The organism is Methylovulum psychrotolerans (assembly GCF_002209385.1).
GTDB lineage: Bacteria > Pseudomonadota > Gammaproteobacteria > Methylococcales > Methylomonadaceae > Methylovulum > Methylovulum psychrotolerans.
In genome coordinates, this window is the sequence record NZ_CP022129.1 from 4036567 (window position 1) to 4094237 (window position 57671).

Genomic DNA, 57671 nt, shown 5'->3' on the forward strand with positions numbered 1-57671 from the left:
CAAAAAAGCCAGAAAGTCCATAAACCCCTCAAAAATAGACAGGCTGTTATGGTTTTCCAGATTAAGCGTACTCACCGCCTTATGCGTCCCGACAAAGCCCTTAAAACCCCTATTCCTGACCTCAAAGCCGTCACCGCTAGGGAACCCCAAGGCATAATACGTTTTGACCCCCTGCGGTGGCCTAAAACAGACTTGCCTAAGGTAAACCCTGGCAACGCTTAACTCTATTTGCCTGGACTGCAAATAAGCCAGCAAATACGGCTTCTGAATGTCGGCAACCCCGACCAACTCCAAACCGCCTTTTTCTTTTTCACCCGCAAAGCCTACTTTTCCCTCCAGCAAGGACATTTGCACCGTGCTTTGGCCTGACGTTCCACTGGGGCTTGCCGTTCCTCCGTGGTTTCCTGTGAGGTTTCCTTTAGCTGATTTGACTTGATTAGCGTTACTAGGCTTAAAGCGTGTGTAACTGGCATGGCTACTTACCCCCGAACGCTCAAGAATAGCCAAAGCCTCCTTAACCGTTGAATGGGTCAGCTCACACACCAAGTCAACTACATTCCCGCCCTTCACCAGCCCAAAATCAAACCATAAATTCTTTTCCGTATCGACCTTAAAAGACGGGTCAGAGTCACCGCCCCTTAACGGGCTGGAATACCACAACTCCCTGCCCGATCTCCTCTCTTTGGCGGGTCTTATCCCCGACCTTTCCAAAAATTCGCTAATCGGAATATCCCTGGCTTCTTTTGCTCTCATGGATAGAAAATTAAAGTTCTAAACGGAAAAACAATTTAAACAAAACAATAAAACATAAAGGGCAAAAATAAGGAATTAACTTTTTAATGTCTCTCCGGCAGAGTAGATAATAATCATCGCTTGGCAATTTTACATTTCGGACTAAAAAATAAAGGTAGTATTGCTCGTGCCTCACAATCTCCACCTTGATTTTTTAGCTTAACCGAAATGCCCATTGCCCACGCTCGATTAGTTAATAGTTGGGTATTTTACTTTTTAATTTTTTACAGTATGTGAAAATTAATAACAACAGTCGAAAGGCTGATGAACAGCTATCCTTATGGAAGCCAAATGGAAAAAGACAGCAAAGACATTGTGATTCCTGTCAAATTGTTTGACCTTTGATGAACAATCAACTGGTGGCTGTCCGAATACGACCCAGAGTCAAAAGTAGCTTTCGGTTATGTGACCGGATTCTACGAAGACGAATGGGGAACCGTTTCATTAGAAGAATTGGAAGACCTGGAGTTAGCCATTGACATTTCAAATTTTGGTAACATATGAAAAATACCCAGAATTGAAATTGACAAACATTTTAAACCAACAAAGTTTCCAGAACTTCCATTTAATAAAGAAAACTCCCACTAGGAGTTCCTTTATTTTACTTATTTTAACGAAAAAGCAAATTCATTTTTGCTTTTTAACTTTTTATCTTTTAAAAAATACTTATGGACGAATTACAGAAAATTTTGTTAAACATTGTTGATGAAGAAGAGTGAACAATCAGAAGTTTTATCGCTCAAGAAGCACTGAAAAGAAAGCCTTATATTGCCCTATTTTTTGAAGAGCTTATCAGAGAAATAGCTGAATATGGTTTTGCTAATTGAATAATTAAATCTTTATCTAATTATCGTAATAGTTATCGGTTTTTTAATCAACACTATCGTGAAATATCTAATGCACTTTTAGAGTACACCGATGAAGAAGAATGATTTTACGGCTTTAAGTGAAATGATTTGCTAAGCTCAATTGTTCGGCTTGCTGTTGAGAAAATAGCCAGAGAAATGGCTTGTGATGATTTAGGGTTAGACATTTAGTCTAATCCTTTTTTAATTTTATTTAAAAATTTATTTAACCTTAACTTAAAAATTATGAAAAATACCGTACACAAAATCGTTCAAGGCGATTGCCTAGAAAAAATGAAAATCATCCCTGACAACTTCATCGACTTTATCTGTTCCGATTTTCCTTACAATATTTCAAATAACCCAGGCTTGACCATGAGAGGCACAAAGGTTGTCAAAGCCGACTTTTGAGAATGGGACAAATGGGACAACCAAGAAGACTATTTACAATTCGTCTTTGCTGTCTGCACCGAGTACCAAAGAATCTTAAAGCCAGGATGAAGCCTGATCCTGTTTTTCAGCTACCGTTATTCTTGATGGATTGGTTACGAACTGGAGAGAAGGGGACTGTTTAGCTTTAGAGTGCCGTTGATCCTGTCAAAAATGAACCCCTTGCCAAGCTTTAAGCAAAACGGGTTCAGAAGCTGTTATGAAATTGGCCTTTGGCTAGTGAATGACGGCGGAACCTTCAAAAAGCCAAAAACCTTCAATTTCACCTCCCAACATGAAATGAAAAATGTCTTGCCCTACCTGATAGGCAAAGACGGTAACAAGCAAACTCAACACCCGACCGAAAAACCCGAATGAGTGATAGGACAGCTCATCAAAGTCTTCACCAACCCCTGAGACATCGTACTTGATAGCTTTGCCGGATGATGAACCACAGGCGTAGCTTCCTACAAACTGGGCAGGCATTGCATTTCCATCGAAAAGGAAAGCGGATTCATCCGAATGATCGAAAAAAGGCAAAAAGCCATCATGAGGGTTTAGCCCTCCCTTTTTTTTTGCTTATAGGGGTAAATAAAAAAGAATTCCTAAAAAGAATTCTTTTTTAAAATATTTCACTATGGCTTCAAAGCCTCAGCAAATAAAGCGTTAACTCAGTATCACTTCTTTGATAAACTAAGAGCAGGTCAGGTCTTATATGACACTCCCTCAATCATTTATATTTTCATTGTAGAGCGTGATCATTATTTTTTTTGGGAAGAGGGATTCATTTTTCTAGCATAATAATAATTTCTTCCAACTCTGTCACCGTATCCTTATTGTGCCTTATTTTTTTAAAATCACTTTTAAAGGCACTGGTTATCTTTCTGTTAAACATATTTAAAATTATTAAGCCATTAAATTACTCATCAGCTCTTCGTGGGTAGTGAATGGTTTTGAGTTTTTAGCTTCCTTTAACAAATCGAGTAAATCAGGTTTATTTTCATACTCAAAGGTCACGGTAGTCCTCAACGGCTTAATTTTTATTTGTTCTGATAAAACGATCACTCATTTTTTATCATCATAAGTGGCAGGAATGGTTATATAATTCATAGTCTTTATAATTAATTTATAATGCTTTGATTATATATATTTTCTTTTTTTATGCAAACAATAGTGACGGCCACCGCCGTCCGGTGGGGTCTACGCGGTAGCCCCCACAAATAAAATCTGACGATTTCATTTGACCAACAAAATCAAAATCACTGCTATACTTATCCACACCAACCCGTGCGGGAAAAGATAGCAAGATTGCAATTTACTTGTAAACTACCGTTTACCTGTAAATCACATCTTGCAAAAGGCCTACCCTTTGAACCCGCTCAGGGGAAAACTCCCCTAAGAACCCCTTGTCGCCGACACTTTTATTTTAGACTTTATATTTACACTTTTTTCAATAAAATTAACCCAGTTTAACCCTTAAAAAAAATAACATGCCACTCGATAAAGACTACCATAAAAAATACAGGAAAGAGTACAAAAACAAAGTCAAATACATCACCCTTTCCATCCCAGCCCCCCTGTATGACGAGCTGGAAAAACTGTCCGAACTGGAACAGACCAAAGTCAGCACCCTCTTCAAAAATATGGGCTTGGCCTACCTGCAACAAAAAACCCTTATCCCCAAAGACTACCTGGAGGCATTAAGGGAACACACCCTATTAATCCGCAACATCGCAAACAACATCAACCAAATGGCACACCACAGCAACACCCTCAGGCTCATGACCCAATCAGACGAACACAGCTTGCTGATGGAACTAAAAAAGCTTGAAGAAGCCGTAGAAGAATACACTCATAAAAAAGTTAAAACTAAAAACTAAAATAAAAGACACTAAAATAAAAAGACTATGATCATCAAATCAATGTCCAGAAAAAAGGCCACTTTCGGGCAATTGGTCGATTACTTTGAAGACGGAAGGCAAGAAGAAAAACACACCATCTACAATAACCTTTTTTCAAAAAACGCCGAAGACATAAAAGCAGAGTTTACCAAAAATGCCACTTTCCTAGCAGAAAGGAAAAACGGCGTTTATATGTACCACGAAGTTTTATCCATCACCAAAAGCACAAAATTAAGCGAAGAAAAGCAAAAAGAAATCCTTGAACATATCGCCAAAAAATACATACAAGGCAGGGCTAAAGATAACCTGGTTTATGGAGTCTTGCATGACGATAAAAAAGACAATCTGCATTACCATTTCATCATCAGCTCAAATCCAGTAAAAAACGCCAAAAGGCACCGCCTAAGCAAAGAAGAATTCAGCCAGTTCAAAAAAGACCTGGAACGCTACGTCTTAGAAGTTTACCCCGAACTCGAACAAAAACAGCTCATCAACAAAACCCCAGGCCTTAAAAAAGAAACAGGCGAAAAACTATCCAACAAAGGCGCGGAACTTAAAAGAAGGACAGGGAAGACCAGCCAAAGGGACAGCCTCAAAGACAGACTGGCAACCGTATTTGCCGAATCAAAAACCAAAGCCGATTTTTTTAACGGCTTGGACAGGGAACAACTGAGCATTTATGTCAACGGCAACACCATCGGCATCCTGGATAAAGCCAGCCAACGCAAACACCGCCTAAGCACCTTAGGGATGCTTGACGCATTTAACGCCATCTCGCAAGTGATTGAAAAAGCCGAAAGCCAAAAAATAGAACCCCAAGCCCAAGCCCCTGCTAACGCCTCCAGAAAAGAAAAAGTTGACACACGGGCTTATCGCAACCAACAACAAAACAGCGAAGCAAAGCCCCCAGCCGATAAAGAACCGCCACCCAAAATAAAACCCCATTACGATAAACCTGCCGAACCCGAATTAGAACCTGAAAGTGAAATAGAGCTAGAGCTAAAACCCGAAAGCGAAATGGAGCGGGAAATAGCCAAAAGAAAAGCCCAAATGAAAAAAGCAAGGGATCAAGAACCCGATTATTCAAAAGACCTTTCAAAAGGCAAATGAAAACTAACCAGCCTGACCATCAAATGAAAAATCGTTAACATCCTGGATCAATACCCAGACGAAACCGAGCATGAAATCAGCCGAAGGAAATTTAAATTAAAAAAAATGAGGGAACAGGACAGAAACAATTACAATGAAAACAAACATTATTTTTAACTAACCTATTATGTGAAAATTGCTTATGGTGATGAAAGGCACTTTTGACCTACTCTTTAAGGCCGGAAAATACTTGGTTAAAGGTTATGCCCTTAACCAGGAAGAAGGGGCTAGGTTTTCAAACAGCCAAGAAGAAAAGGCCATTTTCAAACCCAGGAACACAGGCCTGTTAATTGACGGCAAAAACAAAAGGCTGTCCGAGAAAGATTCTTTTGAGCATCTGGCGGTCATCGCCAAGCCAGGGAGCGGAAAGACCACAGGCTTTATCATCCCTAACATCTTGGATAAGGCCAGCCAAAAATGCTCAATGGTCATCACCGACCCATCAGGGGAGATATTCGCCAACACCAGCGGTTATCTCAGTAGCCGTGGCTACAAAATCCTGACCCTCAACCCCGATGATCTCAGTAAAAGTTGCCGATTCAACCCCTTTGCCGGATTGACCGCCTCAAACATTATTGAGATAGAGCAAATTTGTAGCTCGATAGTCCTGTCAAAATACGGCAACGACAAGGAAGGGGTCTGGAATGATGGTGCCATTTCTCTTTTGGAGGTCTTCGCCAAATGCCTCGCCTTTACCGAACCCGACAACCTGAACCTCCCAAACATCAACTACCTGGTGCAAATGTTTGGCGAAAACGGTTCCGGCCTGGATGATTGGGTGGTGGAGCATTCCATCAACCCCGAAGACCTCCACGACAAATCCATCGTCAACGCCTGGATCGGGATCACCAAGAACAACAAAAACATGCTGACCAGCTATGCGACCATCGCCAAAACCGCCCTAAAACAGCTCAACAACAGGCAAATCCAAAAGCTGTTAGCCAGCAACGACCTGAACCTTAACCGCCTCAGAAGGGAGAAAACCGCCCTTTACCTCATCGTTCCGGCCAACCAGCAAGGCTACTACCAGTTTTTGATTGACGTGCTGTACACCCGCCTGTTTGCCGTGCTGATGCACCGCTTACCGCAGAGGGACGACTTAAGCGTTTACTGCTTCCTTGACGAGTTCGGGAGTTCGTACATCAACGACTTCCAAGCCTTGATCAACAACATCAGGAAATACCGTGTTTCCCTGTCCATCGTCTTGCAGAGCATTTCCCAGCTTGACAGCAAATACGGGAAAAACGCCGAAGCCATCAAAGGCGGGATAGGGAGCTATCTCATCCTGTCCGGTGCCGATTACAGCACCGCCAAAGAAATCAGCGACATCATCGGAAAAAGGCTGTTAATTCAGAGAAACAACCTGACTGACGTAGAAAAGCACTACCACGAACTGACCTTGTTGACCCCCGACCAAATCAGAACCCTGGGCAACCAGCAAGCCGTGTTTTTATCGAAAAACCGCCACCCGCTGTTAATCAACATCACCCCTTACTACCAAAACTTCCTTTACAAATCGGCAGTCAACAGAAAGCCTTATGTGTTACCCGAAAACCAAACCGATGACAACATCGGGCTAATCAATCTATGAGATCCTGAACCGGACTTTGAAAAGACCGTAGAGAAACACAATGACCTTCACCATTAGCAAAATAACAATCCCTATCAATAACCAACTCATCGTCATTTGTGTTTTTTATTTTGTATTGTCTTATTTTTTTGCGTACCTGTTCAAACGTGCCAATATTTTTTTAAAAATACCTGTTTTTATCCTTATAATGACAGTATTCTCTTTAGTACAAAACGCCAATGCCATTGAGATCACCCTCTCAGCCTTGCTAGGGGTTTTGGTCGTTTACGGCGAATCGGTATTGAATTTTATTTTTATGCTGAAGGGCTGGATTGAATTTGTTTTTTATTCGATAAAATCCATTCTCAAATTCATTTTTGATAGCATCGCATCCATTTTTTATTTTATCGCCCAATGCCTTATATTCCCTTTCCGCTTACTCAACCGGCTTTTCAGCTTGGGTCTGCATTTTCGTAGACCCAACAAGACCGCACAGAAGCCCCGTAAAGACGATACAAAGCAAAAAAGCAGGATGGAAGAAGAGCTAAGGCGAGCCAGGGAAGAAGTCAGGCAAGCACGAGAACAGGCCAAGAAAAAGGAAGCCAAGCCAAACACGGATAATGATGGCCGTAGCCATCAGGAAATCTTAGGGCTGTCGGCAACCTTCACCGAGCCTGAACTCAAGCAAGCCTACCGCCTTGCGGTATCCCGCTACCATCCTGACAAATACGCACACATGTCCAAGGCGTTCCAAGAAGAGGCTGGCAGGGAGTTTGTCAAGATACAACAGGCTTATAATGCGTTGATCAAAAATTTTAGTTAAATTTCATCTACTGCCATCAGCTTTACACGGGGGGATTATGGCGAGAAAAAAACTGTTCGAGTTCAGGAAAGACGGCAAAAAAGTTGAAGTCTTCACCGGAGACGGGACACTTGATGTTTACTTCAAGGTCAATGACGGATCGTCCAAGGCTTCGGGCTTGCGGTATAACCCTGATACGGGCAACTTCAAGTCCCCCAGCGGGGCAGTGGTCAAGTTTGACGATGCACAAGCATGGGTGATGAAAAAGGTTTGAAGTTTATTCTTGTTTCATTAGGATGAGTATTATAGGACTTTGAAACGGCTCAAATTTCAGCGGATAGTTATAAAATGTTGGTTGCCTTGTTTGTGAAAAAATAGCTGTTCTTTGGCTATTATTTTTTCAAAAAGATTGAAAGCCAGTTAAAAATGGTTTTTTAAATTAAACATTGATGTATATTTACTAGAGATGTATCATCGCAATTTTATCTATTTTTAATGGTGAGCTTATGGGGTGGATAATTGCGATCTTTGTTTTATACTTTCTTATTAAAATTTTTAAAGGCGGGAGTAAAGGTAAGCCTGGTGGAGATAAGCGTAAATTTAAATGTGATTGCGGTGCTAATAGTTGGATAGTAACCAATACATCTCACTATCCAGATTCTAAATCTTATAATTTCAAAGAATGGTTAGAATGTAGCAAGTGTGGAAATACCATAACTAATGAGAAGCGGATATAAGCATTTTTATGCTTCATTTCATAAGTGAATTTTTAAAATTGACTTATGAAATTTATTAAATAAAATAATGGTTTTAATTATTAAGGTGTAAAAATATGTTAACAAATAATTTAAATAAAAAAATAGATAATCAACAATCATTTGTTCCTTGGTCTTTGCTTAATGCAGATGTCTCTGATATTGTTGAATCAATAAATGCAGTTTCTGATGCAACTGGCACAACAACTCATGTATTAGATGTACCTAAAGATTTACATTCTGATGACTCTTGAAAAAAAATGTATATACTAATTGTAACATCTAGTAAAGGCGATGTTCATGTTGCATCGGTATTGGATTATATTAAGGACGGCTTTATTCCTTTAATAATTGATACCGAAGATTTTGGTATCAACTGGTTTGTTTCTTTGTTTTATGAAGGGATAGAAGAATCTTACATAACAGTTGATACTAAAAAAGTATCAGTTAATGATATTTATTCTGTATGGTGGAGAAAACCGACTCCAGTAAATGTAAAATACATGAAAGATGAATTAGCTAGTTTTGTCTTCAGGGAAACAAATGATACCATTTATGGTTTAATTTGGATATTAGAAACCCTAGGAAAGAAAGTAATAAACCATCCTTTTTATAACTACAAAGCATCTATTAAGCCTTTACAATTATTGATTGCTAGAAAAATAGGTCTTTTATGTCCTGAAACTACTATAACTAATAGCTCTGAATCTGCGAAACAAATGATAGAAGATTCTGATTGTATAAGTAAAGGCGTTTCAATGAGTTGGGCAATAGAAGATAATAAAAATTATTCCATTTATGTAAAGCAGATTGATTCAGAGAAGCTAGAAAAAATATCTTTGATAGAGAAATGTCCAGCAACCATTCAAGAGTTAATTCATAAAGACTATGATGTTAGAATAGTTGTTATATTTGATAAGGCATTTTGTTTTAAAATAGAAAATTCAGATAAAAATATAGATTGGGCGGCCTTGATGTCTATTTTTGCCAATATAGGATTGCCTTTATTGACCTAAAGGCCCCACAATAACCCGAAAAAACCGTCACCCATGTCCCCGAACATGTGTTACCTATGTCCCACGTCCATACAATAGTTGCTTCGCGGGTGAGCATTGCAAATGCTTCATCTTCAACTTTTTTCTTGGTCACTATTTTAACTCCATGTTTTATTGTTGATCTGCAATTGCGGTTAAGGCTGTCCGTGTTCAACCCATTATGGTTAAGTACGGTGATTATTTATCATCAGGCTTGCTATCGTGTCCTGATGGAATACCAGCAAATCCTCTGACAATCCAGCCCACACACCATGAAAAAATCCACAAAAATGCTAAACACTCCATAATCATAGGTGCGACTTCTTTAATATCTTCCAAACGTGATGACCATACTTTGCCATCAATCCACTCTTCATCAGCTTTAGATAATTTGAAAATATCAGCCACTTTTTTAGTGTAGTCTCTAACCTCGGTGGAATATTCTTCCGCTCCATGTGTTAATAACCACTTTTTTGTCTTTTTGTTATTATTATCTTCCTGCGTAGCTTTCTTATAAGCTGCTGTTACAGCTTCAAACTTGGGAGTGCCTTTCTTATCCTTGTTTGCAACTATCCATTCAGCCAGTTGATCAACACCTATAAAATACTCACCCCAAATTGGAATTAATTTTCTTCCATCCTCAAAAATTTCGGGTTTAAAGCAAAGCGTCGCGTCAAAGGCCGTGCCTTTCTTCGTGTACTGCGAATGCAAATACTCTGTAGCATCTTCTTCGTTGCACCTATTCTTTGGATCATCCATTCTTATGGGTACGCTACCGGGAGAGTCCACACGAAAATATTGATCAATATATGGATTGTAGTTAAAAGCGTAAATGCTCCAGCCTACAATCCAGATAACCGATATTAGCTTTGTAATTCTCCGCGCCCCTTCAAAAACATTAATGCTCATAAATAGCCTCTGTTAAGCAAATCAATTTTTATGCCGTTTTACGGAACGGAATAACATCAGCCCCATTCTTCAAACCGTCCAGATAATCCGCCCATGACTGCATCATTTTCCGGCGTTCGGCTAGGTGTGCGGTTCTGTTGTATGCCCGCCCGTTGGGGTCTTTTACCGCGTGGGCTAATTGATGTTCGATAAAGTCAGGGCGAAAGCCTAGCACTTCATCTAATACGGTTCGGGCTAACGCCCTAAATCCGTGTACGGTCATTTCATCCTTACCAATGCCCATACGTCTTAAAGCCGCCAATAACGCCATATCGGACATAGGCCGCGAACCGTTGGGCGTTCTGGCACTAGGGAAAACATAACGCCCGTTTCCGGTCAGGGGCTTAAGTTCTTGCAGGATGGTTAAGGCTTGGGCGGATAGCGGCACGATATGCGGGGTTTGGGTTTTAGTGACCAAATACCGCCATTCTTTGGTGTCAAAGTCGATATGTTCCCATTCGGCTTGTCTGAGTTCGCCCGGCCTGACAAAAACCAAGGGGGCAAGCTGTAAGGCGGATTTGACGACAAAAGAGCCGCTATAACCGTCAATGGCGCGTAATAGTTCGGCGGCTTGTTTGGGTTCTGTGACCGCTGAAAAATGCCCGCCTTTGATGGTCATTAATGAGCCGCGTAAATCGGGGGTTATGTCCCTTTCAGTGCGCCCCGTAGCAATCGCATAACGGAACACTTGCCCGCACACTTGTAGGGCGCGGTGGGCGGTTTCTATGGCGTTGCGGGCTTCTATACGCCGTAATGCCGCCAACAGCTCAGGGGCTTTTAGGTCGGTTATGGGCTTGTTGCCAATGTAGGGGAACAAATCGCGCTCAAATAATCCGGTTACGCGTTTTTTATGGTCGGTCGATTTGTCGCCCATGTTCCGTTCGTACCACTCGCGGGCGATCACCTCAAAACTATTAGCCGCGCTTTCGGCTTTGGATTGCTTAACGGCCTTTTTGTTTTCGTTGGGGTCGATACCGTCAATAATTTGCTGTCTGGCCTTATCCCGATCTTCCCGCGCTGTTTTAAGGCTGGTTTCAGGATATACCCCCAAGGCCAAGGTTTTTTCTTTGCCGTTAAATCGGTATTTCAGGCGAAAATATTTTGAGCCGTTAGGGTTAATTAACAAAAACATGCCCTTTTCATCGGCCAACTTATAGGCTTTGTCTTTGGGCTTCGCGTTCTTACAAGCGGGGTCTGATAGGGGCATTGGGGGTATCAACTTTGGCTAAGTGAAATATGCCCCCATTTATACCCCCACCTTTGGGGGTATGTCAATGTATCTTACTGCACTTCATTGGACAAAAAAAACCCCGCTAAGCCTTGTAACTTGCGGGGTTGTGTACTCTGTTGGATGTCGAGGTACTGGAGTTTGGTGTCCCAAGGCGGATTCGAACCGCCGGCCTGTCCCTTAGGAGGGGACCGCTCTATCCTGCTGAGCTATCGGGACAGATAAATTGTAATTTTACCACAAAATAATGTGAAAAATTACCATTTTTAATATTCTGCCCTGACTGACGCGCTGGCCGCCATCTTCATTTTTGGGCAACCGACAGATTTTTTTAAAAAAACCATTAGGGATAAATGACTTTTGGCTTAAAGTAAGCGGCGGGGTACTTCGGGTCGGTTTTGTCTTCGGCGGCATCAATCAGCGCTTGGTCGGCATAGACGACTTGGGGCTGATAGTTAGCGGCAGGGTATTTTGGGTCAAATTCGGCGGCGGAAGCCGGGGCAGTTTGCGCCGCGTCTTTATCAAGATAAATCACTGTCGGTTGAAAATTGGCGGCTGGGTATTTGTCGTCGGTAGCGGCGGAGCTTAAAACGGGATTCAGAGCGATTACAGCAAAAGCCAAGCCTAAAAGGGTGTTGTTCTTCATAATGTAGGAGTCTCCAAGTGTAGTAAATTAAATCCAGTCAGGTTCCTCGTCTGTAAAGCTGGATAATCCCGAAGTATCGAATATTTTGGTGCAATGCGCAACCGTTTTTACACGGTATTTTTACAATCGGGCAATGTTTATGAGTGAATTTTTGTTTGTCTATGGCTCGCTACGCGCCGATAGTGGCTCACCGATGGCACAGATGTTGGCAGAAGTGGCGGTTTATCAAGGCCATGCCGTTATGTCTGGGCGTTTATATGAGGTGGCGGGCTATCCTGGGGCTGTGGAATCTGCCGATCCGGCGGAAACGGTACACGGTGAGTTATACCGCATTGTCGACCCTAGCGTATTACTGGCAATATTGGATCAATATGAAGAATGTTCGGCAGAATTTGCCGCCCCTCAGGAGTATATACGCAAACGCTTAACGGTTCGCTTGGCGGGCGGTAGCCTATTAAGGGCATGGTGTTATGTTTACCAATGGGAGGTGGAAGGCTTGCAGCGGATTGTTTCGGGCGATTATTTGGGATACCGCTAGTGGCAAGCCATTTGGCGTTCTACCCAATTATGGGTGGCGATTTTCAAACGCCCAAAACAAGCTGTCTGGGCTTTCGGGTACACTATCGCCGCTAGCGGGAGACATACCCGCCGGAGCATCTTCGTAGCCATAAAATGCCGAGGCAGAATAAAGCCTAGCGGTGATGTCCTAGATTTAGGGTTTACGCCCACTTTGCGCTGCAAACTTTTTACTGCTGATTTTTTTACGGCATAATCTGAAAGCAGGTCAACACCTCATCCATTTCCAACTCGTAAATATCCACATGGTCAACCCGTGCCGTTATCGGGCCTTTATGGCACCATTTGATAAATTTTTCTATCACCGGATGCTCGGCTTCGGCGATGATCTCCACCCGCCCATCAGGCAGGTTTCTGACACTGCCCTTAATGGCAAAATGTTTGGCTTTATTTTGGGTAAAGACGCGGAAATACACGCCTTGGACACGCCCTGACACTAAAATTTTTACTCTACGCATAGCTTAACAAGCCTCCAGCAATAATGGATTTTAGTCTGGCGGGCAAAATCTTCCGGGATAGTGTCCGCACTAATGTCGTCTATCGCCAATTCCGGCAACGCGGCAACATCCATTTTGAAGCGCCGGAAATTGGTCGAAAAATAGAGTACCCCGTCTGCCGCCAATAAGGCGGCGGCGTTGCGGATAAGCGTCACATAGTCATTTTGTATGTCAAACACCGCGTCCATGCGCTTAGAATTGGAAAAAGTCGGCGGATCGAGAAAAATCAGCCCGTACTGGCGGGGCGACGCTTGCGCGGCTTCACTCGCCAGCCACTCCAAGCAATCGGCTTGGATAAACTCGTGGGTACCGTCGGTTTTATTGAGCGCCAAATTTTGTTTCGCCCAACTAATATAAGTATTGGACATATCCACAGTGGTGGTGGCGATGGCGCCGCCAACGGCGGCATGGACGGTAGCACTGCCCGTATAGGCGAACAGGTTTAAAAAGCGTTTACCTTTGGCCTCCCGTTGGATGCGCAAGCGGATAGGCCGATGGTCTAAAAATAGCCCTGTGTCGAGATAATCGGCAAAGTTAACCAGCAAGGTGCAACCGCCTTCGGTAATGCGGTGAAATTGCCCGCTATCGGCAAATTTTTCGTATTGTTCGGTGTTGCGCTGCTTGCGGCGGATTTTTAAAAACACGTTGTCGCGCGGTATGTCCAGTACCTTGGGCAATTCTGCCAACAGCCCCGCCAAACGTTGGTCGGCTTTTTGGCGGTCTACGGTTTTCGGTGGCTCGTATTCCTGGACGTTAACCCAGGTTTGCTCGCCTTGATACAAGTCTACCGCCGCCGCGTATTCCGGCAAATCGGCATCATAAATCCGGTAGCAGGTAACGGCATTTTTTTGCGCCCATTTACTGAGTTTTTTCAGGTTTTTTTTCAGGCGGTTGGCGAACATGTCCGCGCCAGTATCTTCGGGAATGGCGTGGCTGCTGGTCTCGATCACTTGCGCAACACGCTCTTGTGGGTTACGCGCTTTCGGCACAAAAAACGCCGCCTCGTTAATGTTCAGGCGGAGCAGCCTGCATTCCAACGCGCCATTAAACAGGGTAATAGGTTTTTGTGAGCGGATGCCGAGCCGGAAACCCAATTCAGGATTGCTGATAATCATGCCGACTTGCCAGCCGAGAAAATGGCTTTTTAAGGTCTCGCCGAATTTCCTGTAGAGTTCGGCAACGGCTTCTTCATCTTCCAAACGCTCGCCGTAAGGCGGGTTACAGATCACCAGACCCGGTTGCCAGCTTTCCGCAGGCGCGGCATCGGCTATATCACGGCGTTCGACATGGATTTTATGGGCCAATCCGGCATTGGCGATATGTTTTAGGGCAATGTTGACGGTATAGCGGTCTTGGTCAAAACCGACGATGACGGGCAGCTTGGCAAGGCCAATGGTTTTGCGTTGTTCGGCCTCGGCGCGGAGCTTGCGCCAACAGGCGGCATCGTGCTGTTTCCAGCCGGTAAAGCCAAAATAATCGCGTAATAGGCCTGGCGCGTAGTCGGCAGCCATCATTGCCCCTTCCAACAGTAAGGTGCCGGAACCGCACATCGGATCGAGCAGGGTCGCGTGTTCGGCGGCCAGTTTTGGCCAACCGCAACGTAATAACAATGCGGCGGCCAAATTTTCTTTAATCGGCGCTTTAATGGTGGTGTCGCGGTAGCCGCGCCGATGCAGGCTTTCACCGGACAGGTCCAAACTGAGCTGGGCGGTTTCGCCCTGCAAATAGACGTTAATACGGATATTAGGCTGCTCGGTGTCGACGCCGGGACGGACATTAAAGCGGCTGCGCATTTGGTCGACAATGGCATCTTTAACCTTTAATGCCCCGAAATGGGTATTGTTGATCGCTTCGGAATTTTTCGCGCTAAAGCTGACCGCCAAGGTGTCTTCGGGGTTAATGTGGGTAAACCAGTCGATTTGCTGGACACCGTCATACAAATCCTGCTGGCTCTTAACAGGAAAAGTGGCCAAGACCAGTAACACGCGGTTGGCGGTACGCGACCATAAACAGACACGGTAAGCGGTTTCCAAATCGCCCGCAAACGCCACCCCTGCCAAAGTTGCTTTGGGCTGGGCGATACCTAGCGTTTGCAGTTCTGCGGCCAGAATATCTTCCATCGCTTTCGGCGTGGTGGCGAATAATGAATAAGTGGGCATGGTTTTAAAAGGCTGATTAAGGGGGAAAAGGAAAACGTCACTTACCGACCGGATTCTACCAGAGACGGTAAGCGTGCAAAAAGAAGTGGGCGGTACGCCGTGCGGTGCACTGCTGGGTAAGCCCTAAAGGCTAAGGCCTTCCGTTGGCCGTTTACGTCATGTCGCCGACAAGCTGGGCTTATTCGGGTTGTTTTATTTTTAGTAGTTCTACGTCAAACACAAGGGCTTCGTTAGGTTCAACCGCACCGCCGCCGGCTTCGCCATACGCCAATTCAGAAGGGATGTAAAAACGGTATTTCGCGCCTTCTTTCATGAACAGCAGGCCTTCTGTCCAACCCGTGATTAAGGCGTTGACCGGAAAAGTTGCCGGTTCGCCATGTGCATAGGAGCTATCAAATTCTTGGCCGTCGATTTTGGTGCCGCGATAATTTACCGTGACAGTATCCGCTAGAGTGGGTGACTTATTACCCGTACCCGGCGTTATTACTTCGTATTGCAAGCCGCTTTTGGTCGTTATAATAGTAGGATTTTTTGCATTGGCGGTAAGAAAAGCGACACCCGCAAGCTTATTTTCTTGGGGCGTTTTAGCATTCACTACGGAAAACAAGGTAATGCCTACAAAAATAGCGGTAACCATTGCCAGGATTTGCGTTTGATTTTTTCCCACGATTTCTCTCTCATCAAAGTAAAAAGCCCATTTTACCAAAAAATTAAAGATTGCATCCGTTCAATTGCTTTTGAAACTGTTTAGCACGGGTCGCCACCTTATCGGCGGTACGCCGTAACCAGGCCACGCGTAAATAGGTTTTTTGCTGGAAGCCGCGATGGCCTTCATGATAAGCCAGATACAGGTTTTTCGTATCGCTGGCGGCAATGCCTAATTTACGGTGGCTGATGGCGCAATACCACGCAATGAAATCGGCGGCATCGGCGAAATCGTCGCGGTCTGACCACCAATTGCCGACACTGCCTTGGTAATCATCCCAAGTGCCGTCTAAAGCCTGCGCATAACCGTAGGCGCTGGTGGGGCGAAACCACGGGATAAAGCCTAACAGATAGGTGCGCGGCGGCTTGGCATCGGCGACAAAATGCGATTCTTGATGCATGATCGCCATAATGACGGTAGTCGGTATGCCCCATTTTTCCGAAGCTTGGCGGGCATTGCCATACCACTCGTCTTGCTCGCTGAAAACGGCGCAAATATTTTCGGTATTGTTGGGTGGCGCAGTCGCGCAACTTGCTAAACATAAATAAAAGAGTATCGTTAACAAATTTCGCCTTAACATAAGCCCAGCCGCTTAACCATTATTAAAAAATAACCACCCAACCGACATTGCGCCTTTCACAGGCCACCCATTAACAAATACTATTGACTTCTTCGGAAAATGCGGAAGAAAATTTTATTTCTTTATGGAGAAAATAAGCTACGCGGATGTCGAATATATAAATAGAGGAAAAAATTATGAACACGCCGTCCCATGACCATGACCGCCCTTATCGAAAGAGCATTAACTCACACGGTTGGATGTATGTAGGCGGTGAATCAAAGGAAATCACTGTCAAAAACATTTCTATAACGGGTGCGTTAGTGCAATTAAACACCCAAAACGAAGTGCCTGACAAGAAGCATACCCTACAAAATTTAGCGGTTTCAAAATCCATCGATTTTTATTTGCCGCATCTGCAATTGTCTGGTGAGGCGAAAGTTGTCAGGGTCGATACTACCGACGATAAACAATTGCTTTTGGCCATGGAATTCCAAAATATTGCCTATACCACCGACAAACCCGTTTTTAACCGCAAAAGTTACCGCAAAGAAGTCTCTATGCCAGGCCAACTCTTAGTAGAGGAACAGCCGCTTGATTTTGTCACCGTCGATATATCATTAGAAGGCTTAAAAATCCGTGTGCCAGAAGAATTGGACATAGAGCCGGGCGCGGTCATACCCTTCCAATTATCCGAAGCCAACGTAAAGGGTTTGGTTAAAGTCGTTTGGGCAGCTCATGGCGAAGCCCATGAGACGCTCATGGGTTTACAGTACGTCACCCCCAAAAAAACCCAAACGGCCCCCAAAATTGGGTTATCGAAACCCTATAGTATGAGTAACGCACTGCGATAAACGTACAATATGATAAAATTCTGCCCCGTCAGCTTAAGGCCGCTAAGCTAGCTTGGCCAGCATGTCTTAAGCCGACCCGAATCAACCGGCCCGGCCTTACGGCCCGGACCGGTAATGCATTGACACAACCCCACACCTTAAAACTCTTATGAATAAACCAAAAAAAGTCGCAATTCTTACAGCGGGCGGATTAGCCCCTTGCCTTAGTTCTGCTATCGGTAGCCTGATCGAACGTTATACCGAAATTGATCCGACTATCGAGATCATTTGTTACCGTAGCGGTTATAAAGGTCTGTTATTGGGTGATTCTTACGAAGTAACCCCAGAAATCCGCGCCAAAGCGGGTTTGCTGCACCGTTTTGGCGGCTCCCCTATCGGCAACAGCCGCGTTAAACTGACCAACGTGAAAGACTGCGTGAAACGCGGTTTAGTTCAAGAAGGCGAAGACCCGCAAAAAGTCGCCGCCGACCAATTGATTAAAGACGGCGTGGACATCCTGCACACCATCGGCGGCGACGACACCAATACCGCAGCAGCGGATTTAGCGGCTTTCTTGGCCAGAAACAATTATGGCCTGACCGTTATCGGTTTGCCAAAAACCGTTGATAACGACGTTTATCCGATCAAACAATCGTTAGGTGCCTGGACTGCCGCCGAGCAAGGTGCGCGTTATTTTGCCAATGTGGTGGCCGAAAACAACGCTAACCCGCGCATGTTGATTGTCCATGAAGTCATGGGCCGTAACTGTGGCTGGCTGACCGCCGCCACCGCCCAAGAATACCGCAAATTGCTGGACCGCTCCGAATGGTTGCCTGCCATCGGTTTAGACCGTAACGCCTTTGAAGTCCATGCCGTATTCGTACCTGAAATGGCGATTGACTTGGCTGCCGAAGCGGAACGTCTGCGCACCGTCATGGATACTGTCGATTGCGTCAACATCTTCGTATCCGAAGGGGCCGGTGTCGAAGCGATTGTCGAAGAAATGCAAGCGAAAGGCCAAGAAGTGCCACGCGATGCGTTCGGCCACATCAAACTGGATGCCATCAACCCCGGCAAATGGTTCGGTGAACAGTTCGCCGCCATGATCGGCGCGGAAAAGACTTTAGTGCAAAAATCCGGTTATTTCGCCCGTGCCTCCGCCGCCAATATCGAAGACGTGCGCCTGATCAAGTCCTGTGCGGATTTGGCGGTAGAATGTGCCTTACGCCGCGAATCTGGGGTAATGGGTCACGACGAAGACCAAAACGGCGTGTTACGCGCCATTGAGTTCCCGCGCATTAAAGGCGGCAAACCGTTCAATATCGACACCGATTGGTTCGGACAAACTTTGGCGGAAATTGGCCAAACCAAAGGTGCAAAGGTTGAAGTCAGCCACTAAGCGGTTAACGGGCAACGGCTAACACGCTTGCCTTAAACCACAAAAACCCCCGAAGGCGTTTAAAGCTTTCGGGGGTTTTGTTTTTATGACGGGTTAACCTTCAACCACCCTACCCTGTCAATACAAATGCGTATAGCTGTCCCGCACTTCGCGCAATTCCAGGGCAATTTCCCGCCGTAAGCGGAAATCGCGTTTGGAGTGGGAAATGTTATAAGGGATACGCGGGTTACGCTCGTATTTGACGGCGGTGCGGATAATGCCGATCCATTGCCGCTCATTGTCTTCAATTTCTTTAAAGCGGTTACGGATGCGCTCCAGTTCTTGGTTGCAATAAGTGATGAAACCCGCCGCATAAAAGACGCTGTTTTTCAGGTAATCTTCCAACGCCGCCAAATCACCGTTGATCTCTTCGACCACTTGCTCAAAATTGATAGGTTCCGGTGACCTTTCCAATTCTTCTTTGAAAGCGGCGACCGACTCGACCACTTCTTGCACCACTACGGCTTTCGAGCGGCTGCCGCGTCCAGATACCGCTAAGGCCGCATCCGCCACTGTTTCCGCCAACTCACTGCCCGCTTTAGCGGCGCGGGCAGCCTTACTGACCGCGACCGGAATACGGCTGATGGCTTTTTCCCACAAGCCATAGCGCAAATAATGGGTCAAACGGCCTTCTTGTTTGGGCTGGTCGTTCGTGCTCAGATAGAAGGCTTCCAAGGTTTTGATTTCGGCGGCGCGTTCATTCAATAGGCGTTCGCGGGCTTGTAGGGGTTTGGCGATAAAGGCCTCGACGGCGACCCGCCCAAAGCGCAAAAACAGCACTTGGAAACCGTGGCGTATCCGCGCCTGCTCTATGGCTTCATCCATTTGCGAATGCAGCAGAGTTTTACGCACATCTTCGGTTTCCCAAAGCAATTCTTGGGTTTTGCGGACGATTTGGTCAATTAAGGCCTGTAAGGCTTGCGCCAATTCGTCGGTCAGTTCGGTCTCAAATTTTTGTTGGATTTCCCGGAACAGCTCTTCGCGGATCTTATAATTGCCCTCCCGCGAATCCGGCATGGAAATGGTGCCGCCAGCGGTGTAAATACGCTTTAACTCATCGGGTTGGGCCGTGGACAAATTAGCCAGCAAGGCTTCGATTTTTTCATCATAAGCATCATGCAAAGCCGCCAATTCTTGGTGTTCCGCGCCTAAGGCATCGGCTTCGGTACGGCCTTGGATGCTTTCGGAATACCAGACATCAAAATCTTTTTTAATGCGCTGCCATTCCCGCCCCCACCATTGGTTAAACTCTTTACCCAGCAAGTTATCTTCATGGCTATCGCTGTCGCTGTCGGCAAAACTGGCATAGAGCGGCTCTAATTTTTGCAAAATGTCGCTGGCGTAATAGCGCATATTATTGACTAACGCATCGCAGCGTTTTTGCAGCACCAAGGCGCGTTCGTTATCAATATAATAGTTGACCGATTCTTTTAAGATCGGCAAGCCGTCGGTAATGCCCAGTTTTTTTAGCTTGGCCTTATCGTCGGCACTTTTAGAACGCCGCAGGGTATCTTCGGAAGGGATGCCGAACTCCACCAAATGCGCCCGGGCACAGACCGGAATCAGGCGGCGCTCAGGCACGGCAGGCCAGTAGTTTTTATGCTTTTCGTAGGTTTCCTTAAAATCAATCGGGTCATCTAAGGCATCGACCTGGGTGAGGACGACAAATACCTTATCGGCAACGCGGATTGCCGGATCTTCGGCATCTGTCACTATCAGCATCTCTTTTTCGGGGCCGGTAATGGAAGGTTGCTTCATTTCTTTGGCGTAAATGATGGCATCGCATTTTTTCAACCGCTCCAGCGCCTGTTCGGCGTGCATCAAGATACCGGAGTTAAAGCCCGGCACATCATGGAAAATAATGTCGCGGTCGCTACGCAAGCGTACAGTCTTCAGTTGGATACGTTTGATCGCCAGCGATTGGGCGCGGTTTTTAAAAATCGCCTCCTGTAAATGGTGGCTTATTTCGCTGATGTCAATAAACGTTTGGCTAAAACCACTTTTCAGTTTGGTAAACTCGGCAATGGCATCCAAGTGCTTTTCCGTATCGTCAAGATCTTCCTGAATTTCCTTTTTTTCTTTTTCGCTCAACAAATTGCTTGCCAACGCGTCACGGCGCTGGGCTTGCAGGATGCCGATTTCCTCTTTGCTGTAATATTCAATCCGTAGCAATTGGTCGTGTTCGGTTTGCGCCGACCAAATTTCGGTACTGGTAAATGTGCAGCGCTCGCGGGCGGACGGCAAAATTTCTTGCCCCAACCACGCATTCAGCAAGGCGCTTTTACCCGCTTTTTCCAGGCCAATGACGGCAACCTCAAAACGGTTGGCGCGTAAGCGCTCTAATTGGTTATTGAGGCGTTGCTGCTCGATAGCCAGTTTTTGCAGCAGTTCGGCGGGCAAATCCGTTTGGGTTTTGCCGCACAGGGTGTCCAGCTTATCGACCAGCACCGCCGTTTTTTCTAAGCGTATCAGTTGTTGTTGACAGGTTTCTAGCCAAGTAGCCATAAAAATTCCGAGTTATTAAAAAGAGGTGAAGCGCTTTTAAACCGCCATTGTCAGAGTTGGCGTTTTAAAATAGCGTCACTGTTAAGCCCTATCGGCTTTATCCCAAACCGTAGGCTGCCAAAGCAATGGATTAAAAATAGGATACGTTAGCCGGGCGGCGGTGTAAATATGGCGTTCATCCCAATAAACACACCTCGCCAAACTGACAGCCAATAGCTACGTTTGCCGTTTGTTTATCGCGTACCCTAGAAGGCGTATAAATAGCCAATGCGGTATTGCCAAGGATTTCCTAACGGAGGAATTAAAACCTTTAACATAAAATGGCAGGCAATTTTATTCCTGTCTCTGCTAAACTAAGGGCTAATAAAACACATTCCACATCAATAATGTTTGCACTTTTGTTAAAATAACGCCTAACCGCTTTTTACTCCAGAGCTTATTAATGATTGCTAATAATGCCTGCCAAGGCCTTAAATCCGCTAATTTTTTTGCCTTCCCCTCGCGGCCTTTAACCAAGCTTCAGAATGGGAAATTATTACAAGCATCTGCCACCGAAGCGATATTTTATCGGTTCCGCAGCCAATACAAACAGATTTTTGCACAGCCTATAAACATCGCCCGAATAACCGCTAAGCCGTTTATGGTATCAGCTAGCCAACAGAATGCCAATGAAGCCCGGCAAACCGATAAGGCCAATTTGGCACAGTTGCTGGTCTTGTATCAGGCGGTTACGGATTGGGACAGGCAATTGCTTTGTTACGGCCTATGCTTAGATCAGGCCGATCTGGCAGGGGTTAACGCCTGTCAGCCGCCACCCAAGGTTTAAACCATGCCCATCCCAACCCTTACCAAGCCCAGCCGCTACTTTACTGACAGCCATTTTTTGCCCAAGCCAGCCATTTCTTTACCCGATGGCCCACGCCTGCAACTGATCGCTGCCGAAGCTTTATATTATTTTTTCAGTAACCAAACTGAAAAAATTTCCGACCGGCACCACAAAGGCATTAAGACTTTATTTGCCGCCGCCAAAAAAAACAGCGGGGCATTCATGGTGCCTGCCACGGTGCTGACAGCCAGTGAGGCCATGCAAGCGGAAAACTTGGCGGTTAGCAAACCCCGCTTGGCGCGTTTGCTGGGGCAGTGCCGCCATGAGCATTTTGCCGAGCAGTGCGTGGCGACTGCCCTGACCTCCAACCTCAGCTTGATGAGTCCGTTTTCGGATAACCGGGCAAGCTGCCAAGAAAGTTATGAAGCAGACGGGATGAATTATTTACGTTTTACCGACGGTCAGCAGTGCTTTTTTGTGCTTCAGGGGGTTTCTTCGGCGGATAGCCTGTATTTTCCCGAAGGCAATAGCTTAATTTGTCTTGTCCAAGCCACAGCCAGCGAAGTCAGGCACTTACAAAACCACCTGCTCGGCGAGTTTCATAAGGTACTGGCCTACGCGCAAGGCAGCAACAAATTGGCAGGCCTGATCGCTTCCCATAGCCTGCCCGAACATTTTTATTATGAAATCCTCCCGGCCTTGCTGACAGTCTACCAAAACCCGCAACTGCGTCCACATATTCCCGGTCTGGTGATGCGCAAAGGCCAAGATTTTATTGACCTTAAACTGTTATTTCCAAACTGCCCCAGCAGCGTTTTAGGGGCAGGCGAAATGAGCCGGCAGGCTTTCAGTACGCAACGCTGGTTTATCCATATTGGCAACGCCCCGCAACAGCGCAGCCTGTATAAATATTACGATGCCGTTAACCGCTACCTGTTTAAACAGATCAACAACCACGTCAGCCATGAGGCACAAGCCAAAGCCGTGCAGATGGAAGACTGCTATCCTTTAATTTGGATTGGTGTGGCCGGACAAAAAAACGCTTGGCAGGAACAAGTGGACGGCTATAGTTATATCCTGAACCAATTAATTGCCCGTTACCCCCGTTTAGGGGTCATCATTGACGGGCAGATCTTAGCGGCCAGTGCGAAAAAAGCCCACCGGACAGCCGACTACCGTCTGGCCGAGGCTATCCGCAAACGCTTACATCCCGATATTCTGACCCTATCGGTCATAGATGAAAACACCACGACAAAATTGTTTATCGCCGCCAATATTGATTTTTTCATCGGCAGTTTTGCCACCGGGTCGCTGTATGTGTCAGGTCTGCTTAGTAAACCGGGCATTGCCCATTTGGGTAATGCCGAAGCCCGGCAAGCCTTAGAGGAAACCCTGTATAACCACCCTAACCCTAACGTCTATTTGTTGCCGAAAGCCTACGTCAAAGATAAACGGGCCGGCTCCGTGTTAAAAACTTTGTGGAAAAAAAGCATGGCGATGTCCTTAAAAACGGCCCAGCAACCCGCATCAGCAATAATAGAACACCCTTATTCCATTGAGAAAAAAGCCTTTTACCGCTATATAGAAGCGCGTTTGGATAAGGTGTTGCTTAACCCCCAAAACACCAAAATCCGGTTTTTTATCGAACCGTCTTTCAGCATTAACCCCGCTGTGCGGCATTATTTAACCATGGCCAGTCATGGCAACCTGCTGGAGGTCTTCCCTACCTTGCCGTTTCCCAAAAATCTCACCGATTTGGCGGAATTTAGCGAAACCTACCTAAAACAGCATATCATTTACGGTTTGTTTACCTTTGGTAGCCAACAAATTTTAAACCGCCCCAGTGAATTTATGGTTTGGTTGGGCGACCCCTTGCGGCGGGTGCAACAGCACATCCTGTTATTTGCGAAAAATGCCGAGCGGATGCACCAAGCTTGTGATATGGCAACCATCCTTAAAGCCGAACACAAAAGCTTGGACAATTATTACACCCGTCTCATTTCCGGTTTGGACGCACCCTTCGGCAAATGCACAGAAACCATGCTCAATACCGCTTTGGGCAATATGGCCCAATATTTTGTTTTTATTGGCATCAACGAGCAACAAAAGCTCTCTTTTGACCGGCTCTGCACCCTGATGGACTGGGAGAGGTCATTATTTCCCGACAGCTTACCGAATACCCAGGCCATTGATACAGACGCTTTCTCAGAAGACCATCTCGAGCAGTTAAATGCCTTATGCGTATTCGATTACCGCCTGTATAAGGCAGCATTGGCTATGGCTAGGGGGGCGGTGCTATAGTTCGGCCTGAGTGCAAAGCATCGCGGCCCTTTAGCCTTGCGCCGTTAGCCTCAGCATTTCGTTGCCTGTGTTGTTTGGGTAGCGACGGCCATATACTTCAAACGGTCAAGTTTTCGGTTTTAGGATTAACCGTTCGGCCTGAGCCTGTCGAAGGCTGGACGGTTAATCCGCCCATGGTTCGACGGGCTCACCACGAACGGATTAACCGAAAACTTGACCGTTCAGAGTATATAAGCAACGCTTACCGATACTTAACCTCAACCTTATCCTGCCCAAACACCGCGCGTAACTTCGTCACCAGTTCATCGCCCGCGCTGACGCGCCAGTCATCGCCTAACCTTAATACCGCCTTAGCCACGGGTGATTGGTAATTCACCTCCACCGGACATTGCCCGCCTTTAAAATCCTGCAACACCGTCAGCAGCTTAGTAACCGTCACAGGGTCATCACCCTCGGCCGTCCAGTAAACTTGTAATGACCGGGCAAAAGCCGACCGTGCTTGGCCTATATCAAGGGCTTTTTCGACAGTCATCCGTAAGGCGTTAGCATAAGAATCCATGCTCAACGCCCCTTCGACCACCAATAACGTATCCCGTAGCACCACCTCGCGGTAACGCTCGTAAACTTCGCCAAATAAAGTGCATTCCAGCCGCGCGGTACGGTCATCCAGCATAACGGAGACAATCGTCTTGCCACTTTTGGTTTGGCGTACCCGCAAATCCACCACCAAGCCCGCAATCCGTACGGTAAGCGGGCCGCGAGAACGTTCCGCCGTCTCCTGCACTCCCGCCAGTGTACCATTGGTAAACTGGCGCAACTCAACCGCATATTGGTCTATGGGGTGTCCGCTCAGATACAAGCCCAAAATGGCTTTTTCGGCATCGAGCTTAGCCTTTTCCGACCACGGTTCAACAGGCGTGGTGTAGGTTTCCGTCGCATCGGTTGCCTCGGCGCTCACCGCTAAACCGAACAAATCGTTCTGCCCCGTCAACGCCATCTTGCCATGCTGTTCGGCAACGCGTAAGGCGGTCGGCAATTCGGCAAAATGGCTGGCGCGGCAAGGGTTAAACTCGTCAAACGCGCCCGCCTTTACCAAGGCCTCCAACACCCGCTTGTTCACCTTGCGCAAATCCACCCGCTTGCACAAATCATACAAACCCGTAAACAGCCCATTAGTGTTACGCTCGTTGATAATCACATCCTCAACCGCCGCTTCACCCACACCCTTAATCGCCCCTAAGCCGTAAACAATTTGCCCCTTAGCATTGACCGTAAATTTATGCTCGGACAAATTAATGCTCGGTGGACAAATTTTCAGCTTCATTTGCTGGCACTCTTCAATCAGCACCACCACCTTATCGGTGTTATCCATATCCGAGGACAACACAGCCGCCATAAACGCCGCCGGATAATGGGCTTTCAGCCACGCGGTCTGGTAAGCGACCAGCGCGTAAGCGGCAGAGTGGGATTTGTTAAAACCATAACCCGCGAACTTTTCCATCAAGTCGAAGATATAAGTGGCGATAGTTTCCTCGACTTGATTGGCAACCGCCCCGACGGTAAACTTCTCGCGTTCCTTCGCCATTTCTTCGGCCTTCTTTTTTCCCATGGCCCTTCGAAGCATATCCGCCCCGCCCAGCGTATACCCCGCCATCTCCCGCGCAATCTGCATCACCTGCTCCTGATACAAAATAACGCCGTTAGTGGGCTTTAAAATCGGAATTAAGAGCGGGTGGGCGTATTCGGCTTTGGCGCCGTGTTTGACGTTGATGTAATCATCAACCATGCCCGACTCCAGCGGCCCCGGCCTGAATAAAGCCACCAGCGCGATGATGTCGTCAAAACAGTCAGGCTTGAGCTTTTTAATCAGCTCTTTCATGCCGCGTGACTCCAACTGGAACACGGCAGTGGTCAAGCCCTGTTTCAACAGCTCATACGAAGGCAAATCATCCCTAGGGATGGTGGTGATGTCCACGAGCGGCTCGCCCGCCAACTGCTTTTTGCGGTTAATGGTTTGCAACGCCCAGTCGATAATGGTCAGGGTGCGCAAACCCAAAAAGTCGAACTTGACCAAACCGACCGCTTCCACGTCGTCTTTATCAAACTGGGTGACTAAGTTGCCGCCGCCCTCTTCGCAATACAACGGCGAAAAATCAGTCAGCTTGGTGGGCGAAATCACCACCCCACCCGCGTGCTTACCCGCGTTTCTGACCGTGCCTTCCAAAGACAACGCCATATCGATAAGGGCTTTGACTTCTTCCTCGGCTCCGTAACGTTGCTTTAAGTCAGGACTGTCTTTTAAAGCCTTATCCAAGGTCATGCCGATTTCAAACGGCACCAACTTTGCCAAGCCATCGACAAAACCATACGCAAAGCCCAGTACCCGCCCGACATCGCGGATAACCGCCTTGGCGGCCATCGAACCGTAAGTGATGATCTGAGCCACATGGTCGCGGCCATAATGTTCGGCGACGTAATTAATCACCTCATCACGCCGATCCATACAAAAGTCAATATCAAAGTCGGGCATGGACACCCGCTCTGGATTTAAAAACCGCTCGAACAGCAAATCAAATTCGATAGGGTCCAAATCGGTGATTTTCAACGCATAAGCCACCAAAGAACCCGCACCCGAACCCCGTCCGGGGCCGACCGGAATCTGGTGGTTTTTCGCCCATTGGATAAAGTCGGCAACAATCATAAAATAGCCGGGGAAACCCATCGCGTTAATCACCGACAGCTCAATATCCAAGCGCTCATAATAGGCCTGCTCGTTTTCCGCCACCGACCGCTTCCCTACCGCCGGATAATGCAGCAAGCGCTCCGCCAAGCCTTTTTTGGCCTCCGCCGCCATCAGCTCGCCCAACGTCATCCCCGTCGGTACGGGAAAATCCGGCAGAAAGTTTTCGCCCAAGGTCAGCTTAATATTGCAACGCTTGGCAATCTCCACCGTGTTCGCCAAGGCTTCCGGCAAATCGGCAAATAAGGCCTGCATTTCCTCACTGCTGCGCAAATACTGCTGCTCGGTATAATCCTTAGGCCGCCGCGTATCATCCAACACCCGCCCCTGATTAATACAGACCCGCACTTCATGCGCGGCAAAATCTTCCTTCCGCAAAAAGCGCACATCATTGGTCGCCACCACCGGCAAGCCGTGCGCCAACGCCAAATCGACCGCAGCGGCGATATAACGCTCTTCATCCGGCTTGCCCACCCGCTGCACTTCCAGATAAAACCGTTGCGGGAACAAGCCGCCCCAATACGCCGCTAAGCGTTGCGCCGCCTCGGTATTTTCCGCCAACAAGGCCTTGCCAATATCACCCTCCATTGCCCCCGACAAGGCAATCAATCCGTCGTGATTGGCTTCTATCCACTCTTTCTGCACCATCGGCACGCCTAAGTGCTGGCCTTCCTGATAGCCCCTAGAAATCAACTCGGTCAGGGTCACATAGCCCTGCTGCCGATTGACCAACAAGGTCAAACGGAACGGCGCGGCGGGCTCTTCGGGGTTAAACACCCACACATCCGCCCCGGCAATCGGCTTAACGCCCTGCCCCATCGCCGCCTTATAAAATTTAACCAAGGAAAATAAATTGCCGTTTTCAGTCAGGGCAATGGCAGGCATGTTCAATTCCGCCAGCCTCTTAACCAGCGGCTTGATCTTAACAATGCCGTCTACCAGCGAAAATTCGGTGTGGAGTCTAAGATGGACAAAAGCCGGGTGCATGTCGGTATACAGTCAAATGAACAAAGGCCACCATTATAATACGTTGGCCTTATATCAGTAGGGCTAAACCACCCGAAACCAAACCGCAGGCAAAAAAAAGACAGGCATAAAGCCTGTCTTTAGATTTTGCGTAAGGAGGGAGCCGCGTTTAACTGTTTAACGCGCCTGCATAGGCTTTATCGAACGTGGGGATATGGCTATCCAGCCAACCTTTGACCATCTGTCCGACCGCATCGGTCACATCGGCTTCGCCGGCATGGAATTTTTTCTGCAAATCGGCGCAAATGCCGATCAATGCCTCATGTTCCGCTTTGTGGTTAGCAAAATTGGCGAAACCTTTCGCCTGCATTTCTTGTTCTTCATGGGCAAAATGTCCGACCACATAAGCGATCAGGTCGTCTAACTGCGCCCCTATCGCCGAACGTTCCGCCCCGCCTGTCGCCAAGCTGTATAAATTATTGAGTTTATCAAACAAAATTTGGTGCTCTTCATCGGCAAAACCTACATTAGTGCCGTATTGTTCTGCCGTCCAAGTGATTAGTGTCATCTTTGTTCTCCTCATGGGTTAATTCTAGTTATTACCACATTTTTATTATGGTTTAAATTTAACCATACGTCAAGAAGGGTTTTTTATGAAGACCCATAAGGGCTGAGGCCAACAAATTTTCTTAATAACTGATGTTACGCAGCCCTTAGTTTTTGCAACTCTTCATAAGCCATTTGGTTGGCCTTGACGAACAGCTTGGCCCGCATAGCGAAATGATTGGTTTTATGTTTTATCTTCAGGCATTCGAGCTTGAAGCCGATGTAAACGCACAGCTTGCTGTTGAGGTGCTGGAAATCTTCTTTTGACAACCCGACAAGGCGTTTGTATTCTTCGGGGTTGTCGGTGGGTAGCTGGGCATACGGTTTCATGGCTTTTTGGTGGGTCAGGATAAAGCTTGGTATTTTAACCTGTCAACGTTTATATAGTCAGCAATATTTAGGAAAGATGTCTATTAAACGCATAATCAAGAACCCAATGCAAATTGTTTTCTATGCCCCAATGCGCACGGACAACTTGCCCCAGTCTCTTAGGGTCGGATGCGTCCATGCTGCTGATAAAGTAACGGGTCTCTTCCGTGATTTTCCCCTTTTGTTCGCGCTTGGCGGTCACCGCCACGATGCTCGTAAGCTTGTCCCATTCGGGATGCCGTTCCTGTAGCCAAGCGATGTCGGAAGCCGCCCGTACGGTGCGGGTCTCAATCCGCCCGTGCCCGCCGTCATGCTCCTCGTGGCCCACGGCGGGGCGGGTGTTTTCGGATTCAAAAAACAGTTTGACATCCTCATGCAGGCCGCCCTGGTTGCCCTTTAGGCTAAGGAGGTAATCCGCGCCTTGGGCGACGATTTGCTTCGCCACTTTGGTTTGGCAACCCACTAGTGCCCCGTGTGGGTATAGCGTCAAGCGTCACCACTGCCCCGGTAATGTCCACTTGCAACAACAGCTTGGGGATGGCGGTGATTTCATTGGACTTGTCGTCCACCTTTTGCTGCCCCAGCACCAGTTGGTTATGGGTCGCCCAAGCACTGACCCTATAAATGGCTGCTTTGTCCGAAGCCGTGTCCAAACTGCGGCGTAGGCATTTGCCGTCAATGGCTATGACTTCGCCACCGCTGAGTTCCGCCAAATCGGATGCCCAACGGCTGAAGCATTCGCTGAATTTTTGCGTGTCGATAACCGTAAACACATTGCCGAAAGTGTCGTGCGAAGGGATGCCGTTTGCCAAACCCAGCACTTCGGTGAACCAGGCCTCCTTCGCCTTCCCGAACGTTTCGATGGCAACCCAATCATCCGCGCCGCAAATCACGGCGCATAAGGTGATGAAAAAAATGTCGCTGAGTTTATGCCGCTTCCGCCTGTCAATCCGGGGGTCGGGGATGTCGGCAAAGTGTTTGATGATTGAGGCGGTTGGCGCGGTAGGGATGGTTTCCATAAAATCCAGGATAAAATGCCTTAAAATCCACTATTCTACCCTTGTGTCAACAGAATTTTAATGCGATTGCCCTAGCCTGGGCGATCAGTTTGCTTTCGTCGTCGTAACAGGCGTGGTAGGTGACATCCTCGCGGAACCATTGCCACACATGTTCGACGGGCATGAAGTCGGGGCTGTAGGGCGGCAACGGCATCAGGGTGATGCCCAGTTCCTGCGCCGCCTGTTTGACTTGGCGGCTGCGGTGGTAGGGGGCGTTGTCCCAAATGAGGGTGATGTGGTCGGTGGCGGCAAAGCACGCCCTGATCTGCCGGAGGACTTCCACTGTCGCGTCCCCGTTGGCTTTGGTGGCGGGGAAGAGCCGCACTTGGGCGCGGTTGTAGAGATACACCCCGAAAAACGACACTTTCGCCAGCCCCGGCGAACTGGAACTGACCCAAGCGCGTTCGCCTTTGACCGTCCAACCGTAGCCTTCGTCGGTGTCCAGATGGATATGGGCCTCGTCCAGATAGACGATCTGGGTCTTGCCTGCGGTGGCCGCCGCCAGCCGTTCTTGGAGCGGGGCGATGAAGGCCTCCCGCCGTTCCGGGTCGGCCTTGTTCAGGAGTTTGCGCCATTTCTTCCAAGAAAAACCCATATCTTTCAGGGCGTTCCTGGTACTCTCACGGCAACAGCTGACACTGTGGGTTTTTTTGACCCACTCCACCAGCCGTTTTAACGTCCAGCGGGGCATGAAAGCGGCTTCGGTTTGGGCTTGCGGCGGCTCCGCCGCCGATTGGAGGCTTTGGTGAATCAGACCTGCTAATCCGTCGGTGATTTTCCGGCAAAAAGGGGGAGGTTTCCGCCTGTATGCAGATAAAACAGGCTTTCATGCCCCTTTTTGTTATATCGCCGCACCCAATCCATCACGGTCTGGTGGTTCCTTCCGGTTTCGCGCCCGACTTGGCTCGCGCTCTTGCCGCCGCAGATCTCGAACAAGGCAAAAAAACGCTCACGGGTGCGCGGGTGGTCGCCGTTGACTGCCAGATCCCTTAAAAATTCGGGTGACTGGCCCCATTTGTCATAACTTACTTTTAACAGGTTTCAAAACGGATGGGGGAGTGTTTTTAAAACGCTGCATGATACGGCCAATACCCGTTTTTTGCCACCCGGAATCCCATGCAAAACTCCTTGTTTCGCGTGATTGCTTGTCAAATAGAAGTTACTGTTTTCGGCATGGTTAAGGTTTATAAAGATTCTTCAATCATGGTTTTTCTCCTTTGTTGGTGATTTTAAAGCTACAAACAACACCGCCTTTGGCCATGCACTCGGTATGTTCTATCTCACTTTCCAGTAAAGACGAAATCAACGTCCGGTCAAATTCACAAACTTCTTCATGTTTTTGTGCCAGGTCATGATAGACGCAATTGCAGGCTTCAATAGTCCGTTCATTGTTATCTATATTTTTGATGGCTTTTGCCTGGAAACCCAGTTGCGCCATTATTTTTAGCAAACCCTCCAGTTTTTCGTCCGGTTGTTTGCCGACAAACTGGGGCAACAGGCTTTGCGACAAATGGACCGCCAACTTATGCAGATAACGCTGTAAAGCTTCGGAACCCATTTCGTCTTTGAGGTTGCGAAGAAGCAATTCGGAAAACCAAGCGTATTGCTTGGGAAAGCTGTTGATGCCCGCTTCGGTCAAAATAAAGCTACGGACTGGACGGCCTGAGGTTTTATGGATCCCGCCGGTTTGTATGTAACCGTTTTTTTGTAGCGTGGCGAAATGTTGCTGTACGGCGTTCCTGGAGATGTCTAAGGCCGTGGCGATTTCGTCAATGCTCAGCCCTGCCTTGTTTTCCAGCAATAAGGTAAGGATTTCATGTTGTCGGGATTTGATCTTGTCAACCATATAAGTGCTTTATGCCCATCCGCTAAATGGATAAAGAATAACAAAAAAATCGTACATTAAACAGTAATAAACCATATAACATAAATATATTGTATAAGTTATTTTTGTTTGTTATCATTTTTCGCGTAGCCGAACCCATTTGGCTATAACCCTGAAAATGCCATGATGGCCAATACCCAAAACCATAAGGGCGCAACTACGGGTAAAACGCTTTATGAATAGATGCCTTTTGGATTTTCCCACTCTGAACAACAGGTTTCTCTAAGATGGATATTAAGCCATTTTTTCAGTTCATCACCGTTGATCCGGTCAATTTAAGCATCAAAGGCAAATTGCTTTCTGTACTTGCCAGTTTCATTGCTATTTTAGTGATCGCATGGGTCACCCAAAAAGTCGGGGTTGGTTCCGCTTACCCGATTATAGTCGCCTCGATGGGCGCTTCCGTCGTCATCCTGTTTATTTTGCCTAGCAGCCCGCTTGCGGCACCGTGGCCATTGGTTGGCGGGCAACTGGTTTCGGCAGCCATTGGCGTCGCTTGTGCCCAAATGATTGCCGATACCGTCTTGGCATCGGGCTGTGCGGTCGGAGCCAGCATCCTTGCCATGCTGTTGCTGCGTTGCCTGCATCCTCCGGGCGCGGCCACGGCACTGACACCTGTCATTAGCAGCGCCCCTGACCATTTGCTGGATTACAGTTTTGTCTTGATGCCTGTGGGCGTTAATGTGGCGGTCATGTTGTTTATGGCGGTTGCCATCAACCGCTGGATATTGCGTTACGGATACCCTACAGCCATCCCTTTAGCTGACAAGAACAAGCGCGGACACAGCACCCTTATCCAGCCTTCCCAACGCACCGGCATTTCTGCACAGGATGTGGAATTGGCGTTGGAGAATATGGATAGGTTTATGGATGTTTCGGCGGGGGATTTGAGCAAACTGCTTACCGATGCCCAGATGCAAAGCTTCAAACGTTACCAAGGCAACATCAGCTGTGCGGATATTATGGTTAAACCTATTCTGACGGTTGAATATGGGACAGAAGTCCAAGAAGCCTGGAAAACCATGCACGACGGCAAGCTTAACGCCTTGCCTGTTATTGACCGTGCCCACCGTGTCATTGGCATTATCACTTGGAATGATTTTTTTAAATTCGTTGACGTGGAAGCCAATGAAACGTTTGCGGAAAAATTCAAGGCTTTTGTCCGTCGTACGCCGGATGTCACCACCGAAAAACCGGAAGCGGTCGGCCATATCATGGCTAGCCCTGTTAGTGTCATGCCGGAAAATAGCCATATCGCCGAACTGATCCCTTTGATGGCAGATCAAGGTTATCGGCAAGTTCCGATTGTAAATGACGAAAATCGTCTGGTGGGCATGGTGTATCAGGCCAATTTAATTGCCGCCCTTTATAACAAAAGCCACGATTATGCGAAAAACCAACCCGTGGGCATTTAGGCCCGCACCGGACAAAGGGCGGCGTTTTTTATTGATGCCGCCCATTTCGTGCTGATGCCGTTCCCCGTTCCTGAAATGTGCAGTAAGCCATTAATGAGCATGACAACCTTGATAACCGAGATAATAAATGGCTTGTGGATGTAGGCTAATGTAAACGGCTTAATCATCTTACTAGGTCTATGGCGGGATCAGCCTTGCGGTTTCAATACCAGGAGCTTGCCGATGGATTGCAGTCCAACCACTTCTTCTAGCGCCAAGCCAGATTGCCCAAAAAGGTGCCGCCACTGTGCCAGCGTCCTTTCCCTGCCCCGTGTCGCCATAAACATCTGCATATCAAAAGCGGCGCTGGCAAAGTCGGCTTGGTTTTTTGCAACCACCCATTCCAACAGCGCAATACGGGCGCCAGTGCCTGCACAGGCGGAAGCCAGATTGCCCAACGCTTTGACACAAGCCCCGTCATCCATGCCGTGCAGGACAGCACTTAACAAATAGATGTCCCGGTCATTGTTTGCGCTTGGGACCGATTCCAGCAAGTCCCCGGCCTGAAAAGCCAAGCGGGCAAGCAAGCTGGGCGGGGCTTGCTCCGCCCAGTGGTTTGCCGCCGCTTGGATCACCTGGCTACGGTCAAACACCAATGCCGACAAATGCGGATGCCGCTTCAATAAGGCCACGGATTTGTTGCCCTGCGAACCGCCCACATCAATGACCCGGTCAAATTGGCGCCAATCGAAATCCGTGGCAAAGCTGTCGCCCGTCAACGCCTCCACACTGGCCATGGCACGGGTAAACAGCCGGTCGAATTCGGCGTGGCTATCCATATAGCCATACAGCGTGTCACCGTGGGCGAGCTGAAACGGCACTTCATCATTACGCATGCCCTGTTCCAATTGCTCATACCAGGGCACGCTCATTTCTGGCGAGTTGTGCATCAAGATCATCGCGCGGACGTTTTGGGGGTTATCTTCGCGCAAGTAAGCGGAAAGCCGGTTGTTCCTGAACGAACCCGGGGGCTGTTCTGTAAAGATACCCATTGCCGAAAGCATCCGTAACAAACGGTGGACGGCATCCGCCGATGCGCCGATGTGTGCCGCTATGGCTGCGGCGGAGAGGGTTTTATCCGCCAGAACGGACGCTATATCTAAGCGGACAGCGACATGCAGCGCCCGGGACTGCCAAAACGCCGACCCGATTTGTATCAGCCGGAACGGTGGCGGGGTGAGTTTATTGGGGATGGACTGCAACCAAGCGGCAAACTGCATCAGCTTGGCAAAACGGCGGACCGCGCCCGGATTTTTCTGTAATGGCATGACAAACCCTTCCTATTCTGCTCTGACTACCAAGCCAGATGCCAATAACTGGCCGTTGAACGCGGCCAATTGGCCAAAAAACGCACTGTCCATGACTTTGCCCTGCGCCTCAAAAAAATCTTTCAGCAGTATCGGCATCATCGCCAGACTGACAAATGCCATCCGAACCATATCAGGGTCCAAATCCGGCAAGGCTTGGCCGTCTGCCTGCCATTGCGTCACTTTTTTGGTGCCGCGCGTCCGCCCCCGCTCCAATAATTGGTGGATAAAATGGCGGCCTGGCCCTTGGTTAAGCGCCAAAACCTTCAAGATGAGCTTGGGAAATTCGGGCTGTTCCGCCATCGTCCGGTAATACAGCAAGAAAAAGTCCTTAAACCCATCAACAGTGTCCAGCATCTGCCCGTCCAACACCTTAAGCAAGGGATTTAGCGTGTTGCGGATCATCTCTTCATACAAACCTTCCTTATTGCCAAAATAGTAACGGATCATCGATACGTTGGCATCGGCTTTTTCGGCAATCAGACGGGTCGTAACCTTGTGGTAGTCATCGGAAAGGAAGCTGTCGAGGGCCGCTTTGAGCAAACGCTCGCGCACGGGATCAGGAGTTACGTCAGGGTTGGTGGTCATTGCCTTTTCCAAATAGCCGATAGAAAAGGTTAGGTTATCAGCGGCATGTTGATGCCGCCAGACATTTCGTCAATCAAATTTGCTGGTTTGATTGACAATGGGAGGGTTTGATAGCGGCCTGTTATGCGTTGTCGGGCATCCTGATGACGGCTTCCTCCGTGCGTTAGACCCTGCCGAAGGCGGGCGGTTTTTCCGTCGCCGCCGTGCCGCGCCGCCGCAATGCGGGCAGGTGATACCACCTGCCCAACGTAACGGCCGGATGGTCGGGTAACAGTGGGCTTTACTGGCTAGTTGTTTGATTATGATGATTGAGGTTTCCATTCGGCCATTTTAGCAAAAGACCTCAAAACACATATTGAGCCACTCGTTATTAACGGCATGGCACGGAACCCAAGACCCAGAGTCCTTCCGAAAACGAACGCCAACAAACCTGATCATTGAGTAAACCCTATCTCATCCCCGCAAACAATAGGCCTTCGCCTTGTGGCATATCCCTTATGCTAATAGTGCCATATTCCCTACCCGCCTTGGAAGCCGCGCAGAATAAGGCATAAAGTTTTTAAAAAAAATATAAATCAGGTCAAATGACACACTTTCGATTTTTTTTGTTATGGAAACGCGCTTTTTTTGTATTTTTTCTGGCTATTTTTTTGCCTGGGCTTCCGTAATTTACCTCACCTACTATTTTTGGTTTTTATTAAAAATAGTATCAATAATAAAAATCATCAGTTGTATCAATGATTTAAATCATTGCATAAAATCAATGCGTTAAATTATTGGGGCAGTTAGACAAGCCATTTTTTTGGCATAGCTTATGCAATATGACAGTAAGAAATCGGTTTTGCCGTTTTCTTACCACAAGAGATTTTTCTTGTGACCTTAGCTTGCATAAGCCATAGCTTCCGTAAAAAATATTGGCTTTGCCAAGCGAAATATTGTTTTATATAAAAACTTGGAGAAATAAACATGATCAAATTGAGTCGCCAAAAACTATCTTTGTTGGCTGTAGCGGCAGCAATCAGCGCCTTTTCTTTCACTGCCCAAGCCCACGAATTGCGTTTCTTGAGCAATGGCTACATCATTGGTGTCGGTTCGCATGTTGAACCGGTCATTCATGGCCAAACTAACGGCAATGATTTTTATGCCGCCCACGAAACCGTCATTGGCGACATAAATTCATCGGTCTTTTTGGATGTGTCTGCTGGCGATACCATAGAATTGATCACGGTTCCCGTAAAGCTGAGCACAGAAGACTATAACGCACCTATCACCCAAATCTTCCCGGCGTTGACCGCCTATAGCCAAACGACTATTGATGATGCCCCAGGCCTGACTGCCAGCTTCACATTCCCGACAGCGGGTACTTATGGCTACATCGTATTCGGCGAAATAAAAAAAGTGGGCTACCCTACCCTCTTTTTCGGTGAAAAATTCGTCTGTGGCGCAGGTAGCCGCGACACGGTTTACGGCACCTCTTTCGAGTGCGCCCAGTAAGCGCTGATTAGCGGTTTATAGATAATTGGGGTAACAGCCGACGGGCTGTTACCCCTTTTTCATGGCGGCGGGTTTATCTCCGTTTTTGGGTAGGAAATATTGCCGCTATACCCCAACAAACGCCGTTCTTTGTGGCATATCCCTTACACCTATAGGGCCATATACCTTACTAAGCTTGCAAGCCACGCAGAATAAGGCCTTCGGTTTTTAAACAATAGATAAAGTAGGGCAAATCACACATTTTAGCCATTCTTTATTATAGAAACGCGCGTTTTTTTGTCTTTGCTACAGATTTTTTTATTTAATCACCGAGCTATTGACCTCACCTATTATTTTTATTTTTTTATCCTAAATAAGACCGATAATAAAAACGCCCCTCTCCTTCAATAACTTAAATCAGATAATTAAATCAATAAGTTAAATTATAGCGGCAGGCATAAACGCCATTTTTTGGCATAGCCTGTGCATTATGGCTATAAGAAACCCATTATTGACGGGTTTCTGAACACAAGAATTTTTCTTGTCAGCTTAGTTTGTATATGGCATAGCCTCGGTAAAAAACGGCTTCGCTGGTGCAAGCGTAATACACTTTTTTATAACTATCTGGAGAAATAAATATGATTAAATCAAGTCGTCAAAAATGGTCTTTGTTGGCTATAGCGGCAGCAATCAGCGCCTTGTCTTGCACTGCCCAAGCCCACGAACTACGTTTCTTGAGCAACGGCTACATTATTGGCGTCGGTTCGCATGTTGAACCGGTCATTCATGGCCAACCTAACGGCAATGATTTTTATGCCGCCCACGAAACCGTTATTGGCGATATCGATTCATCGGTCTTTTTGGATGTGTCTGCCGGCGATAAGATCGAACTGATCACCATCCCCGTAAAGCTGAAAAAAGAAGACTTTAACTCGCCTATTATCCACATTTTTCCGGCTCTGACCGCCTATACCCAAACGGATATCGATGGTGCGCCTGGTCTGACCTCCAGCTTCACTTTCCCGTCAGCGGGCGCTTATGGCTACATCGTCTTCGGGGAAATCAAGAAAGCAGGTTATCCTGAACTGCATTTCCATGAAAAATTCGTCTGTGGCGCAGGTAGCCGCGACACGGTTTACGGCACCTCTTTCGATTGCGCCCAGTAAGCGCTGATTAGCGGTCTGTAGCCGTTTGAGGGTAACTGCCTTAGGGCTGTTACCCTTTTTTATAGCGGTTGTTGTCGGAACGGCATAGGACATGGACAAGGTTTATCCAGCCACTTTTTGGTTGGCATAGACCGGAGCGGAGGACTCGCTTAACCTAAAAACTTATTTTCACTTATAAATCAATATCATGAGCGGTTTTTCTTTGTTTGCCGTAACTGTTTGATTTTATTAAAAACCCCAAAAACCGCCCCCTTTTCCAAACCCGCGCCGATAACGTTAAAGCTAAGCCGCGTAGGTCGGGCACGCGGTTTTGCCGGACATTTACCCCTTCCGCCAGAAGAGAAGTAAACACTCCTACCCCCTTAAGGTTTAAAGGGCAATGGCATAAACAAAGGGTATGGCAAACCGCACGGCTCCTGTCGGGCAAAACCGCGTGCCCGACCTACAACGACAGTCTTTAGCTTTATTTTATGCGCCTTCCCGCCTATCTTAACAAAGGCCTTAGCTGTTGCGCTAAATGTGAAACGTGCGGAGCGGTGAGCATACTGATATGGTTGCCGGGGCTTAGGCTTAGCGCCGCGTTGGGGGCGTATTGTTGCCATAAGCGCAGACGCTGGCCGCTAGCGTCGGCAGTGCTATCTTGCCCGGCCTCGGCGACGTTGAACACATGCAATGGCCCTAAATAGGGTTGCTCAGGTGTGTAGGGTGTCTGCCAATTGCTGGCAAACACCCGGACGATACCGTGCAAGGTTTGCAGGGAGGTTCTCGGCGGCATCAGTTTGACGGCAATTAAGCGTTCCAGCAACAGGGTAAGTTGGGCGTATTTAGCCAGCGGCACAAAATCGCCCGCGCTCAACCCTAGCGGTTGCTGGCTGCTTAATTCAAATAATCCTACCAAAGCCATTAACATGTCAATGCGGTTATGGCGGCTTATGAGTGCATCTGGCGTTGTCGGCACTTCGCTGTCCAACAGGATCAGGGCGGTAATGTCCGCCCCCTGTTGGATGAGTTGCACGGCCATTTCAAAAGCGACCCAGCCGCCAAAGGAATGCCCCAGCAAACGGTAGGGGCCGGGGGTTATGGCACGCATGGCTTTGATATAGGCCGCAGCGGCGGCGGCCACATCGCTATGCGGTGTTAAACAACCTTCTAAGCCACGCGGCTGTAGCCCATAAATCGGTAGATTCGGGTCTAGCGCTAGGCTCAGTGCATAAAATGCCGTGACGCTAGCTCCAGCCCCCGGTACACAAAACAGCGGCGGGGCTTTGGTTAAACCGCTTTGGATCATAATTGTCGGTATATAACGGCTTTCGGGTAGGGTTTGGCTTAGCGGTTTTTGCAAGGCTTGGCTTAAGGCTTTCGCCAGTGGCTGGCTATGCGGCGGTACCATCATCGACAGATGATTGCCTGCTACAGGGATAATGGTTAGCGGTTCGCCAATGAAGTTTTGCCATGCTTGGCTTATGGCGGCACAGGCGGGGTTGTCTTGGGCGGCGAACAAAGTCACCGGAAAAGACGGGGGATAAAGGCAATACGCGCTAATGGCTTGGCTAATGGCTTTGTACACGGCTAGCCAGCGTTTGGCGGTGGCGTTGTCTATGTCCTTAGGCAGAAAATCGGCGTTTCGGCAATAATCCAGCAGCCCGTCCAAATCAGTGCTAAGCATTAATGGCTGTAATTGGCTATTAAGGGCGGGCGGCGCATCAAATGCCAGCAACTCCAGCAAAAATTCGCTGTCCGTGCTGTGGCGCTCTGGGCCGTCGTAATATGCCGTATCCAGCAGGCCGACAAATTCCACTGTTTGGTCTGCCCCTAGCAGTTGGTTGGCGATTTCATAGGCGATGATCCCACCCGCCGACCAGCCGGCAATCCGGTAGGGACCGAATGGCTGAACCTTGCGGATGGCGCGGATATAACAGGCGGCCATGGCTTCGACGGTCGGTAAAGGGCTTTCGCCTACACCAAAGCCGCTGGCGGCCAAGCCATAAACTGGGATGTCGGCATCCAGCCACTGCGCCAGTTCCCGCGCATAGTTAATCTCGCCTTTGCCGGGGTGGATTAAAAACAGCGGATGGGCGTTGCCTGTCGGGCTAATGGGAACTAAGTTGCTGGCCGCTGGCCGCTCAGTGCTGATAGCGGCCGCAAATGCCGCCAGTACCGGATGGGCAAATAGGTTACGGACAGGAATATCCACCGCTAAACTTTGCCGTAACCGCGACATCAGTTGTACCGCCAATAACGAATGGCCGCCCAAAGCAAAAAAATCATCGTGCCGCCCTACCTTGTCTACTTGCAACAAGTCTTGCCAGAGGCGGGCGACTGTTATCTCGGTATCGCCTTGCGGGGCTTCATAGTCCTGCGTGACGGTGCTGCTGCCGTCAGGGGCGGGCAAGGCCTTACGGGCCAGCTTGCCGTTGGCGGTCAGCGGAAATTGTTCTAAGGTGACGAAAACACTGGGCAGGCTATAATCCGGCAACTGTGCGGCGAGTTGGCGGCGTAGCTCGGCGGGGCTTAGGGTGTGGCCGGGTTCGGCAAGCAGGTAGGCGACCAAACGCTTCTCCCCCAGATTGTCCTCACGCGCGATAACCGCCGCTTCACGCACGCCTGGGCAGCGGCACAGAGCTGCTTCAATCTCGCCCAGCTCAATACGGAAGCCCCGGATTTTGACTTGCGCATCATTACGCCCCAGATAAGCGATAGTGCCGTCCGGCACCCATTTACCCCTATCGCCCGTTTTATAGAGGCGGTCAGATTGGCTGTCACCAGACCCGAACGGGTTGGCGATAAAGCGTTCGGCGGTCAGTTCCGGGCGGTGCAAATAGCCCCGTGCCACCCCTGCTCCGCCGATATGGATTTCCCCTGCCACGCCTAGGGGGACGGGCTGCATCTCGTTGTCTAAAATATAAATTTGGCTATTGGCGATGGGACGGCCTATGGGGATGGGCTGTCCGGGGCTGGCCGCACTGATGGTAAAGGTGCTGGCAAAGGTCGTGGTTTCGGTAGGGCCATAGCCATTTAGCAGGTGTTGGGGGCGGTCATCGCTGGCCAACAGGCTGGCGGCTGTGCCGGGGTCGACCACATCGCCGCCGATGAGCAAATACGTCAATTGGTGGAATGCGGGCTTAAGTTCGGCACAATACTGCCTGAACAAGCCGACCGTCAGCCATAACGCCGTTACGCCATTTTCCATCAGGGTATTTCTGAGCAGTCCGGCCTCTAAGACCACGGCAGGCGGCACCAGCACTACACGCGCCCCATTCAGTAACGCGGCCCAGATTTCCCAAGTCGACGCGTCAAAAGCTGGATTCGCGCAATGGGCTAAGCAATCGTTAGGCGTAATCGGCGCATAGTTGTTAATGGCCAAGTTAATGACATTGCGGTGTTCAACCATCACGCCCTTCGCTTGCCCGGTCGAGCCTGAGGTGTACATGATATAAGCCAGATGCTGGCTGGTTAAACCCTCGATATGCGGGTTAGTGTCAGGCGTATTCGGATCGGCTTCGGCAGTCGGCCCGTCCAGGGCAAGGCTAGGCACAGGGCTGGGCAACAACGCCTGCAAGCGCGGTTGCAGGGCGCTGTGGCTCAGTATCACCAAGGGCTGGCTATCGGTGAGCAGATAGGCCAAGCGTTGGTCTGGGTCACTGGGATCTAGCGGCACATAGCCGCCGCCCGCCTTCAGGATGGCGATAATCGCCACCACCATCGCCAGACTGCGTTCGGCACAGAGCGCGACCCGGTCATCGGGCCGGATACCCAGGGCGATCAGGCGATGGGCGAGGCGGTTGGCTTGGCGGTTAAGTTCGGCATAGCTCAGGTGTTGGCCTGCACAAATCAGGGCAATGGCGGCGGGGATTTGCGCGGCTTGCTGCTCAAACCGCTGGTGGATGCACAGGTGTTGGGGATAGTCGGTGCGGGGCGGATTAAAACCGCGTAATAGTTGCTGGCGTTCACCGTCACTTAACAGCGGCAACTGCATAACAGGACGCTTAGGATGGCCGATAATGCCCTGCAATAGGTTCAGAAAGTGTTGCGCCATACGGGCAATGGTGGCAGCACCGAACAGCGCGGTATTGTATTCGATCAGGCCGCTTAGGCCATCGTCGGCAGCTTGGCTGATATGTAAGCTCAACTCGAATTTAGCGCTGACACCCGCACTCTCCACACCGCTGATGGTCAAACCCGCTAAGGGCGGCAGGGGCTGTTTGGTGCTGTTTTGCAAACTGAACAGGACTTGGAACAAGGGGCTGTGGCCTAAATGGCGTTCCGGCTGCAACAGTCCGACCAAGTGTTCAAACGGCAAGTCCTGATGGTCTTGCGCCGCCTGTACCGTATTATTGAGGCGGCTGAGCAATGCTTTAAACGTGGGGTTACCTGACAAATCGGCGCGTAGCACCAAGGTGTTGACGAAAAAGCCGATCAGGTTTTCGGTCGCCAATTGCTGGCGGTTGGCTATCGGCGTACCGATAGCCAAATCGTTCTGGTTACTGTAGCGGGCCAGCAAAATGCTAAAGGCCGTCAATAGGGTGACGAACAACGTGGTTTGGGACTCGCGGCTCAGCCGATGACAAGCCGCCGCGAGGGCGGGCGGTAAGCTAAAGTGTTGGTTCGCCCCCTGATGACCCAGCACCGCTGGCCGGGGCTGGTCGGTGGGCAATTCCAGCAATGCGGGTAGCCCGGCCAATTGTTGCCGCCAGTAGTCGGTTTGCCGTTGCAGAACCGCCCCATCCAGCCATTGCCGTTGCCAATAGGCAAAGTCGGCATACTGGATAGCCAGTTCCGGCAAGGGCGACGGCTGGCCGCTACGGTAAGCCTGATACAGGGCGGCAAATTCGCGGGTCAGGATAGTGGCTGACCAACCGTCGGTGATGATATGGTGTAGGTTGACCAGCAGCAAGGCTTCGGTTGTACCCAAACCGATCAGACATACCCGTAGTAAAGGCCCGTTTGCCAAATCGAAAGGGCTAACGGCTTCCTGTCGGCACAGTCGCTCAGCCAGCGTTTGCTTAGTAGGGTCTGGCAAGTGCGACAAGTCCACACTGCGTACGGGTATGCTCAGGCTGGCGGCAATCTGTTGCTCCGCTTGGCCATCAACAGTGACAAAGCGGGTGCGCAATATTTCATGGCGGCGGACAATTTCGTTAATGGCTTGGCTTAACGCCACGGAGTGCAATAGGCCGGTCAGGTGCAAGGCCATCGGGATAGTATAAAACCCACTGCCCGGTTCTAATTGGTCTAAAAACCAGAGCCGTTGTTGGGCGTAAGATAAAGGGATGCGGACGGTACGCGCGATGGGCGTTATCCGGCCATTGCCCTGCCCGTCCTTAGCCAGCAAGGCGATTAACTCGGCTTTTCGGTCTTTTAGCTGGGTTTTCAGGGTATCTGTTAGCGTATCTTTAGGAGCCTTACACCTTAACTGCCCATTTTCGACAAACAACTGGACATTTAAGGCGCGTAAGCTGCCCAGCAATTCCGTTAACATCATAGTTCTATATCCTCATATTCGACATCGCTTGCCGCGTTTGGCAAACGGGTTTGGCTGTTGAGCCAGACCGCCAGATCGACTTGTTCAGCCAATTGGGCCACCGTATTGGCCTCGAACAAGGTTTTTAAGGGCAAGTTAATGGCGAAGGCCAGACCTACCCGGCTCATCAATTGGGTGGCAATCAAGGAATGCCCGCCCAGCTCGATAAAGCTGTCATTAATGCCGACCCGTTGGACATTCAGCAGTTGCGCCCACATTGCCGCCAAGGTTTGCTCCGTGGGGGTGCGCGGTTCGGCATAGCGGTGTTGCAGTTGTTCGGCGACATCCGGTGGCGGTAAGGCTTGACGGTCGAGTTTGCCGTTGGCGGTGAGCGGGAAGGCATCCAATACCACAAAGGCGCTGGGCAGCATATAGTCGGCCAGTTGCGCGGCGAGCTGTTGGCGCAAGTCGGCACTGTTAAGTCCGTAGCCTGATTCGGGAATAATATAGGCCACTAGGCGTTTGTCGCCCACGCTGTCTTCACGCACGCTGACCACCGCCGCCTGTACATTGGGAAGCTGGCTGAGCTGGGCGGCAATTTCGTCCAATTCGACACGGAAGCCCCGGATTTTGACTTGCCTATCGTCACGGCCACTATAGGCGATGTTACCGTCCGGCAACCAGCGGCCTAAATCGCCGGTTTTATAGAGCCGGGCATGGGGAGTGCGGCTATAAGGGTCGGCAATGAAGCGTTCGGCGGTCAAGTCGGGGCGGTTGAGATAAGCTCTGGCGACCCCCGCCCCGCCGATATACAACTCGCCCGTGACCCCTTGCGGCACAGGGTGCAGATTGGCATCCAAAATAACGATGTGGCAGTTGGCGATAGGGCGGCCTATCGGTATGGGCGTACCCGCCGTGGCCGCCGTTATCTGATAAGTGCTGGCAAAGGTGGTGGTTTCGGTCGGGCCATAACCATTAATCAAGTGCGCAGGGCCAGTGCCGCTTGCCAATAAACGGCTGACGGCCTGGGGATCGACGACATCACCGCCGACCAACAGGTAGCTTAACCGCGCAAAAGCCGGGGTCAGCACGTCAAGGTATTGATGGAACAGCCCAGCCGTTAACCATAAGGCGGTTACGCCTTCGTTAATCAGGGTGTTATTGAAATCAGGGGCCTGCAAAACCACATCTTGGGCGATTATCGCCAGTCTTGCGCCATTGAGCAACGCCGCCCAAATCTCCCAAGTTGACGCGTCAAAAGCCGGGTTGGCGCAATGGGCGACACAATCTTGTGGCGTGATCGGCGCGTAGTCGGTCATGTTGATTAAATTAACGACATTACCATGGTTTACCATAACCCCTTTCGGTTGTCCGGTAGAGCCGGAGGTATACATGATATAGGCCAGATGCCCGCCCGTCAGCGGCAGTGCTGGGTTATGCGCCGGATAATCGGCCAGTCCCCCTACCCTGCCCGCCGCATCCAAGGCCAGTAGCGGCACTAAGGTCGTCGTAGTTGGCAAGCCGGACAGTAATTCCGCTTGCGCCAACACCAAGACCGCTTGGCTGTCTTGCAGCAAGTACGCCAGCCGTTGGGCAGGGAGGCTGGGGTCTAGCGGCAGATAAGCCCCGCCTGCCTTCAGGATGGCTAATAGGCTGACGACCATAGCCACACTGCGCCCGGCATAGACCGCCACCCGGTCTTCGGGGCGGACACCTAAGCTAAGCAGGCGGTGGGCCAGCCGATTGGCGCGGCGGTTGAGTTCGCCATAACGAAGGGTTTGGCCTGCACAACTGACGGCGACATCATCGGGCCTTTGCGCGGCTTGCTGCTCAAACAACAGCGGCAGGCAGGCGGATTGTGGATCATTAATAGCAGTGCCTTTCGCTAGGGTAAGTAAGTTGTGCTGTTCTTCTGGGCTTAAGAAGCTTTGGCGGGTATGGCTAGACCACGGGTTGTCGGCCATATCGGTCAATATGTTCAGGAAATACCCCGCTATCTGTCCGGCCTGTGCCGCCGTGAAGCGGTTTTGGTCGGCAAAAAGGCTGAGGCTGAGCTGCTGACCGACGATGTCTTGCTGAAAAGCCACCAGTAAAGGCGTTAAGGTGGGGGCAAAATCATCCCATGCCAATACTTGCAGATCCTCAGATTGCGCCAAATCCTTAGCGACATGATAGTGCAAGTAATGGAACATCGTCCCGAACAAGGGCCGCTGATGGGTACGTTGGATTTCTGCCAACGGATAAAACCGATGCTGCAATAATTCCCGTTCGGCAGTGAACACCTGAACGGCCAGCTCCCGCCAACTGCTAGGTTTAAGCCCCGTCACCAACGGCAAGGTGTTTAAAAACACCCCCAATGCCCGATCCGCATCGGCCACTTCCGCGCGGATACTACAGACTAGCCCCGTCGTGACCTGTTGCTTACCGTACAGCATCGCCAACACTTTGAGGTGGGCGGTCAACAACACCGTTTTTAGCGGTACACTGAGCGACCTTGCCAGTGCCTGTAAACCTTGGGCCAGCGCGGGTGTTAAGCGCACCGTCAGCTTGACGGCCTCTGGCGGCGGCGAGGCCTGCACACAGACGGGTAACTCCCCGTCAGGCATAGCCGCCACTTGCCGCTGCCAATACTGCCGGGTGGCGGCGGCTTGCAGGGCTTGCCGCTCGCAGACCACCAAATCGCGCAGGACATTGGCAGGGGCGGTAATGGCTAGCGGCTCTGCTTTCAGTGCCGCCAAATAGCAGGTGAAGATTTCATTCAATAAACTGACCACACTCCAACCATCCAAAATTACATGGTGTTCGGTTAAGGCAAAATGAAAGGTTGTGGCGCTGAGTTTATGGATATGGATACGCGCTAAAGGCGCTTGGCTCAGCGTGAACACTTGCTGTTTTTCAATCGCTAACCACGCATCAAGCAAATGCTGCTGGTAGGTGTCGGGAAAGCCGCTCCAATCGTCAAAACCGACCGGAATGGCGGTCTGACCTTCGGCAAACACCCATTGTAACGGCTCACTAAACTGACCTATAACAATGGCTGTCCGTAACACCGGATGCCGGGCGCAGACTTGGCGGATGACCTGATTAAACACCTCGCTATTCCAAGGGCATTGCAAAACGATGGAGTCCACCAGATGGTAAGCTTTGCTGTCCATACCGCTGTGGTAAACCATACCGGCTTGCAAGGCCGTCAGCGGATAGGCATCTTCAACATGGGCGGGTAAGAGCTGGCGGTCAGCCGCTGTCAGTAAGGCAAACGGCGCTATTACAGGCGCGTGGCTAACCGTGTCGCCGCGTACATTGGCAAGCAAGGCGCGGATGCTGTTATGCTGGTAGAGTTCCGCCAAAGAAAACGTCAACCCGCGTTGCTTAGCCAGATTGAGGACTTGGATGGTGCGTAGGGAATCGCCGCCTAAATCGAAAAACCCATCATCAATGCCGACTTGCTCCAGTCCCAGAATTTGCGCCCAAATCGCCGCCAACACCTCTTCATCGTGGGTGCGGGGTGGCGTATACGGCCTATTTGTCCGCAGATGCTTGCCGTCCGGCGCAGGCAAGGCTTTACGGTCAAGCTTGCCGTTGGTGCTGAGCGGGAACTGTTCCAGCGTGACGAAGGCGGCGGGTAACATATAGTCCGCCAATTGCCCGGCCAGTTGGCGGCGCAACTCGCCCGGGTCGGGGGTGTGGCCTGTTTCTGGGATAAGATAGGCGACCAAGCGCTTATCGCCCGGCACATCTTCCCTGGCGATGACCACGGCCTCGCGGATACCGGGGCATAGACATAAGCGGGCTTCAATCTCGCCCAATTCAATACGCAAGCCGCGTATTTTGACTTGGAAATCGTTGCGCCCCAAATACTCGATGCTGCCGTTGGGTAGCCACCGCCCCAAGTCGCCGGTTTTGTACAGGCGGCCACTGCCGTCTTTGCGGAACGGGTCGGTGATGAAGCGTTCGGCGGTCAGTGCCGGGCGGTTCAGATAGCCCCGCGCCACTTGGATGCCGCCGATGTGGATTTCCCCGGCCACGCCCAGCGGTACGGGTTGTTGGTGGCTGTCCTGGCGCGGGCGTATCATTCTATTTTCATGCCATAATTTTGCAATAAAACCGTTTCGCTCTTGGAGCGCGGGCATCTTGCCCGCCTCTTGCGGGCAAGATGCCCGCGCTCCAAGGTTTATTCCGCTTTTCATGCCCAGCCCTTTATCAAGTAAAAAAATCAAACCCCATCTGCCCGCCCGCTTCCGGTTTGCGGAACAAATCGGTGCGCAATGCAGGTAAGGGTTGGTCTATCCTTAAGCGTTTGCAGATGAGGCGGAAGCGTTGGCCGATCAGGTCGGCGTACGCGCCGGTGCCGCGCTGGCGGTGCCGGAAGTCGCTGTCGTAGGTTTTGCCGCCGTGGCTTTCGCGGATTAGGTTTAACACATGGTCGGCTTTGAGCGGGTAATGTTGGCGTAGCCATTGTTCAAACAAGTCGGCGACCTCCAAGGGCAGGCGCAAGAACACATAAGCGGCACTGCTGGCTCCGGCGGCGTGGGCGGCTTTGACAATCGCCTCCAGTTCGTGGTCGGTCAAAGCCGGAATCACTGGCGCGACCATCACCCCGACCGGAATGCCCGCCCCGTGCAAAGCCGTTATGGCCTGTAATCGCCGTTGCGGGGCGGTGGCGCGCGGTTCCAGCGTCCGCGCCAGATGGCGGTCTAGGGTCGTTACCGATAAATGCACCGACACCAGCCCCTGCGCCGCCATTGCCGCCAGCAAGTCAATATCACGCTCGATTAACGCGGATTTAGTGATGATGCTGAGCGGATGGCGGGCCTGTGCCAACACCTCCAAAATCTGCCGCATGATTTTTTGTTGCCGCTCTAAGGGCTGGTAAGGGTCGGTGTTGGTGCCTAAGGCCAGCGGCGCACAACGGTAGTTGCGCTTGCCCAACTCCTCGCGCAACAGTTGGGCGGCAGCGGGTTTGACGAGGATGCGGGTCTCAAAATCCAGCCCCGGCGATAGCCCTAAGTAGGCGTGGCTAGGCCGGGCGAAACAATAGATACAGCCGTGTTCGCAGCCCCGATAAGGGTTAATGGAGCGGTCGAACGGCAAATCCGGCGAGTCGTTATAACTGATGACCGATTTGCTGCTGTCGGTCAGCACCTGCGTCGCCAACGGCGGCAATGGCGCATCCAAACTGCCCCAACCGTCATCCGCCGCCTCGCTGTGCTGCGGCTCGAACCGTCCGGCGGTGTTGCTGATGCTGCCACGGCCTTTGTAAGTGAGGGGTTTGGGCATAAGCAGACCTTAGTGGCGGGTGGCGGGCGGTAAGGCGCTCATAATACTACGCCACCGTGCCGAACAACGCCCCTACCCCTGCCGTCAGACCCAGCGCGAGCGCACCCCAAAACACCACGCGGGCGGCCGATTTCAACACCGGCGCACCACCGACCCGGGCGGCAACAATACCTAAGAGCATCAGAAAAACCAGTGCCCCGCCTGACACCACCGGCACTAATAAAGCGGCCGGCACCACCAGCACCGTCACTAACGGCAAGGCCGCACCTACCGCAAACGTCGCCGCCGAAGCGAATGCCGCTTGCACCGGCTTGGCGCTCAAATTATCGGAAATGCCCAGCTCATCACGCGCATGGGTCGCCAAGGCGTTATGGGCGGTCAACTGTTCGGCGACTTGTTGTGCCAATGGCGGCTCCAGACCCCGTTCCACATAAATCGCCGCCAGCTCTTTCAGTTCGGCTTCGGCATCCGTCGCCAGCTCTTGGCGTTCGCGGCCCAGGTCGGCGCGTTCGGTATCGGCCTGCGAACTGACCGACACATATTCACCTGCTGCCATCGACATAGCCCCCGCCACCAAGCCCGCCACACCCGCCACCAATACCTCGCTTTGCGGGGTGTGGGCGGCCGCCACCCCAACAATCAGGCTGGCCGTTGAGACAATGCCGTCGTTAGCCCCCAAAACGGCGGCGCGTAGCCAGCCAATACGGTCAGTGCGGTGGCGTTCTGAATGGCGTTTAAGCATCTTGTGTCCCTTTATGAAAGGCGGTGATGGTAAGAAGGGTAAGTTTTATGGCAATCTGTGGTGTTTAAAACATCACAGGCATCCCATCGGCTTTGCCGGGGAAACCGCAAACGTTTGGCAGTAAGAAGAATCCATCAGGACACTTACACTTGTGAACCACCCAGCATACGATTGGGAAAAAGCCTGATGAACGAAGCCGAAAGTCTAAGCCACTCCAAGTGGGAGTGCAAATATCATATACTCGATGCTCACGTTTTTCATAAAGCCCACCCTAAATAGGGCATGGTATCTACACAAGTTTAATTGAGGCTTTGTATGGGTTTCAGGGGCATTTTGCCGCTAATAAATGTAGCGACCATAAATCCACCCGTCATTCCGGCAGATTTGTACCTGAGCGTCATCACAATAGGCGAAGTGGAACGCGGCATCACCCAGCAACAGCGCATGAATCCGGCTTTTGCTGAGGATTTGCGACGCTGGCTGGACACTATTTTGCAGCGATACGAACAGCGCCTATTGCCGTTATACTTCAAACGGTCAAGTTTTCGGCTTTTGGAGCGCGGTCATCTTGACCGCAACTGGCGGGCAGGATGCCCGCGCTCCCTCCCACTAAAAACCGAAAACTTGACCGTTTGAAGTATATAGATGCCGTCACTCATTAAGCGACACAGGGACAGCCCGACCTGACTGTTGGGTTAGGCGCGGGGGGCTAAAGCCCTCGGCAAAGGCTAAAGACCTTTGCACTCCACTGGAGAGACCGCACCGAACGGAGTGCAATGGTCTTCAGCCATTGCACGATATAACCGTATGTACCAACGTTTAACCTGTCGTTTGCTTAACGCCGGACTCTATATCTTTTAACATTTTTAAGAAGAAGCCGTCATTCCGGCAATCCCTTTATGTGGGTATGCCGGAATGACGGGTATTTTTAAGGATGCCATGCTTATTAACAGCCTGCCGTACATTTTTAGCAAAAGACCCTGAAACCCATATAGAGCCAAATCAAAATTGTTGCTAAAAAGCTACTTTACTGATTCGTAAGTATTTTTAAACTTGTGTATAACGATGAGCGCAGGGTGGGAGCAAGAAGAAAAGGCGCGGGCCGCCCCTTACCCAAACCCCACCTTAGTGTTAAACTTGCCCCACCATCCCAGCTACCGCACAGCCCCGCCATGACCCGACAAAGCCACTCAGGCACAGGCCCCAACATCGGACGCGACCAAATTAACGCCGACCGCCAGACCAATATGGGTGACGGCAGCAGTTACAACGAAAGCATCACCCACATCCACTACGCCGAAACCACCATCCCCCACCACCTGACCGCCACGCAGTTCATCCCCGACGTGTTCCAAGGCCGCGAGGAAGATTTATTGGCGATACGCGCCAAGTTGGAAGCAAACAGCCAGCCCTTGCTGTTGGTCAACGGCCAGGGCGGTATCGGCAAAACCTCGTTGGCGGCGAAGTATTGGCAAACCTACCAAAGCCATTACGCCCACATCGCTTGGCTCTACGCCCCCAGCCGCTTAGACGATGCCTTGCTGATGCTGGCTTCGCCTTTGCAAGTCAGCTTCCCCGACACCATGCCCACGGCGCAACGTTTGGAGGTGCTGCAAGCCGCCGTCGCCAACCTCACCGCGCCCTGTTTGCTGATTATCGACAATGCCAATAATGCCGAAGAGCTGGCGCAACACTGGGGCTTTTTACACGCCTGCACCAACTGCCATATCCTGCTCACCAGCCGCCTGCACAGCTTTAACGGTGCCGACCGTTACCCGATTGAAGCCTTGCCGGAAGATGTGGCCTTAAGTGTCTTCAACAGCCATTACCCGCAGCACCGGACAGAGGATGATGGGCTGTTTTTTGGCATCTACCAAGCGGTGGGCGGCAACACGCTGGTGCTGGAGCTGTTGGCGAAGAACTTGGCGATGCTGAACCATGACGAAATGACTTACAGCCTAAGCGATCTACTGAAAGACCTGCAACAGCGCGGCTTATTGCGCTTAGCAAAAAACCAACCTGTGCGTATGGCGGGCAAAGGCCAACTCCCCAGCTTACAAACCGCCACCCCCGCCGCTATTATTGCCGCCCTGTATGACGAACTGGAACAAATCACCCCGTTAAGCGCAGCCGAACAATGGGCGCTGTGCAATCTGGCGGTACTGCCCGCCGAAAACCTGCCTTTCCCTTGGTTAAAAGACCTATTGGTTTTTGACCTTAGCCCAACACCCCGTAAGAACCTATGGCATAGCGTAACCGCGTGGCTGAAACCCCGCCCACCTGCCGCCGCCCCAACCCTTTCCCAAATCCTCAGCGGCTTGGCGGCACGCGGTTGGTTGGAGAACAGCACCCAAAATGGGATAAGCCACTACAAATCCAGCCCCGTGGTGCAGGAGATCACCCGCCATAAAAATGCCGGACACTTGCAAGGCTATTGCGCGGGTTTGGTCGCTAAGCTGACCGACAAACTGGCTTATGAAGCTGGCAGCGGGCATTTGCTCAACGCCAGCTACGCGGACGCGGCGGCTTACTGCCGCCATGGTGAAGCCGTCACCGCCTGGTTACCGGGGGATCATAAGCTTGCCGTGTTGCACGGACACATAGGCAGCTACCACCTGACCACCGGCAACCTGGACAAGGCCTTAAGGGCTTTTACCGATGAGTATGCGGTTATGGCGGAGTTCCATCAGCGCGAACCGGATAACCTGGACGTTAAAAATGACTTAGCTGTGGCCTGCCAATACTTAGGCATCACCCACACCACGCTGGGCGACCTGCAACAGGCCTTGCGCTGGTACGAAAACTACCATCGCCTGAAACAAGAACTCCATGCCGCCGCCCCCGGCCATCTGGGCTTTAAAGACGGTTTGGCGATTGCCTGCCAATACTTAGGCAACACCCACACCACGCTGGGCGACCTGCAACAGGCCTTGCGCTGGTATGAAGAATTCCACCACCTGGCACAGGAACTCCATGCCGCCGCCCCCAGCCATCTGGAGTTTAAAAACCAGTTGGCGATTGCCTGCCAATACTTAGGCTACACCCACACCACGCTGGGCGACCTGCAACAGGCCTTGCTCTGGTATCAAGACTACCACCGCCTGGAACAGGAACTCCATGCCGCCGCCCCCGGCCATCTGGACTTTAAAAACCAGTTGGCGATAGCCTGCCAACACTTAGGCAACACCCACACCACGCTGGGCGACCAGCAACAGGCCTTACGCTGGTATCAAGACTACCACCGCCTGGAACAGGAACTCCATGCCGCCGCCCCCGGCCATCTGGGCTTTAAAAACAATTTGGCGATTGCCTGCCAATACTTAGGCAACACCCACACCACGCTGGGCGACCTGCAACAGGCCTTGCCCTGGTATGAAGACTACCACCGTCTGGCACAAGAACTCCATGCCGCCGCCCCCGGCCATCTGGACTTTAAAAATAGCGTGGCGATTGCCTGCCAACACTTAGGCAACACCCACACCACGCTGGGCGACCTGCAACAGGCCTTGCGCTGGCGTGAAGAAGACTACAGGCTGTCACAAGAACTCCATGCCGCCGCCCCCGGCCATCTGGACTTTAAAAACGGCTTGGCGATTGCCTGCCAACACTTAGGCAACACCCACACCACGCTGGGCGACCTGCAACAGGCCTTGCGCTGGTATCAAAATTATCACCGCCTGAAACAGGAACTCCATGCTGCGGCCCCCGACCATCTGGACTTTACTAACGGCCTAGCCGTTGCCCTCATGAAATTAGGCCTGCATTATGAACAACAGGGTAATCTCCCCTTAGCCTTGGACTATTATCGGCAAGCCCAAGCTCTATGGGCGGAATTAGTCGCCAAATCGCCGCTTTATGTGAAGTTTAAAGAAAGCTTGGCTTGGGTCAATGAACGGTTGGAGGAACTGGCGGGGAGGGCGTAAAAACTTCAGCATCGGCTTACACGTTGTCCTGACTCGGCAAATTGGCGGCTGCCGAGGTAACCGCCTGCACCTCAAAGACCGTGCCGTTAACGGCGACCACTTTAACTTTTGTGCCCATCGGGCAATCTTCGCCGTAGACTTTCCAAATGGAATCGTCCGCCCTGATTTTGCCTTGGCCGTTTTCTATGGCTTCGTACAGGCTAAAGACCCTGCCGATGTACTGCGCCCCGCGTTGGTTGAGCAAGGGCTGGTCGGAATGGATGGGCATTTTTTTGGCATAGCTTTTCCAGACCACCAAGGCGACGATGGCGCTGAGCGAAAACACCAGCACCTGTATGTCCAAGGTCACGGCGGGCAGTAGCCAAAAAATCAAGCCGTTGAGGAAAGCGGCGGCGGCCAGCCATAAGAAGAAAAACCCCGATACCAGCATCTCGGCGATCAGGAACACTATCGCCAGCACCCACCAATACCAAAACAAAAAACCCAACGCCGCCATGGTTACTGCCCGCTTTTGGCGTTTTTAGCCATCGCCTCTTTCGCCAGTTCGCCGATGCCGCCTAAGGCACCGATAACACTGGAAGAATCCAATGGCATAAAAATCAGCTTGCTGTTATTGGCCGTGCCGATCCCTTTGAGGGCTTCGATATATTTTTGTGCGACGAAGTAGTTGATGGCGTTAATGTCGCCCTTGCTGATGGCTTCGGAGACCATCAGGGTGGCTCTGGCTTCGGCTTGTGCCAAACGTTCGCGGGCATCGGCATCGCGATAAGCGGCTTCTTTGCGGCCTTCCGCGTCTAAGATGGCGGCTTGTTGCGCCCCTTCGGCGCGGAGGATTTCCGATTGCCTTAAGCCTTCGGCTTCCAGAATCGAGGCGCGTTTTAAGCGTTCCGCCTTCATTTGCCGGCCCATGGCTTCCACCAAATCTTTGGGCGGGGCGATGTCTTTGATTTCGATGCGGGTGGCTTTGATGCCCCATGGCGTGGTGGCATCGTCAACAACGGTCAGCAGGCGGGCGTTGATGTCGTCGCGGCGGGACAGCAATTCGTCCAGATCCATAGAACCCATGACGGTGCGGATATTGGTCATGACCAAGTTGAGTATCGCCCAATCGAGCTTGCTGACTTCGTAGGCGGCTTTGGCGGCATCCATGACCTGATAAAAGACCACGCCGTCCACCGTCACCATCGCGTTATCTTTGGTGATGACTTCTTGCGACGGCACGTCCATGACCTGCTCCATCATGAGCATTTTTTTGCCGATACGGTCGACCAGCGGGACGATAAAGTCTAAGCCGGGGGTGATGGTGCGGGTGTATTTGCCGAACCGCTCCACCGTGTATTCCATACCCTGCGGCACTGAGATGATGCTCATCAGTAAGGCTAAGACGACAAACACCAGCACCACTAAAACTGCAATACCTAAACCATCCATAAAACCTCCGCTTACGTTGAGAAATGACACGTTGTTTTTGGTACGTTTGCGCCTTGTTAAGCCCTGTCGGCGTTAAATTATCGGCCTATCTATACTGTGAACGGCCAAGTTTTCGGCTTTTACAATTCACCGTAGGGTACGCTGTACCCTACCAAACAACCGAAAACTTGACCGTTTGAAGCCTATAACTCGATCATCAAGTTTTTAACATTCGGATAAATTGTTCAACTACCGGATATTGAAAAGTTGAACAAATTAATTTAAAACAACAAGTTGCAATGAAATCCATCCCCCTCCCCTGATGGGTGTATGGACGTGGGACATAGGTAACACATGTTCGGGGACATGGGTAACACATTTTGGTACTGATTTTCTGGGTTCCTGCCGTCCATTAGATGAAGCTCATAATAACATCTAATACAAAGCGTACAGGCACGCAAAAATTGGCCGTTAACCTAGCATATAAAATTTTAGCTGGATTTTTTTTCATAACCATGTGGGACCCTAGCCATATAAATTTAAACTGCCAACAAGGCGTTATTTTTGTCAATACCGGATTACTTTTTTTGGTCTCAATAAGCCCAAAAAAACCGTCACCCATGTCCCCGAACATGTGTTACCTATGTCTCCGGTCCATACAATGGGGAGGGATGGGGGGGAGAATCTAAATAAGGCTTTTTTCATTAATCAGACAGACAGAAAGCAGTCTGATTAAAATCTCTAAGTCATAAGCATAAGTCATTGATTTTATTCTCCCCACCCCAGCCCTCCCCATCAGGGGAGGGAGCAGTCTTACCCTACACGCTTGTGTTTTTAACAAATGCCCTACCCTATTCAGGGCAGGGCGGGCTTTATGAAAAACTTGATGATCGAGTATAAATAATCCGCCACACCCGGCGCGGCAATGTTTAAAATAGACGGTTTGCCCGCCGCTAGGCTTGCAAAAATTCCCTGACAGGTAATACTGTACTCTTTTCAACCCATGCTTAAAACAGGTAAATAACAATGACAACAGCCGCTTTTGACCTGGCCCTGTGGACAATCCTTTTCTTTATTATCGGGATGATTAAGCCCAAATGGCCGTTATTTTTCTTAAAAAGCGCCGACCGCATCGTGGTGGCATCCATCACTGCCGTGCTGGTGATGGTGACGGTGACGCTGTTCACCGAAGGCGCACGCCGGGACAAACTCGCTAAAGAAGCCGTCTCGGCTCCTGCCGCCAGCCAAGCGGCGCCCAATGCCCCGGTGGCGGTTCCCGTGCCTGTGCCGACCCCCGCCCCGGCAGCTCCTCCGGCGCATAAATAAATGTGCGGCGGCTGATTGGCGGCGGCGGGCTGTTCTGCCATCGCCTCATGCGCCGCTATCGCGTATAATAAGCACTAAGCCTATTAATTTCCTAAGAAGATTTCGCGTATGTCTTTAAGCCTAAGAAAAATCACCCATCCGGTTATGGTCGGCAATGTCAAAGTTGGCGGCGGTGCGCCGATTGTGGTGCAGTCCATGACCAATACCGACACCGCCGACATCCAGTCCACGGTTAAACAAATCATTGAGCTGGCGACGGCGGGTTCGGAGCTGGTGCGGATTACCGTCAATACCGAAGAGGCCGCCAAAGCAGTGGCGGAAATCCGCAATCAATTGGACAAAAAAGGCTATTCGGTGCCGATAGTCGGCGATTTCCATTTTAACGGCCATAAGCTATTGGAAAAATATCCCGATTGTGCGGCAGCGTTGGATAAATACCGCATCAATCCGGGCAATGTCGGGCGTGGGCGTAGCCGTGACCCGCAATTCCAACAAATGATCGAATTTGCCTGCCAGTATAATAAGCCGGTGCGTATCGGCGTTAACGGCGGCAGTCTTGACCAAGCGGTGCTGACCCGTTTGTTGGACGATAACCGCGCCCTGGCCCATCCTGAGCCGCTGGCCGCGATCACCCGCAAGGCGATTGTCCTGTCGGCGCTGGAAAGTGCCGCCAAAGCCGAGGAATTGGGGCTGGGTAAAGATAAAATCATTTTGTCCTGTAAAATCAGCAATGTCCAAGAACTGATTGCCATTTATCAGGATTTGTCCAGCCGTTGCGATTACACCCTGCATTTGGGGCTGACCGAAGCGGGTATGGGTTCTAAGGGCATTGTCTCGTCCGCCGCCGCCCTGTCGGTGCTGATGCAGCAAGGTATCGGCGATACTATCCGCATTTCCTTGACCCCGGAACCGGGCACCTCCAGAACCCAAGAGGTTATTGTCGGCCAAGAGATTTTGCAGACGATGGGTTTCCGTTCGTTCACGCCGATGGTCATTTCCTGTCCAGGGTGCGGACGCACCACCAGCGATTATTTCCAAAAGCTGGCGATGGACATCCAAGGCTATTTGCGTGACCAAATGCCGGTCTGGCGTAGCCAATACCCTGGGGTAGAGGCGATGGAGGTGGCGGTGATGGGCTGTGTGGTCAATGGCCCTGGCGAAAGCAAAAGCGCCAATATCGGCATCAGCTTACCCGGTACGGGCGAAACCCCGGTCGCGCCAGTTTATGAAGACGGCGAAAAAACCGTGACGCTAAAAGGTGACCGGATTGCCGAAGAGTTCCAAGAGATTGTCCAACGCTATATTGAAAGCCACTATAGCCTTAAGGAAGACGCGGGCGCTTAGGAATGAGCAGGAAATAATTCAGGCAAACGCTAAAGGGTACGGGTATTGGAGCGCGGGCATCTTGCCCGCCCTCCAAA

General features: G+C 50.1%; 46 protein-coding genes, 1 tRNA gene and 1 pseudogene (1 of these 48 running past the window's edge). 19 read left to right on the plus strand and 29 right to left on the minus strand.

Translation table 11 applies throughout. The features are described 5' to 3' along the window. From CEK71_RS18170 to CEK71_RS24190, 3 genes are all read right to left on the minus strand, one after another. Nucleotides 1-753: the 5' portion of a toprim domain-containing protein gene (locus CEK71_RS18170; protein ID WP_088620707.1), read on the minus strand. It extends 267 nt beyond the left edge of the window; the window shows 753 of its 1020 coding nt (coding positions 1-753); it begins with the start codon at nt 751-753; its stop codon lies off the left edge, out of view. A gap of 1550 nt (nt 754-2303) precedes the next feature. Continuing rightward, nucleotides 2304-2606, minus strand: coding sequence for a hypothetical protein (locus tag CEK71_RS22785; protein WP_157679396.1), 303 nt, complete (start codon nt 2604-2606; stop codon nt 2304-2306). A 103-nt stretch (nt 2607-2709) separates the two neighbouring features. Beyond that, on the minus strand, nt 2710-2796 hold the full coding sequence (locus CEK71_RS24190) for a type II toxin-antitoxin system YafQ family toxin (RefSeq protein ID WP_157679629.1): 87 nt from the start codon (nt 2794-2796) through the stop codon (nt 2710-2712). A 760-nt stretch (nt 2797-3556) separates the two neighbouring features. Between CEK71_RS24190 and mobC the strand changes: the two genes are divergently transcribed. The 7 genes from mobC to CEK71_RS18205 all read left to right on the plus strand — a co-directional run bounded on the left by mobC (nt 3557) and on the right by CEK71_RS18205 (nt 9259). Next, nucleotides 3557-3946 carry a plasmid mobilization relaxosome protein MobC gene (gene mobC, locus CEK71_RS18180; protein WP_088620709.1) on the plus strand — a complete coding sequence of 130 codons (390 nt, stop codon included), beginning with the start codon at nt 3557-3559 and terminating at the stop codon, nt 3944-3946. Nucleotides 3947-3988: 42 nt separating this feature from the next. Next, nucleotides 3989-5077: a relaxase/mobilization nuclease domain-containing protein gene (locus tag CEK71_RS18185; protein WP_198328308.1), complete on the plus strand. Its 1089-nt coding sequence runs from the start codon at nt 3989-3991 to the stop codon at nt 5075-5077. A gap of 187 nt (nt 5078-5264) precedes the next feature. Beyond that, complete coding sequence (locus CEK71_RS18190) at nt 5265-6707, plus strand: type IV secretory system conjugative DNA transfer family protein (RefSeq protein WP_198328309.1); 1443 nt, start codon at nt 5265-5267, stop codon at nt 6705-6707. 280 nt (nt 6708-6987) lie between these two features. Beyond that, a complete protein-coding gene (locus CEK71_RS18195) occupies nt 6988-7509 on the plus strand; it encodes a J domain-containing protein (protein WP_198328310.1) in 522 nt (173 codons plus the stop codon). A 37-nt stretch (nt 7510-7546) separates the two neighbouring features. Then, nucleotides 7547-7762: a hypothetical protein gene (locus tag CEK71_RS18200; RefSeq protein WP_088620713.1), complete on the plus strand. Its 216-nt coding sequence runs from the start codon at nt 7547-7549 to the stop codon at nt 7760-7762. A gap of 558 nt (nt 7763-8320) precedes the next feature. After that, nucleotides 8321-8497 carry a hypothetical protein gene (locus CEK71_RS22795; RefSeq protein WP_157679398.1) on the plus strand — a complete coding sequence of 59 codons (177 nt, stop codon included), beginning with the start codon at nt 8321-8323 and terminating at the stop codon, nt 8495-8497. Nucleotides 8498-8503: 6 nt separating this feature from the next. Beyond that, nucleotides 8504-9259 carry an MvdC/MvdD family ATP grasp protein gene (locus tag CEK71_RS18205; RefSeq protein ID WP_088620714.1) on the plus strand — a complete coding sequence of 252 codons (756 nt, stop codon included), beginning with the start codon at nt 8504-8506 and terminating at the stop codon, nt 9257-9259. Nucleotides 9260-9475: 216 nt separating this feature from the next. Here the strand turns inward: CEK71_RS18205 and CEK71_RS18210 are convergent, their stop codons facing one another. The 4 genes from CEK71_RS18210 to CEK71_RS18225 all read right to left on the minus strand — a co-directional run bounded on the left by CEK71_RS18210 (nt 9476) and on the right by CEK71_RS18225 (nt 12099). Continuing rightward, on the minus strand, nt 9476-10186 hold the full coding sequence (locus CEK71_RS18210) for a hypothetical protein (RefSeq protein WP_088620715.1): 711 nt from the start codon (nt 10184-10186) through the stop codon (nt 9476-9478). A 28-nt stretch (nt 10187-10214) separates the two neighbouring features. Continuing rightward, nucleotides 10215-11432 (minus strand): tyrosine-type recombinase/integrase, encoded by a 1218-nt coding sequence (locus CEK71_RS18215; protein ID WP_088620716.1) that lies wholly within the window; start codon nt 11430-11432, stop codon nt 10215-10217. A gap of 163 nt (nt 11433-11595) precedes the next feature. After that, nucleotides 11596-11672, minus strand: a tRNA-Arg gene (locus CEK71_RS18220). Nucleotides 11673-11796: 124 nt separating this feature from the next. Continuing rightward, complete coding sequence (locus tag CEK71_RS18225; protein ID WP_088620717.1) at nt 11797-12099, minus strand: hypothetical protein; 303 nt, start codon at nt 12097-12099, stop codon at nt 11797-11799. Between the two features lie 139 nt (nt 12100-12238). Here CEK71_RS18225 and CEK71_RS18230 point away from each other — a divergent pair, with 139 nt between their 5' ends. Then, entirely contained in the window at nt 12239-12637 is a 399-nt protein-coding gene (locus CEK71_RS18230) for a gamma-glutamylcyclotransferase family protein (protein WP_198328312.1), read from the plus strand. Between the two features lie 223 nt (nt 12638-12860). Here CEK71_RS18230 and CEK71_RS18235 read toward each other — a convergent pair whose 3' ends face one another. The 4 genes from CEK71_RS18235 to CEK71_RS18250 all read right to left on the minus strand — a co-directional run bounded on the left by CEK71_RS18235 (nt 12861) and on the right by CEK71_RS18250 (nt 16602). Then, complete coding sequence (locus CEK71_RS18235) at nt 12861-13133, minus strand: acylphosphatase (protein WP_088620719.1); 273 nt, start codon at nt 13131-13133, stop codon at nt 12861-12863. Beyond that, nucleotides 13121-15331, minus strand: coding sequence for a bifunctional 23S rRNA (guanine(2069)-N(7))-methyltransferase RlmK/23S rRNA (guanine(2445)-N(2))-methyltransferase RlmL (gene rlmKL / locus CEK71_RS18240; RefSeq protein ID WP_088620720.1), 2211 nt, complete (start codon nt 15329-15331; stop codon nt 13121-13123). Before rlmKL ends, CEK71_RS18235 begins: the two co-directional genes overlap by 13 nt. A gap of 178 nt (nt 15332-15509) precedes the next feature. Beyond that, nucleotides 15510-15998 carry an FKBP-type peptidyl-prolyl cis-trans isomerase gene (locus CEK71_RS18245; protein WP_088621686.1) on the minus strand — a complete coding sequence of 163 codons (489 nt, stop codon included), beginning with the start codon at nt 15996-15998 and terminating at the stop codon, nt 15510-15512. Between the two features lie 43 nt (nt 15999-16041). Then, a complete protein-coding gene (locus CEK71_RS18250) occupies nt 16042-16602 on the minus strand; it encodes a transglycosylase SLT domain-containing protein (protein WP_332455529.1) in 561 nt (186 codons plus the stop codon). A 191-nt stretch (nt 16603-16793) separates the two neighbouring features. On the opposite strand from CEK71_RS18250, the gene CEK71_RS18255 reads away from it, so the two are divergent. Both CEK71_RS18255 and CEK71_RS18260 read left to right on the plus strand, forming a co-directional pair. After that, nucleotides 16794-17450 (plus strand): PilZ domain-containing protein, encoded by a 657-nt coding sequence (locus CEK71_RS18255; protein ID WP_088620722.1) that lies wholly within the window; start codon nt 16794-16796, stop codon nt 17448-17450. A 148-nt stretch (nt 17451-17598) separates the two neighbouring features. After that, on the plus strand, nt 17599-18828 hold the full coding sequence (locus tag CEK71_RS18260) for a pyrophosphate--fructose-6-phosphate 1-phosphotransferase (protein ID WP_088620723.1): 1230 nt from the start codon (nt 17599-17601) through the stop codon (nt 18826-18828). Between the two features lie 117 nt (nt 18829-18945). Here CEK71_RS18260 and CEK71_RS18265 read toward each other — a convergent pair whose 3' ends face one another. Further along, nucleotides 18946-21372 (minus strand): dynamin family protein, encoded by a 2427-nt coding sequence (locus tag CEK71_RS18265; protein ID WP_088620724.1) that lies wholly within the window; start codon nt 21370-21372, stop codon nt 18946-18948. Between the two features lie 442 nt (nt 21373-21814). Between CEK71_RS18265 and CEK71_RS18270 the strand changes: the two genes are divergently transcribed. Together CEK71_RS18270 and CEK71_RS18275 are read left to right on the plus strand one after the other, a co-directional pair. Continuing rightward, nucleotides 21815-22198 carry a hypothetical protein gene (locus CEK71_RS18270; protein WP_088620725.1) on the plus strand — a complete coding sequence of 128 codons (384 nt, stop codon included), beginning with the start codon at nt 21815-21817 and terminating at the stop codon, nt 22196-22198. A gap of 3 nt (nt 22199-22201) precedes the next feature. Continuing rightward, on the plus strand, nt 22202-24499 hold the full coding sequence (locus CEK71_RS18275) for a hypothetical protein (RefSeq protein WP_088620726.1): 2298 nt from the start codon (nt 22202-22204) through the stop codon (nt 24497-24499). Between the two features lie 241 nt (nt 24500-24740). On the opposite strand, the gene dnaE is transcribed toward CEK71_RS18275, so the two are convergent. The 8 genes and pseudogenes from dnaE to CEK71_RS18310 form a co-directional block, all read right to left on the minus strand. Further along, complete coding sequence (gene dnaE / locus CEK71_RS18280; RefSeq protein WP_088620727.1) at nt 24741-28226, minus strand: DNA polymerase III subunit alpha; 3486 nt, start codon at nt 28224-28226, stop codon at nt 24741-24743. Between the two features lie 148 nt (nt 28227-28374). After that, nucleotides 28375-28773 carry a bacteriohemerythrin gene (locus tag CEK71_RS18285; RefSeq protein ID WP_088620728.1) on the minus strand — a complete coding sequence of 133 codons (399 nt, stop codon included), beginning with the start codon at nt 28771-28773 and terminating at the stop codon, nt 28375-28377. Nucleotides 28774-28907: 134 nt separating this feature from the next. After that, a pseudogene (locus CEK71_RS24345) lies at nt 28908-29036 on the minus strand (IS701 family transposase); the annotation flags it as partial. A 172-nt stretch (nt 29037-29208) separates the two neighbouring features. After that, the gene (locus CEK71_RS23290; protein WP_198328314.1) at nt 29209-29625 is read right to left on the minus strand and encodes an ISAs1 family transposase; all 417 of its coding nucleotides are present in this window, start codon (nt 29623-29625) and stop codon (nt 29209-29211) included. Continuing rightward, the gene (locus CEK71_RS23295; RefSeq protein WP_198328315.1) at nt 29582-30199 is read right to left on the minus strand and encodes an ISAs1 family transposase; all 618 of its coding nucleotides are present in this window, start codon (nt 30197-30199) and stop codon (nt 29582-29584) included. Before CEK71_RS23295 ends, CEK71_RS23290 begins: the two co-directional genes overlap by 44 nt. A 46-nt stretch (nt 30200-30245) precedes the next feature. Further along, nucleotides 30246-31013 (minus strand): IS630 family transposase, encoded by a 768-nt coding sequence (locus tag CEK71_RS18300; RefSeq protein WP_332455544.1) that lies wholly within the window; start codon nt 31011-31013, stop codon nt 30246-30248. Further along, on the minus strand, nt 30998-31174 hold the full coding sequence (locus tag CEK71_RS24195; protein WP_157679400.1) for a helix-turn-helix domain-containing protein: 177 nt from the start codon (nt 31172-31174) through the stop codon (nt 30998-31000). The genes CEK71_RS18300 and CEK71_RS24195 overlap by 16 nt, the downstream gene beginning before the upstream one ends. Nucleotides 31175-31439: 265 nt before the next feature. After that, nucleotides 31440-32084: a helix-turn-helix transcriptional regulator gene (locus CEK71_RS18310; RefSeq protein WP_088620732.1), complete on the minus strand. Its 645-nt coding sequence runs from the start codon at nt 32082-32084 to the stop codon at nt 31440-31442. A gap of 266 nt (nt 32085-32350) precedes the next feature. Between CEK71_RS18310 and CEK71_RS18315 the strand changes: the two genes are divergently transcribed. Beyond that, nucleotides 32351-33538 carry an HPP family protein gene (locus CEK71_RS18315; RefSeq protein ID WP_088620733.1) on the plus strand — a complete coding sequence of 396 codons (1188 nt, stop codon included), beginning with the start codon at nt 32351-32353 and terminating at the stop codon, nt 33536-33538. A gap of 188 nt (nt 33539-33726) precedes the next feature. On the opposite strand, the gene CEK71_RS18320 is transcribed toward CEK71_RS18315, so the two are convergent. The 3 genes from CEK71_RS18320 to CEK71_RS23725 form a co-directional block, all read right to left on the minus strand. After that, on the minus strand, nt 33727-34845 hold the full coding sequence (locus CEK71_RS18320) for a methyltransferase (protein ID WP_088620734.1): 1119 nt from the start codon (nt 34843-34845) through the stop codon (nt 33727-33729). Between the two features lie 12 nt (nt 34846-34857). Next, on the minus strand, nt 34858-35472 hold the full coding sequence (locus CEK71_RS18325; RefSeq protein ID WP_088620735.1) for a TetR/AcrR family transcriptional regulator: 615 nt from the start codon (nt 35470-35472) through the stop codon (nt 34858-34860). Between the two features lie 69 nt (nt 35473-35541). Then, entirely contained in the window at nt 35542-35793 is a 252-nt protein-coding gene (locus tag CEK71_RS23725; protein WP_232463685.1) for a transposase, read from the minus strand. A gap of 645 nt (nt 35794-36438) precedes the next feature. Here CEK71_RS23725 and CEK71_RS18330 point away from each other — a divergent pair. Beyond that, nucleotides 36439-36966, plus strand: coding sequence for a hypothetical protein (locus tag CEK71_RS18330; protein ID WP_088620736.1), 528 nt, complete (start codon nt 36439-36441; stop codon nt 36964-36966). 617 nt (nt 36967-37583) lie between these two features. Then, a complete protein-coding gene (locus CEK71_RS18335) occupies nt 37584-38111 on the plus strand; it encodes a hypothetical protein (RefSeq protein ID WP_088620737.1) in 528 nt (175 codons plus the stop codon). Nucleotides 38112-38595: 484 nt separating this feature from the next. Here the strand turns inward: CEK71_RS18335 and CEK71_RS18345 are convergent, their stop codons facing one another. From CEK71_RS18345 to CEK71_RS18360, 4 genes are all read right to left on the minus strand, one after another. Further along, nucleotides 38596-43593, minus strand: a complete 4998-nt coding sequence (locus CEK71_RS18345) for a non-ribosomal peptide synthetase (protein WP_088620739.1) — start codon at nt 43591-43593, stop codon at nt 38596-38598. Then, nucleotides 43590-47645, minus strand: a complete 4056-nt coding sequence (locus CEK71_RS18350) for a non-ribosomal peptide synthetase (protein WP_232463686.1) — start codon at nt 47643-47645, stop codon at nt 43590-43592. The genes CEK71_RS18345 and CEK71_RS18350 overlap by 4 nt, the downstream gene beginning before the upstream one ends. A gap of 127 nt (nt 47646-47772) precedes the next feature. Then, complete coding sequence (locus CEK71_RS18355; protein WP_088620741.1) at nt 47773-48849, minus strand: PA0069 family radical SAM protein; 1077 nt, start codon at nt 48847-48849, stop codon at nt 47773-47775. Between the two features lie 46 nt (nt 48850-48895). Continuing rightward, nucleotides 48896-49591, minus strand: a complete 696-nt coding sequence (locus CEK71_RS18360; protein ID WP_088620742.1) for a VIT1/CCC1 transporter family protein — start codon at nt 49589-49591, stop codon at nt 48896-48898. A gap of 333 nt (nt 49592-49924) precedes the next feature. Between CEK71_RS18360 and CEK71_RS23300 the strand changes: the two genes are divergently transcribed. Next, nucleotides 49925-50227, plus strand: coding sequence for a PIN domain-containing protein (locus tag CEK71_RS23300; RefSeq protein ID WP_198328316.1), 303 nt, complete (start codon nt 49925-49927; stop codon nt 50225-50227). A 536-nt stretch (nt 50228-50763) separates the two neighbouring features. Beyond that, complete coding sequence (locus CEK71_RS18370) at nt 50764-53514, plus strand: NB-ARC domain-containing protein (protein ID WP_088620743.1); 2751 nt, start codon at nt 50764-50766, stop codon at nt 53512-53514. A 16-nt stretch (nt 53515-53530) separates the two neighbouring features. Here the strand turns inward: CEK71_RS18370 and CEK71_RS18375 are convergent, their stop codons facing one another. Together CEK71_RS18375 and CEK71_RS18380 are read right to left on the minus strand one after the other, a co-directional pair. Next, a complete protein-coding gene (locus CEK71_RS18375) occupies nt 53531-54010 on the minus strand; it encodes an NfeD family protein (RefSeq protein ID WP_088620744.1) in 480 nt (159 codons plus the stop codon). Nucleotides 54011-54012: 2 nt separating this feature from the next. Beyond that, nucleotides 54013-54945: an SPFH domain-containing protein gene (locus tag CEK71_RS18380; RefSeq protein ID WP_088620745.1), complete on the minus strand. Its 933-nt coding sequence runs from the start codon at nt 54943-54945 to the stop codon at nt 54013-54015. Nucleotides 54946-55950: 1005 nt separating this feature from the next. Between CEK71_RS18380 and CEK71_RS18390 the strand changes: the two genes are divergently transcribed. Beyond that, a complete protein-coding gene (locus tag CEK71_RS18390) occupies nt 55951-56250 on the plus strand; it encodes a hypothetical protein (protein WP_088620747.1) in 300 nt (99 codons plus the stop codon). 108 nt (nt 56251-56358) lie between these two features. After that, on the plus strand, nt 56359-57594 hold the full coding sequence (gene ispG, locus CEK71_RS18395; RefSeq protein WP_088620748.1) for a flavodoxin-dependent (E)-4-hydroxy-3-methylbut-2-enyl-diphosphate synthase: 1236 nt from the start codon (nt 56359-56361) through the stop codon (nt 57592-57594). Nucleotides 57595-57671: the final 77 nt, after the last annotated feature.

Bases quoted from the DNA above. Each gene is read 5' to 3' on its own strand.
- mobC (WP_088620709.1), top strand. From the start codon at position 3,557: ATGCCACTCGATAAAGACTACCATAAAAAATACAGGAAAGAGTACAAA.
- CEK71_RS18185 (WP_198328308.1), top strand. From the start codon at position 3,989: ATGTCCAGAAAAAAGGCCACTTTCGGGCAATTGGTCGATTACTTTGAA.
- CEK71_RS18190 (WP_198328309.1), top strand. From the start codon at position 5,265: ATGAAAGGCACTTTTGACCTACTCTTTAAGGCCGGAAAATACTTGGTT.
- CEK71_RS18200 (WP_088620713.1), top strand. From the start codon at position 7,547: ATGGCGAGAAAAAAACTGTTCGAGTTCAGGAAAGACGGCAAAAAAGTT.
- CEK71_RS22795 (WP_157679398.1), top strand. From the start codon at position 8,321: ATGTTAACAAATAATTTAAATAAAAAAATAGATAATCAACAATCATTT.
- CEK71_RS18205 (WP_088620714.1), top strand. From the start codon at position 8,504: ATGTATATACTAATTGTAACATCTAGTAAAGGCGATGTTCATGTTGCA.
- CEK71_RS18210 (WP_088620715.1), bottom strand. From the start codon at position 10,186: ATGAGCATTAATGTTTTTGAAGGGGCGCGGAGAATTACAAAGCTAATA.
- CEK71_RS18215 (WP_088620716.1), bottom strand. From the start codon at position 11,432: ATGCCCCTATCAGACCCCGCTTGTAAGAACGCGAAGCCCAAAGACAAA.
- CEK71_RS18225 (WP_088620717.1), bottom strand. From the start codon at position 12,099: ATGAAGAACAACACCCTTTTAGGCTTGGCTTTTGCTGTAATCGCTCTG.
- CEK71_RS18230 (WP_198328312.1), top strand. From the start codon at position 12,239: ATGAGTGAATTTTTGTTTGTCTATGGCTCGCTACGCGCCGATAGTGGC.
- CEK71_RS18235 (WP_088620719.1), bottom strand. From the start codon at position 13,133: ATGCGTAGAGTAAAAATTTTAGTGTCAGGGCGTGTCCAAGGCGTGTAT.
- rlmKL (WP_088620720.1), bottom strand. From the start codon at position 15,331: ATGCCCACTTATTCATTATTCGCCACCACGCCGAAAGCGATGGAAGAT.
- CEK71_RS18255 (WP_088620722.1), top strand. From the start codon at position 16,794: ATGAACACGCCGTCCCATGACCATGACCGCCCTTATCGAAAGAGCATT.
- CEK71_RS18260 (WP_088620723.1), top strand. From the start codon at position 17,599: ATGAATAAACCAAAAAAAGTCGCAATTCTTACAGCGGGCGGATTAGCC.
- CEK71_RS18265 (WP_088620724.1), bottom strand. From the start codon at position 21,372: ATGGCTACTTGGCTAGAAACCTGTCAACAACAACTGATACGCTTAGAA.
- CEK71_RS18270 (WP_088620725.1), top strand. From the start codon at position 21,815: ATGATTGCTAATAATGCCTGCCAAGGCCTTAAATCCGCTAATTTTTTT.
- CEK71_RS18275 (WP_088620726.1), top strand. From the start codon at position 22,202: ATGCCCATCCCAACCCTTACCAAGCCCAGCCGCTACTTTACTGACAGC.
- dnaE (WP_088620727.1), bottom strand. From the start codon at position 28,226: ATGCACCCGGCTTTTGTCCATCTTAGACTCCACACCGAATTTTCGCTG.
- CEK71_RS18285 (WP_088620728.1), bottom strand. From the start codon at position 28,773: ATGACACTAATCACTTGGACGGCAGAACAATACGGCACTAATGTAGGT.
- CEK71_RS23295 (WP_198328315.1), bottom strand. From the start codon at position 30,199: ATGGAAACCATCCCTACCGCGCCAACCGCCTCAATCATCAAACACTTT.
- CEK71_RS18310 (WP_088620732.1), bottom strand. From the start codon at position 32,084: ATGGTTGACAAGATCAAATCCCGACAACATGAAATCCTTACCTTATTG.
- CEK71_RS18315 (WP_088620733.1), top strand. From the start codon at position 32,351: ATGGATATTAAGCCATTTTTTCAGTTCATCACCGTTGATCCGGTCAAT.
- CEK71_RS18320 (WP_088620734.1), bottom strand. From the start codon at position 34,845: ATGCCATTACAGAAAAATCCGGGCGCGGTCCGCCGTTTTGCCAAGCTG.
- CEK71_RS18325 (WP_088620735.1), bottom strand. From the start codon at position 35,472: ATGACCACCAACCCTGACGTAACTCCTGATCCCGTGCGCGAGCGTTTG.
- CEK71_RS23725 (WP_232463685.1), bottom strand. From the start codon at position 35,793: ATGGAAACCTCAATCATCATAATCAAACAACTAGCCAGTAAAGCCCAC.
- CEK71_RS18330 (WP_088620736.1), top strand. From the start codon at position 36,439: ATGATCAAATTGAGTCGCCAAAAACTATCTTTGTTGGCTGTAGCGGCA.
- CEK71_RS18335 (WP_088620737.1), top strand. From the start codon at position 37,584: ATGATTAAATCAAGTCGTCAAAAATGGTCTTTGTTGGCTATAGCGGCA.
- CEK71_RS18345 (WP_088620739.1), bottom strand. From the start codon at position 43,593: ATGATGTTAACGGAATTGCTGGGCAGCTTACGCGCCTTAAATGTCCAG.
- CEK71_RS18350 (WP_232463686.1), bottom strand. From the start codon at position 47,645: ATGATACGCCCGCGCCAGGACAGCCACCAACAACCCGTACCGCTGGGC.
- CEK71_RS18355 (WP_088620741.1), bottom strand. From the start codon at position 48,849: ATGCCCAAACCCCTCACTTACAAAGGCCGTGGCAGCATCAGCAACACC.
- CEK71_RS18360 (WP_088620742.1), bottom strand. From the start codon at position 49,591: ATGCTTAAACGCCATTCAGAACGCCACCGCACTGACCGTATTGGCTGG.
- CEK71_RS18370 (WP_088620743.1), top strand. From the start codon at position 50,764: ATGACCCGACAAAGCCACTCAGGCACAGGCCCCAACATCGGACGCGAC.
- CEK71_RS18375 (WP_088620744.1), bottom strand. From the start codon at position 54,010: ATGGCGGCGTTGGGTTTTTTGTTTTGGTATTGGTGGGTGCTGGCGATA.
- CEK71_RS18380 (WP_088620745.1), bottom strand. From the start codon at position 54,945: ATGGATGGTTTAGGTATTGCAGTTTTAGTGGTGCTGGTGTTTGTCGTC.
- CEK71_RS18390 (WP_088620747.1), top strand. From the start codon at position 55,951: ATGACAACAGCCGCTTTTGACCTGGCCCTGTGGACAATCCTTTTCTTT.
- ispG (WP_088620748.1), top strand. From the start codon at position 56,359: ATGTCTTTAAGCCTAAGAAAAATCACCCATCCGGTTATGGTCGGCAAT.